Origin of the sequence: Tsuneonella sediminis (assembly GCF_051912845.1) — a bacterium.
Taxonomy (GTDB): Bacteria; Pseudomonadota; Alphaproteobacteria; order Sphingomonadales; family Sphingomonadaceae; genus Tsuneonella; species Tsuneonella sediminis.
In genome coordinates this window covers 722,546-774,337 of the sequence record NZ_JBNCBU010000001.1, presented here as the reverse complement: position 1 = coordinate 774,337, position 51,792 = coordinate 722,546, and the positions used below count along the sequence as shown (strand labels likewise).

At 65.8% G+C, this 51,792-nt stretch carries 65 protein-coding genes and 1 tRNA gene (1 of these 66 running past the window's edge); 33 read left to right on the top strand and 33 right to left on the bottom strand.

Annotated features, from left to right (window positions below; translation table 11 throughout):
- Both ACPV3N_RS03960 and ACPV3N_RS03955 read left to right on the top strand, forming a co-directional pair.
- Positions 1 to 155, top strand: partial view of a Rossmann fold domain-containing protein gene (locus ACPV3N_RS03960; RefSeq protein ID WP_440114952.1) — the 3' end only. 181 nt of this gene lie to the left of the window's left edge; 155 of the gene's 336 nt are visible here — the last part of the coding sequence; its start codon lies off the left edge, out of view; its stop codon occupies positions 153 to 155.
- A 98-nt stretch (positions 156 to 253) separates the two neighbouring features.
- Positions 254 to 676, top strand: coding sequence for a hypothetical protein (locus tag ACPV3N_RS03955; RefSeq protein WP_440114950.1), 423 nt, complete (start codon positions 254 to 256; stop codon positions 674 to 676).
- A 70-nt stretch (positions 677 to 746) separates the two neighbouring features.
- Here ACPV3N_RS03955 and ACPV3N_RS03950 read toward each other — a convergent pair whose 3' ends face one another.
- Complete coding sequence (locus ACPV3N_RS03950; protein ID WP_440114948.1) at positions 747 to 1,244, bottom strand: hypothetical protein; 498 nt, start codon at positions 1,242 to 1,244, stop codon at positions 747 to 749.
- 221 nt (positions 1,245 to 1,465) lie between these two features.
- Between ACPV3N_RS03950 and rplU the strand changes: the two genes are divergently transcribed.
- From rplU to ACPV3N_RS03935, 3 genes are all read left to right on the top strand, one after another.
- Entirely contained in the window at positions 1,466 to 1,987 is a 522-nt protein-coding gene (gene rplU, locus ACPV3N_RS03945) for a 50S ribosomal protein L21 (protein WP_440114947.1), read from the top strand.
- Between the two features lie 17 nt (positions 1,988 to 2,004).
- Positions 2,005 to 2,274 (top strand): 50S ribosomal protein L27, encoded by a 270-nt coding sequence (gene rpmA / locus ACPV3N_RS03940; RefSeq protein WP_259961347.1) that lies wholly within the window; start codon positions 2,005 to 2,007, stop codon positions 2,272 to 2,274.
- Between the two features lie 189 nt (positions 2,275 to 2,463).
- Positions 2,464 to 3,000, top strand: coding sequence for a GNAT family N-acetyltransferase (locus ACPV3N_RS03935; protein WP_440114944.1), 537 nt, complete (start codon positions 2,464 to 2,466; stop codon positions 2,998 to 3,000).
- A 66-nt stretch (positions 3,001 to 3,066) separates the two neighbouring features.
- Here ACPV3N_RS03935 and ACPV3N_RS03930 read toward each other — a convergent pair whose 3' ends face one another.
- Positions 3,067 to 3,954 (bottom strand): metal-dependent hydrolase, encoded by an 888-nt coding sequence (locus ACPV3N_RS03930; protein ID WP_440114942.1) that lies wholly within the window; start codon positions 3,952 to 3,954, stop codon positions 3,067 to 3,069.
- A 110-nt stretch (positions 3,955 to 4,064) separates the two neighbouring features.
- Between ACPV3N_RS03930 and ACPV3N_RS03925 the strand changes: the two genes are divergently transcribed.
- Positions 4,065 to 4,661, top strand: coding sequence for a TetR/AcrR family transcriptional regulator (locus tag ACPV3N_RS03925; protein ID WP_440114940.1), 597 nt, complete (start codon positions 4,065 to 4,067; stop codon positions 4,659 to 4,661).
- A 17-nt stretch (positions 4,662 to 4,678) separates the two neighbouring features.
- Here the strand turns inward: ACPV3N_RS03925 and ACPV3N_RS03920 are convergent, their stop codons facing one another.
- The gene (locus ACPV3N_RS03920; RefSeq protein WP_440114937.1) at positions 4,679 to 6,106 is read right to left on the bottom strand and encodes a S41 family peptidase; all 1,428 of its coding nucleotides are present in this window, start codon (positions 6,104 to 6,106) and stop codon (positions 4,679 to 4,681) included.
- A 256-nt stretch (positions 6,107 to 6,362) separates the two neighbouring features.
- Here ACPV3N_RS03920 and ACPV3N_RS03915 point away from each other — a divergent pair, with 256 nt between their 5' ends.
- Positions 6,363 to 6,614: an SWIB/MDM2 domain-containing protein gene (locus ACPV3N_RS03915; protein ID WP_440114934.1), complete on the top strand. Its 252-nt coding sequence runs from the start codon at positions 6,363 to 6,365 to the stop codon at positions 6,612 to 6,614.
- Between the two features lie 7 nt (positions 6,615 to 6,621).
- On the opposite strand, the gene ACPV3N_RS03910 is transcribed toward ACPV3N_RS03915, so the two are convergent.
- Together ACPV3N_RS03910 and ACPV3N_RS03905 are read right to left on the bottom strand one after the other, a co-directional pair.
- On the bottom strand, positions 6,622 to 6,999 hold the full coding sequence (locus ACPV3N_RS03910) for a DoxX family protein (protein ID WP_440117429.1): 378 nt from the start codon (positions 6,997 to 6,999) through the stop codon (positions 6,622 to 6,624).
- Between the two features lie 28 nt (positions 7,000 to 7,027).
- The gene (locus ACPV3N_RS03905; RefSeq protein WP_440114931.1) at positions 7,028 to 7,498 is read right to left on the bottom strand and encodes a pyridoxamine 5'-phosphate oxidase family protein; all 471 of its coding nucleotides are present in this window, start codon (positions 7,496 to 7,498) and stop codon (positions 7,028 to 7,030) included.
- A 185-nt stretch (positions 7,499 to 7,683) separates the two neighbouring features.
- Between ACPV3N_RS03905 and ACPV3N_RS03900 the strand changes: the two genes are divergently transcribed.
- A complete protein-coding gene (locus ACPV3N_RS03900) occupies positions 7,684 to 8,952 on the top strand; it encodes a dipeptidase (RefSeq protein ID WP_440114928.1) in 1,269 nt (422 codons plus the stop codon).
- Here the strand turns inward: ACPV3N_RS03900 and ACPV3N_RS03895 are convergent.
- The 6 genes from ACPV3N_RS03895 to dapD form a co-directional block, all read right to left on the bottom strand.
- Positions 8,949 to 9,455: a potassium channel family protein gene (locus ACPV3N_RS03895; RefSeq protein WP_440114926.1), complete on the bottom strand. Its 507-nt coding sequence runs from the start codon at positions 9,453 to 9,455 to the stop codon at positions 8,949 to 8,951. The genes ACPV3N_RS03900 and ACPV3N_RS03895 overlap by 4 nt on opposite strands.
- Entirely contained in the window at positions 9,452 to 9,868 is a 417-nt protein-coding gene (locus ACPV3N_RS03890; RefSeq protein ID WP_440114923.1) for a DUF1810 domain-containing protein, read from the bottom strand. The genes ACPV3N_RS03895 and ACPV3N_RS03890 overlap by 4 nt, the downstream gene beginning before the upstream one ends.
- The gene (locus ACPV3N_RS03885) at positions 9,865 to 10,050 is read right to left on the bottom strand and encodes a DUF3008 family protein (RefSeq protein ID WP_440114921.1); all 186 of its coding nucleotides are present in this window, start codon (positions 10,048 to 10,050) and stop codon (positions 9,865 to 9,867) included. The genes ACPV3N_RS03890 and ACPV3N_RS03885 overlap by 4 nt, the downstream gene beginning before the upstream one ends.
- 12 nt (positions 10,051 to 10,062) lie before the next feature.
- Positions 10,063 to 10,290: a hypervirulence associated TUDOR domain-containing protein gene (locus tag ACPV3N_RS03880; RefSeq protein ID WP_440114919.1), complete on the bottom strand. Its 228-nt coding sequence runs from the start codon at positions 10,288 to 10,290 to the stop codon at positions 10,063 to 10,065.
- Positions 10,291 to 10,293: 3 nt separating this feature from the next.
- Positions 10,294 to 10,605, bottom strand: coding sequence for a hypothetical protein (locus ACPV3N_RS03875; protein ID WP_440114916.1), 312 nt, complete (start codon positions 10,603 to 10,605; stop codon positions 10,294 to 10,296).
- A gap of 71 nt (positions 10,606 to 10,676) precedes the next feature.
- On the bottom strand, positions 10,677 to 11,516 hold the full coding sequence (gene dapD / locus ACPV3N_RS03870) for a 2,3,4,5-tetrahydropyridine-2,6-dicarboxylate N-succinyltransferase (RefSeq protein ID WP_440114915.1): 840 nt from the start codon (positions 11,514 to 11,516) through the stop codon (positions 10,677 to 10,679).
- Positions 11,517 to 11,702: 186 nt separating this feature from the next.
- On the opposite strand from dapD, the gene ACPV3N_RS03865 reads away from it, so the two are divergent.
- Positions 11,703 to 14,072 carry a S8 family peptidase gene (locus ACPV3N_RS03865; protein ID WP_440114912.1) on the top strand — a complete coding sequence of 790 codons (2,370 nt, stop codon included), beginning with the start codon at positions 11,703 to 11,705 and terminating at the stop codon, positions 14,070 to 14,072.
- A 16-nt stretch (positions 14,073 to 14,088) separates the two neighbouring features.
- Here ACPV3N_RS03865 and ACPV3N_RS03860 read toward each other — a convergent pair whose 3' ends face one another.
- From ACPV3N_RS03860 to ACPV3N_RS03845, 4 genes are all read right to left on the bottom strand, one after another.
- Positions 14,089 to 15,075: a phosphotransferase family protein gene (locus ACPV3N_RS03860; protein ID WP_440117427.1), complete on the bottom strand. Its 987-nt coding sequence runs from the start codon at positions 15,073 to 15,075 to the stop codon at positions 14,089 to 14,091.
- A 101-nt stretch (positions 15,076 to 15,176) separates the two neighbouring features.
- A complete protein-coding gene (locus ACPV3N_RS03855; protein ID WP_440114909.1) occupies positions 15,177 to 16,265 on the bottom strand; it encodes a Zn-dependent alcohol dehydrogenase in 1,089 nt (362 codons plus the stop codon).
- Positions 16,262 to 17,548: an acyl-CoA dehydrogenase family protein gene (locus ACPV3N_RS03850; protein WP_440114906.1), complete on the bottom strand. Its 1,287-nt coding sequence runs from the start codon at positions 17,546 to 17,548 to the stop codon at positions 16,262 to 16,264. The genes ACPV3N_RS03855 and ACPV3N_RS03850 overlap by 4 nt, the downstream gene beginning before the upstream one ends.
- A 74-nt stretch (positions 17,549 to 17,622) precedes the next feature.
- Positions 17,623 to 19,053 (bottom strand): MFS transporter, encoded by a 1,431-nt coding sequence (locus ACPV3N_RS03845; RefSeq protein ID WP_440114903.1) that lies wholly within the window; start codon positions 19,051 to 19,053, stop codon positions 17,623 to 17,625.
- Positions 19,054 to 19,266: 213 nt separating this feature from the next.
- On the opposite strand from ACPV3N_RS03845, the gene ACPV3N_RS03840 reads away from it, so the two are divergent.
- The 4 genes from ACPV3N_RS03840 (at position 19,267) to ACPV3N_RS03825 (ending at position 23,461) form a co-directional block, all read left to right on the top strand.
- The gene (locus ACPV3N_RS03840; protein ID WP_440114900.1) at positions 19,267 to 20,445 is read left to right on the top strand and encodes an acyl-CoA dehydrogenase family protein; all 1,179 of its coding nucleotides are present in this window, start codon (positions 19,267 to 19,269) and stop codon (positions 20,443 to 20,445) included.
- 4 nt (positions 20,446 to 20,449) lie between these two features.
- Positions 20,450 to 21,610 (top strand): acyl-CoA dehydrogenase family protein, encoded by a 1,161-nt coding sequence (locus ACPV3N_RS03835; RefSeq protein ID WP_440114897.1) that lies wholly within the window; start codon positions 20,450 to 20,452, stop codon positions 21,608 to 21,610.
- A gap of 16 nt (positions 21,611 to 21,626) precedes the next feature.
- A complete protein-coding gene (locus ACPV3N_RS03830; RefSeq protein WP_440114894.1) occupies positions 21,627 to 22,424 on the top strand; it encodes an SDR family NAD(P)-dependent oxidoreductase in 798 nt (265 codons plus the stop codon).
- Between the two features lie 119 nt (positions 22,425 to 22,543).
- A complete protein-coding gene (locus ACPV3N_RS03825; RefSeq protein WP_440114891.1) occupies positions 22,544 to 23,461 on the top strand; it encodes a hypothetical protein in 918 nt (305 codons plus the stop codon).
- 92 nt (positions 23,462 to 23,553) lie between these two features.
- On the opposite strand, the gene gmk is transcribed toward ACPV3N_RS03825, so the two are convergent.
- From gmk to ACPV3N_RS03810, 3 genes are read right to left on the bottom strand one after another with little or no spacing between them, the layout of a single operon-like run.
- Entirely contained in the window at positions 23,554 to 24,225 is a 672-nt protein-coding gene (gene gmk, locus ACPV3N_RS03820) for a guanylate kinase (protein WP_440114888.1), read from the bottom strand.
- Positions 24,226 to 24,274: 49 nt separating this feature from the next.
- Positions 24,275 to 24,706: a hypothetical protein gene (locus ACPV3N_RS03815; RefSeq protein ID WP_440114885.1), complete on the bottom strand. Its 432-nt coding sequence runs from the start codon at positions 24,704 to 24,706 to the stop codon at positions 24,275 to 24,277.
- A 49-nt stretch (positions 24,707 to 24,755) separates the two neighbouring features.
- A complete protein-coding gene (locus ACPV3N_RS03810) occupies positions 24,756 to 25,268 on the bottom strand; it encodes an SspB family protein (protein ID WP_440114882.1) in 513 nt (170 codons plus the stop codon).
- Between the two features lie 115 nt (positions 25,269 to 25,383).
- Here ACPV3N_RS03810 and hisB point away from each other — a divergent pair, with 115 nt between their 5' ends.
- The 13 genes from hisB to pal all read left to right on the top strand — a co-directional run bounded on the left by hisB (position 25,384) and on the right by pal (position 33,506).
- Positions 25,384 to 25,977 (top strand): imidazoleglycerol-phosphate dehydratase HisB, encoded by a 594-nt coding sequence (hisB, locus tag ACPV3N_RS03805; RefSeq protein ID WP_440114879.1) that lies wholly within the window; start codon positions 25,384 to 25,386, stop codon positions 25,975 to 25,977.
- A 4-nt stretch (positions 25,978 to 25,981) separates the two neighbouring features.
- The gene (hisH, locus tag ACPV3N_RS03800) at positions 25,982 to 26,611 is read left to right on the top strand and encodes an imidazole glycerol phosphate synthase subunit HisH (protein ID WP_440114876.1); all 630 of its coding nucleotides are present in this window, start codon (positions 25,982 to 25,984) and stop codon (positions 26,609 to 26,611) included.
- The gene (gene hisA / locus ACPV3N_RS03795) at positions 26,608 to 27,336 is read left to right on the top strand and encodes a 1-(5-phosphoribosyl)-5-[(5-phosphoribosylamino)methylideneamino]imidazole-4-carboxamide isomerase (RefSeq protein WP_440114873.1); all 729 of its coding nucleotides are present in this window, start codon (positions 26,608 to 26,610) and stop codon (positions 27,334 to 27,336) included. Before hisH ends, hisA begins: the two co-directional genes overlap by 4 nt.
- Positions 27,333 to 28,094, top strand: a complete 762-nt coding sequence (hisF, locus tag ACPV3N_RS03790; RefSeq protein WP_440114870.1) for an imidazole glycerol phosphate synthase subunit HisF — start codon at positions 27,333 to 27,335, stop codon at positions 28,092 to 28,094. The genes hisA and hisF overlap by 4 nt, the downstream gene beginning before the upstream one ends.
- Positions 28,095 to 28,167: 73 nt before the next feature.
- The gene (locus ACPV3N_RS03785) at positions 28,168 to 28,323 is read left to right on the top strand and encodes a PEP-CTERM sorting domain-containing protein (protein WP_440114867.1); all 156 of its coding nucleotides are present in this window, start codon (positions 28,168 to 28,170) and stop codon (positions 28,321 to 28,323) included.
- Between the two features lie 40 nt (positions 28,324 to 28,363).
- Positions 28,364 to 28,681 carry a phosphoribosyl-ATP diphosphatase gene (locus ACPV3N_RS03780; protein WP_440114864.1) on the top strand — a complete coding sequence of 106 codons (318 nt, stop codon included), beginning with the start codon at positions 28,364 to 28,366 and terminating at the stop codon, positions 28,679 to 28,681.
- Positions 28,681 to 29,055, top strand: coding sequence for a histidine triad nucleotide-binding protein (locus ACPV3N_RS03775; protein ID WP_440114861.1), 375 nt, complete (start codon positions 28,681 to 28,683; stop codon positions 29,053 to 29,055). The genes ACPV3N_RS03780 and ACPV3N_RS03775 overlap by 1 nt, the downstream gene beginning before the upstream one ends.
- Before the next feature lie 63 nt (positions 29,056 to 29,118).
- On the top strand, positions 29,119 to 29,598 hold the full coding sequence (locus ACPV3N_RS03770; protein WP_440114858.1) for a YbgC/FadM family acyl-CoA thioesterase: 480 nt from the start codon (positions 29,119 to 29,121) through the stop codon (positions 29,596 to 29,598).
- The gene (gene tolQ / locus ACPV3N_RS03765; RefSeq protein ID WP_440114855.1) at positions 29,595 to 30,305 is read left to right on the top strand and encodes a protein TolQ; all 711 of its coding nucleotides are present in this window, start codon (positions 29,595 to 29,597) and stop codon (positions 30,303 to 30,305) included. Before ACPV3N_RS03770 ends, tolQ begins: the two co-directional genes overlap by 4 nt.
- On the top strand, positions 30,305 to 30,745 hold the full coding sequence (locus ACPV3N_RS03760) for an ExbD/TolR family protein (protein WP_440114852.1): 441 nt from the start codon (positions 30,305 to 30,307) through the stop codon (positions 30,743 to 30,745). Before tolQ ends, ACPV3N_RS03760 begins: the two co-directional genes overlap by 1 nt.
- A 10-nt stretch (positions 30,746 to 30,755) precedes the next feature.
- On the top strand, positions 30,756 to 31,565 hold the full coding sequence (gene tolA / locus ACPV3N_RS03755; RefSeq protein ID WP_440114849.1) for a cell envelope integrity protein TolA: 810 nt from the start codon (positions 30,756 to 30,758) through the stop codon (positions 31,563 to 31,565).
- Positions 31,562 to 32,938, top strand: a complete 1,377-nt coding sequence (gene tolB, locus ACPV3N_RS03750) for a Tol-Pal system beta propeller repeat protein TolB (protein ID WP_440114846.1) — start codon at positions 31,562 to 31,564, stop codon at positions 32,936 to 32,938. Before tolA ends, tolB begins: the two co-directional genes overlap by 4 nt.
- Positions 32,939 to 32,999: 61 nt before the next feature.
- On the top strand, positions 33,000 to 33,506 hold the full coding sequence (gene pal, locus ACPV3N_RS03745) for a peptidoglycan-associated lipoprotein Pal (protein WP_440114844.1): 507 nt from the start codon (positions 33,000 to 33,002) through the stop codon (positions 33,504 to 33,506).
- Here pal and ACPV3N_RS03740 read toward each other — a convergent pair.
- The gene (locus ACPV3N_RS03740) at positions 33,503 to 33,685 is read right to left on the bottom strand and encodes a hypothetical protein (protein WP_440114841.1); all 183 of its coding nucleotides are present in this window, start codon (positions 33,683 to 33,685) and stop codon (positions 33,503 to 33,505) included. The genes pal and ACPV3N_RS03740 overlap by 4 nt on opposite strands.
- Before the next feature lie 102 nt (positions 33,686 to 33,787).
- On the opposite strand from ACPV3N_RS03740, the gene ACPV3N_RS03735 reads away from it, so the two are divergent.
- Entirely contained in the window at positions 33,788 to 34,321 is a 534-nt protein-coding gene (locus tag ACPV3N_RS03735; RefSeq protein ID WP_440114838.1) for a J domain-containing protein, read from the top strand.
- A 120-nt stretch (positions 34,322 to 34,441) separates the two neighbouring features.
- On the top strand, positions 34,442 to 35,194 hold the full coding sequence (locus tag ACPV3N_RS03730; protein WP_440114835.1) for a hypothetical protein: 753 nt from the start codon (positions 34,442 to 34,444) through the stop codon (positions 35,192 to 35,194).
- Positions 35,195 to 35,269: 75 nt separating this feature from the next.
- On the opposite strand, the gene ACPV3N_RS03725 is transcribed toward ACPV3N_RS03730, so the two are convergent.
- Entirely contained in the window at positions 35,270 to 36,562 is a 1,293-nt protein-coding gene (locus tag ACPV3N_RS03725) for a cystathionine gamma-synthase family protein (protein WP_440114833.1), read from the bottom strand.
- 137 nt (positions 36,563 to 36,699) lie between these two features.
- Entirely contained in the window at positions 36,700 to 38,124 is a 1,425-nt protein-coding gene (locus ACPV3N_RS03720; RefSeq protein ID WP_440114830.1) for an SLC13 family permease, read from the bottom strand.
- 101 nt (positions 38,125 to 38,225) lie between these two features.
- Here ACPV3N_RS03720 and ACPV3N_RS03715 point away from each other — a divergent pair, with 101 nt between their 5' ends.
- Positions 38,226 to 38,855 carry a hypothetical protein gene (locus tag ACPV3N_RS03715; protein ID WP_440114827.1) on the top strand — a complete coding sequence of 210 codons (630 nt, stop codon included), beginning with the start codon at positions 38,226 to 38,228 and terminating at the stop codon, positions 38,853 to 38,855.
- A 223-nt stretch (positions 38,856 to 39,078) separates the two neighbouring features.
- Here ACPV3N_RS03715 and infC read toward each other — a convergent pair whose 3' ends face one another.
- Both infC and pdeM read right to left on the bottom strand, forming a co-directional pair.
- A complete protein-coding gene (infC, locus tag ACPV3N_RS03710; RefSeq protein WP_440114824.1) occupies positions 39,079 to 39,597 on the bottom strand; it encodes a translation initiation factor IF-3 in 519 nt (172 codons plus the stop codon).
- 102 nt (positions 39,598 to 39,699) lie between these two features.
- Positions 39,700 to 40,410: a ligase-associated DNA damage response endonuclease PdeM gene (pdeM, locus tag ACPV3N_RS03705; protein WP_440114821.1), complete on the bottom strand. Its 711-nt coding sequence runs from the start codon at positions 40,408 to 40,410 to the stop codon at positions 39,700 to 39,702.
- 45 nt (positions 40,411 to 40,455) lie between these two features.
- Between pdeM and hemF the strand changes: the two genes are divergently transcribed.
- Positions 40,456 to 41,313 carry an oxygen-dependent coproporphyrinogen oxidase gene (gene hemF, locus ACPV3N_RS03700; RefSeq protein WP_440114819.1) on the top strand — a complete coding sequence of 286 codons (858 nt, stop codon included), beginning with the start codon at positions 40,456 to 40,458 and terminating at the stop codon, positions 41,311 to 41,313.
- Here the strand turns inward: hemF and ACPV3N_RS03695 are convergent, their stop codons facing one another.
- From ACPV3N_RS03695 to ACPV3N_RS03680, 4 genes are all read right to left on the bottom strand, one after another.
- Positions 41,314 to 42,165 (bottom strand): glycoside hydrolase family 16 protein, encoded by an 852-nt coding sequence (locus ACPV3N_RS03695; protein WP_440114817.1) that lies wholly within the window; start codon positions 42,163 to 42,165, stop codon positions 41,314 to 41,316.
- A gap of 75 nt (positions 42,166 to 42,240) precedes the next feature.
- Complete coding sequence (locus ACPV3N_RS03690) at positions 42,241 to 42,420, bottom strand: DUF2474 domain-containing protein (protein WP_440114814.1); 180 nt, start codon at positions 42,418 to 42,420, stop codon at positions 42,241 to 42,243.
- Complete coding sequence (cydB, locus tag ACPV3N_RS03685; RefSeq protein ID WP_440114812.1) at positions 42,369 to 43,364, bottom strand: cytochrome d ubiquinol oxidase subunit II; 996 nt, start codon at positions 43,362 to 43,364, stop codon at positions 42,369 to 42,371. The genes ACPV3N_RS03690 and cydB overlap by 52 nt, the downstream gene beginning before the upstream one ends.
- Positions 43,364 to 44,800: a cytochrome ubiquinol oxidase subunit I gene (locus ACPV3N_RS03680; protein ID WP_440114809.1), complete on the bottom strand. Its 1,437-nt coding sequence runs from the start codon at positions 44,798 to 44,800 to the stop codon at positions 43,364 to 43,366. The genes cydB and ACPV3N_RS03680 overlap by 1 nt, the downstream gene beginning before the upstream one ends.
- 129 nt (positions 44,801 to 44,929) lie before the next feature.
- Between ACPV3N_RS03680 and ACPV3N_RS03675 the strand changes: the two genes are divergently transcribed.
- Together ACPV3N_RS03675 and ACPV3N_RS03670 are read left to right on the top strand one after the other, a co-directional pair.
- Positions 44,930 to 47,020, top strand: coding sequence for a RelA/SpoT family protein (locus ACPV3N_RS03675; protein WP_440114806.1), 2,091 nt, complete (start codon positions 44,930 to 44,932; stop codon positions 47,018 to 47,020).
- Positions 47,017 to 47,376 carry a VOC family protein gene (locus ACPV3N_RS03670; protein ID WP_440114803.1) on the top strand — a complete coding sequence of 120 codons (360 nt, stop codon included), beginning with the start codon at positions 47,017 to 47,019 and terminating at the stop codon, positions 47,374 to 47,376. Before ACPV3N_RS03675 ends, ACPV3N_RS03670 begins: the two co-directional genes overlap by 4 nt.
- Here ACPV3N_RS03670 and ACPV3N_RS03665 read toward each other — a convergent pair.
- Together ACPV3N_RS03665 and ACPV3N_RS03660 are read right to left on the bottom strand one after the other, a co-directional pair.
- Positions 47,373 to 48,335, bottom strand: a complete 963-nt coding sequence (locus ACPV3N_RS03665) for a peptidylprolyl isomerase (protein ID WP_440114800.1) — start codon at positions 48,333 to 48,335, stop codon at positions 47,373 to 47,375. The two genes, ACPV3N_RS03670 and ACPV3N_RS03665, sit on opposite strands and share 4 nt — an antisense overlap.
- A 47-nt stretch (positions 48,336 to 48,382) precedes the next feature.
- A complete protein-coding gene (locus ACPV3N_RS03660) occupies positions 48,383 to 48,784 on the bottom strand; it encodes a metallopeptidase family protein (protein WP_440114797.1) in 402 nt (133 codons plus the stop codon).
- Positions 48,785 to 48,864: 80 nt separating this feature from the next.
- Between ACPV3N_RS03660 and ACPV3N_RS03655 the strand changes: the two genes are divergently transcribed.
- A tRNA-Ser gene (locus tag ACPV3N_RS03655) sits at positions 48,865 to 48,955 on the top strand.
- Between the two features lie 395 nt (positions 48,956 to 49,350).
- On the opposite strand, the gene ACPV3N_RS03650 is transcribed toward ACPV3N_RS03655, so the two are convergent.
- The 4 genes from ACPV3N_RS03650 to ACPV3N_RS03635 are packed head-to-tail and all read right to left on the bottom strand — an operon-like array spanning position 49,351 to position 51,556.
- Positions 49,351 to 50,364, bottom strand: coding sequence for a recombinase family protein (locus tag ACPV3N_RS03650; protein WP_440114794.1), 1,014 nt, complete (start codon positions 50,362 to 50,364; stop codon positions 49,351 to 49,353).
- A gap of 9 nt (positions 50,365 to 50,373) precedes the next feature.
- Complete coding sequence (locus tag ACPV3N_RS03645) at positions 50,374 to 50,931, bottom strand: recombinase family protein (RefSeq protein ID WP_440114791.1); 558 nt, start codon at positions 50,929 to 50,931, stop codon at positions 50,374 to 50,376.
- Entirely contained in the window at positions 50,928 to 51,335 is a 408-nt protein-coding gene (locus ACPV3N_RS03640) for a DUF2924 domain-containing protein (protein ID WP_440114788.1), read from the bottom strand. The genes ACPV3N_RS03645 and ACPV3N_RS03640 overlap by 4 nt, the downstream gene beginning before the upstream one ends.
- On the bottom strand, positions 51,332 to 51,556 hold the full coding sequence (locus ACPV3N_RS03635; RefSeq protein ID WP_440114785.1) for a DUF3489 domain-containing protein: 225 nt from the start codon (positions 51,554 to 51,556) through the stop codon (positions 51,332 to 51,334). The genes ACPV3N_RS03640 and ACPV3N_RS03635 overlap by 4 nt, the downstream gene beginning before the upstream one ends.
- Positions 51,557 to 51,792 lie beyond the last annotated feature (236 nt).

Genomic DNA, 51,792 nt, shown 5'->3' with positions numbered 1-51,792 from the left:
TCGCTCGCGAGCATGCGCCGCTCCGGGTCAACGGCGTTTCGGGCACGGACGAAGCAGCGATGGCGGCTGCGGTGCGTTACCTGTCGGCAGCACCGGGCGTCACCGGTCAGTACTTCGTCCTCGAACCTGCTGGCGCGGGTAACCCGCTGGCCTGACCGGCCGGCAAAAACATCCCCTCGTTTTGATCCGCGTCAATTCGCTGTGCCCGGCGGCGCGGTAGGTCGTCCCTCGTACCGAACGAAGGGAACCTGTCATGTCGAAGCACCTCACCCGCGAACTCGTGATCGCGAAAGCCGAAGTCCGCGCGAACCTGCGGCCACCGGTCACGGTGGATCGCAGTTTCGAGCTGCCCCCGGCACTGTACCTCGCGACCGCGGGGGCGTACCTGGGTTTCCTCGCCATCATGGCCGTGGGCCTGTCGAGTCCGGGCCTGATCATTCCCCTGGCAGTCTGCGCAGTATTCATCGTCATGGGTTTCGGCGTGTCGTCGACCTGGGCACGGATGAAGCCCGACAATCCGGTCGGCGCGATGACGTGGGAGCGCTTTCGTCGGCAGGGGATCGTGACGCACACCGGGCGCCTTACGTCCGGGGAGGCGGCGGCCCAGATGCTCGTTTTACCGGTGCTGATCTTTGCCTGGGCTATTGTGTGCGTAACGATCGCGGCATTCGTCTGAGCGATGGTCCCGAAGGCATAAGGGGACGAGAGAGGCGCGGAACCCATGGGCTCCGCGCCTTCCCTTCCTGTCAGACCCGGCCGCGCAGCCGCGCGAGGACCGCGTCTTCCTCGGCGACGAGACCTTCCACCGTGGATCGCACCGACCCGATCGCCTCACGCGGGCCTGCCTCCAGAGTGGCGTCGACCCAGAGCGAATCGAGTTCGGCGAGCGCGATGGCAACCCGGCTCCGGATCGAATCGAGATCGGCCAGCGCCACCTGCGCCGCCGCCCAGCTGTCGCTGGCCACCGGACCGGCGCGCGCAGCCAGACGTTCGGCCGCCGGGACGCCCACGACGAACTCGGCGTGGGCGCCGCGTGCCTGGCGTTCCAGCTCGGCGAGCCGCGCGACGAGGTCGGCGCCGGGAACGACGGGCGCGGGAACCAGCGCTTCGCTCGTATCGGGGGTGAAGGTCCCCTCGACCCGCTCCGCTGGGCGTTGGGCGAGCGACGGATAGTCACCCGATGTCGCGCAAGCGGCGACAAGGGCGGCGGGAATGAGTGTGAGGATACGCTGATACGAGGTCACGCAAGGTCCTTAGCATGTGGCGCGGACTGGGGAAGCGGGATCGCGCTCCCCCGGAAGCGTCAAGGTTCCCGATTTCGCCGCCCGGCCCGGCCTTTGGGGCGTTGACTTCGCAGGATGCTTCCCCTAACGGCACCCATCTTTCCGGGGTCCCCGTTCGGGGGCATCCGGTTTCGTCGCCCGCTGGTGGGTGGCCACACATATAAAGCGGAAGTGAATTACCCATGTTCGCAGTAGTGCGTACGGGCGGCAAGCAGTACCGGGTTGCCGCCGGAGACAAGATCGCGGTCGAGAAGCTGGCGGGCGACGCCGGCGATACGATCACCCTGGGCGACGTCCTGCTCGCGGGCGAGGGCGACACGCTGGCCGATGCGGCGAAGACCGTCGTATCTGCCGAGATCATTGCCCAGGCGAAGAGCGAGAAGGTCACCGTCTTCAAGAAGCGCCGCCGGCACAACTACCGCCGCAAGGCCGGCCACCGCCAGCAGATGACCCTGCTGCGCATCGTCTCGGTCGGCGACAGCAAGGCCGAGAAGAAGGCCGCGCCGAAGAAGGACACTGCGACGAAGGCCGAGGCTCCCAAGGCCGATCATTCCGCGCAGGCGACCGCGCCGGCGAAAGGCGTCGAGACCAAAAAGGACACCAAGGCCAAGGCCGCGGCTCCGGTGAAGGACGCCGCGCCGGCCAAGTCCGCCGACAAGAAGGCTCCGGCGAAGAAGCCGGCCGCCAAGAAGACCGAGAAGTAAGAGAGTAGGACGAAACAATGGCACACAAGAAAGCAGGCGGTTCGTCCCGCAACGGCCGCGACTCCGCCGGCCGTCGTCTCGGCGTCAAGAAGTTCGGCAGCCAGGAAGTGATTCCGGGCAACATCATCGTGCGCCAGCGCGGGACCAAGTTCTATCCGGGCACCGGCGTCGGGATGGGCAAGGACCACACGCTGTTCGCGCTGGTCGAAGGCCGCGTACGATTCCACGCCGGCAAACTCGGCCGAAAGTACGTGTCGGTCGACATGATGGCGCAAGCCGCGGAATAATCGGACGACCCGAAAACGGGGCCGTCCACGGGATGGCCCCCCGCCGGAGGTAACTTCCGGCACGAAGAGGGAGATGGGGCCAGCCCGAGTGATCGGGGGCCCGTCTCCCTCTTGTCGTTTCTCCCTCGCAACACAGGCGTCATGCGACGGCTCTATCGGCCCGATCATGGCGAGTAGGGAGTAGGCGTGATGTTCCATGTGACGGAGAGGCTGCTGCTGCGGCCGTTCTGGCCCGAGGACTGGGAGCAAGTCCTGGCGGGCGTCGGCGAGAAGGCGATCGCCTGCAACCTCGCGCGCGTGCCGTGGCCCTACACCGAAAGAGACGCCCGCTGGTGGGCCAGCCAGCCGCAGGATCCGCGGCTGCCTGCGTTCGCCGTAGTGGAGTCGCGCAGCGGCAGCCTCATCGGCGCAGCCGGGCTGGGACGCAAACCCGACAGTGTCGAGGTGGAAATCGGGTACTGGCTGGCCCGTCCTTTCTGGGGGAAGGGCTTTGCTACCGAAGCGGGGCGCGGCGTGATCGAGATCGCGCGGATGCTCGGCATCCGCAGACTCGTCGCGGGGCATTTCGTCGATAATCCGGCCTCGGGCCGGGTCCTTCGCAAGCTCGGGTTCGACGGGCCACAAACGGCGCGCCGCTTCAGCCTGGCCCGCGGCTGCGATGTCCAGTCGCTCGAGTACGCCCTCGATCTCGGCGAAGCGATTGATCCGGTGATGCAAGCCGCCTGAAACGCGATGCGCCGCTCCAGGCGAAACCCGGAGCGGCGCATCTTCGAATTCGAAATCGCGGTCCGGTCAGACCGGCAGCAGCGCGTCGGCGAAGTCGCCCTCGTACTTGCTTATGAGGTGGCGGTCGTCCTCGTTCCACGGGTGGAAGCCGGGAAGGAAGAACGCCAGCCACGGCAGGGCGATGCGACGCAGGAAACCGGGGCGAAGCAGCAGATAGGCCCAAATCCGCGCCGTGACCTTCCAGCCGGTCAGGCCGTCCTGTGCGAGCAGGTCCTTCATGTCCTTCACCCGGTTGCCGATGAACCGCTTGGTCACGAGCACCATCATCAGGCTCTTGACCTTCCAGCGGCGCCAGCGGCTCCAGTCGCGCGTGGCGTGCAGCCACGTATCGTAGGCGACACCCTTGTGCTCGATCTCCTCGACCGAGTGCCAGCGCCAGATGTCGCCGAGATCGCCCTCGGCGCCTTCGAGGTGCGCGGGGTTGGCGAGGAGTTCCTGGCCGAACATCGCGGTGAAGTGCTCGAGCGCCATCGTCGCGGCGAGGTTGAGGTACGCCGGGCGATCCTTGAGCAGGGCAAGCAGTTCCTCGACCCGCTTGTCGATGAACGCGATGTCGTATCCGCTGTCTTCGGCCAGCTTGTTGAGCACGATATGCTCGCGGGTGTGATTGATTTCCTGCTTGATGAAAGCGCGGATCTCGCCGGCCAGCTTCGGGTCGGCACCGTCACGGAACGCACGGACCGACTCGATGAAGAACGCTTCACCGCGCGGGAACGTGGCGGACAGCGCGTTGAACCATGCGGTGGCGATAGGATCGCCGTTCAGCCACCAGCGCTTCGCCTTCTGGCCGCGCAGAAAGCGGCGGTCGCGCACGACGATGTCGAGATCGTCAGGGGTCGGGGTCGGGGCAGGGGTGGCGGTCGGGTCAATATCGAATCGGGCGGGGGCGTTCATCGAATCGGCTCCTTTAACTGACACCAATGTAAGTACGCGTTACTGACATTGGTGTCAATAATCTCCTCTCATGCCTTGCCGAGTTGCGCTGCGAGGTCTACCCGGCGCAAATGGTCACCCGCAAGCGCTTGAGCCCCGAAGAATCGCGGACGGCCGCGCTCGAAGCCGCCCGGCACCTTCTTATCGAAACCGGTCCCCAGTCTGTCACGCTCAAGGCGGTGGCGGGACGCATCGGGCGAACGCACGCGAACCTGCTCCATCATTTCGGCTCGGCATCGGGTTTGCAGAAGGCGTTGGCGCAGCATCTTGCCGAGACGGTCTGCGAAACGATCAAGGAGGCGGTCCGCGCGAGCCGGGCGGGTCTCGGCAGCCCGCGCGAGGTCGTCGACCTTACGTTTGACGCCTTCGACAAGGAGGGGGCCGGTGCCCTCGCGAGCTGGATGCTCCTGACCGGGAACGAGGACGCGCTCGACCCGATCGTCGAGACCATCCACGAGCTGGTCGACGAGATCGCTCCGGAAGAGGTATCACACGACGGCGTGCAGGCCCTGCACGAGACGACGCTTACCCTGGTCCTGCTGGCGCTCGGCAATGCATTGATGGGACCCGCTCTGGCGCGCTCGCTGGGCCTTCCGGACGCAAGCGCCCGCGATCGCGCGGAGCGGCTGCTGATCGGCTCACTCGCGCGCGACCCCGCCCAGTCCTGAGCCCGGAGGGGTGCGGCCTAGAACAGGCCCGGCGTTTCACGCTGCGCGGCGGTGGGCGCGTCGGGCCTCACGAGTTCGCGTGAGGGCGCGACCGAAAGCGTGCCCTGTCCGCCTGAAGAACCGATTGGCGTGCACGTGCGGCCGGCAAGGAAATCGAGCGCGGTCTTTACCGCCGCCTCTCCCGGGTCGCCCAGTTGGAAGGTGATGTCGTCGCCCGCGGCGCACGTCCGCGGAAAGACGGTGGCGAGGCCCTTGAAATATTCCCCCTGCCGGGCGGCGTTCTCGGTCTTGAATGCGACCACGCGCATGCGGTCGTCGCATTCGGTCTTGTCGATCGCGATCTGGCCCACCGGCTTGCCGAACGTGTTGCCGCCGATGAGCGCGGTGTTCGAGCCTAGGTAGGGGATGAACGCGTTAGCGACGAGTTCGCTCGCCGAAGCCGTCCCGCCGAAGCCGATGAACGCGATCCTGGTCGCTGCAATCGCCTGCGGCTGCGCGGCGAAATTCCTCGTCGAATTGTTCGAGGACTTGCTGTCGCGGAAGGTGGTGTAGCTGAAAACCTGTCCGACCTTGTCCGCGCCGAGCAGGTCTCCGAACAGATCGGCAATACGGACGAGGCCGCCGCCATTGTAGCGAACGTCGACGATGACTTCGGTGATCCCTTGCGCCCTGAACGCGGCGAAGGCGGCGCGAAGGTCGGGATCGGCGGGATCGATGAACGTGCGCAGGTTGACGTAGCCGACCTTCCTGCCGCCATCGTCGAGAATCTTGGCGCCATAGCGGTCGGAAACCGGGTCGAGCGCGAACTCGGCCTTCGTGACCGCCACTTCCTTGATCGTGCCTCCGGTGTTGAACCGCAGCACGCGGGTCGTTCCGGGGGTCGATGGGCCAAGGGCATCGACCACCGCGGCGGTACCTCCCGAGGCCATCAGCGACGACACCGTCTGGATATTCGCACCCGTCGTTCCGATTGCGAGAAGCTCGGTCCCCCGGTCGATGCCGGCGGCTAGCGCAGGCGCGTTCTCGAACGCTTCGACAACGAACACCCGGTTCTGCGAAGTGCTATAGCTCAGCCGCACCCCGAAGCCGGCCTGCGCACCCGAGTTGATGAACGCGTTCTCTTCCTGAATCGAGGTGATGTAGGTGAAGCCGCGATCCTTGGATTCGGCGGCCGCCTGCGCCAGCAGGGCATCGATATAGCCCTGCACGGTCGAATGGCTGTTCTTGTTGACGCCGTTGTTCACCAGCGACGGGAACAGGTACCATTCGTCGATCACCGCCTTGGCGAAGTCCTGCCGCGCGGACAGCGAGCAGGCGCTGGTCGTCGATATCGGCGTCGGGGTGGGGGCGTTCCCGAAACTTCCGCCCCCGCTGCTACCGCCGCCGCCGCATGCGGCGAGCGATCCGGCAAGAACGATGGTGAGCGTAGTGCGACCCGTGCTCATCGTGAAAACCCCTCCCGATAGGAAAAAACGACCGCGATAGGACCCGGAACACGGTCGAAGGCGGAGAATGCAAAATGCCGCCTGAACACCCCGTGAGCAATCGAATCTTGTCCGCGAAGCCGGTTATCGGGCGAAATCAGGCCCAAATGCCCCTCATGCCTGTCGAAAACTCCGCTGGGGGGGCCTTGCGCTCTCGCCGTAACGGAGGCGAGCGCCTAGGATTGCCTCCATAGCCAAGCAGGAAAGGACAATGATCATGGCTGGCAAGAACAATGCGCTGCAGAAGCCCGTGAACCTGACGAGCGACCTCGAGGCGGTCGTCGGCAAGGGGCCGATGACCCGCGCTCAGGTCACTTCGAAGGTGTGGGACTACATCAAGAAGAACGGTCTTCAGGATTCGACTGACAAGCGGATGATCAATCCCGACGCCACGCTCGGCAAGGTCACCGGCTCGGACCAGATCTCCATGTTCAAGATGACCGGCGCCGTTTCCAAGCACATGAGCTGATCGGACCTCATGGATCGTGACGGGCGAGGGGCCAATCGGTTACCTCGCCCGTCCATAACGCGAGCCATATGATGATCGGCTGGATTGCCAGTCGGGGCACGTGATAGCCGAGCCCGAGGCCGCCGTCTGCGCGGGCCATGTCCAGCGCCATATGCTGGAAATTCGCGGGCCACACGCAAAGCGCGTAGATCGCCAGGCCGACGCCCGCTGCGCGACGGATCATCGGGAACCGGCCTTGCAGGAGGCCTGCGGCCCCCGCCAGTTCCGCTATTCCCGTAAGGACGACCACCGGTTCGGGGAAAGGCACCCATCCTGGAACGATCTGCACGAATGGTCCCGGCGATACGAGATGCAGGATGCCTGCGGCGGCGTAGGCGAACCCCAGAACCCACCGCAGCGCCGGACGGACCGCCTTACGGTCCAGCGGTCCAGGCCTTCCTGTCGGGCAAGGGCACCTCGCCCTCGTCCTCGCCGTCCCAGTAATGAATCCTTGTGGCCGTCACCTGCAGCATCACGGTGCCCGGCGTGTCCGGGCCGTCGGGAAACCAGCGGTCAAGCGACGGGTCCCAGTGGTCGGCGAACCGCGCCTTGTCACGGATCACCTGCGCTTCGCCCTCGACGTGGATGAACTGGCCGGGCGCACCGAGTATCCCCTTGAGCCCCGCACTGCCGAGATAGGTCAGGCCGACCTTGCGATCGCGTTCGATATCCTTGACCATCTGGCGGTCTTCGTAGGTGAAGAACCAGCTGTCACCCTTGAAATCGACTTCGCTGTTGTTGCTCATCGGTCGTGCCCCGATGGTGCCGTTCGGTGCATGGGTGGCGAGCGTGCAGAAATCGATCTGCTTCATGTCTTCGGATATTTCCGACAGCGACTTGGTCATGGAGTTCTCCTTTCCCAGCCAACCGCCTGGCCGGCAGATCTGTTCCATGGGTGGGCCGCAAGCCCGTCACCACAGTCAGTGCCTGCAATCTCCGTGTTCCCGTCCGGAGGGAGTAGCAGGCAGCCGTGCGGCGCGCTAGCGACCGGCACTGGCGATTTCCCGTGACGCGGCAATGGAGACCGGCGATGCGTTTCACTTTCTTGGCACTGGCGGCGATCGGTACGACCGGCTGGACAGCGGACGCAGTGGCCGCGCCTCCTGCGCCGGAGACGGTAGCTGCCCGTGCGCTGGAGGAAACGCCGGTCTGGGACGGGCACAACGACGTTCCCGAACAACTCCGCGAACGCTACCGCAACGTGCTCGCCGATTTCGATTTCTCCGATACGACGGCAACGGGCGACCCCGCCAGGGGCCTGGGCGCGATGCACACCGACCTGGCCAGGATGGCCAGCGGGCGGCTGGGGGTCCAGTTCTGGTCGGTCTACGTCAGCGCCAGCCTGCCCGAGCCGCAGGCAGTGCAGGCGACACTGGAACAGATCGACGTGATGAAGCGGCTGATTGCCCGCCATCCGGACAGGCTCGAACTGGTTGCAACCGCGGACGGCGCGGCGAAGGCGGTCAAGGCGGGGAAAGTCGGTTCGTTGCTCGGCATGGAAGGAGGCCACTCGATCGGCTCCAGCCTTGCCGTGCTGCGGCAGATGCACGCGCTGGGCGTGCGCTACATGACGCTGACCCATTCGAAGAACACGCCGTGGGCCGACAGCGCGACGGACGCCCCGGCTCATGGCGGCCTGACCCCCTTCGGCAAGGACGTCGTGCGCGAAATGAACCGGCTGGGCATGCTGGTCGACCTCAGCCACGTCAGCGAAAAGACGATGATCGACGTGCTCGAGATCGCGCAGGCGCCGGTCATCTTCAGCCACTCCGGCGCGCGCGCGGTCAACGGCCACGCCCGAAACGTGCCGGACAGCGTCTTGTCCCGGCTGAAGACCAACGGCGGGATCGTGATGACGGTCGGATACCCCAACTTTCTCAGCGAAGGGCGCCGCCAGTGGGTTGCGCGTATGGCGGCCGAGAAGGCGCGACTGGCAGCTCTCTGGCCCGGTGACCCGCAAGCCGCCGCGGAAGGGCTGGAGGAATGGCGCAGGTCCAATCCGGAAGTGCTGGCGAGCGTATCCGACTGGGCCGATCATATCGACCATGTGCGCAAGGTGGCCGGGATCGACCACGTCGGGATCGGCGGTGACTACGACGGGATGGAAACCGGCCCCGTGGGGGCGGAGGACGTCACGGGTTACCGGGCCTTGTTCACCGAACTTGCCCGACGCGGCTACGCTCTCGGGGACCTGCGCAAGATTTCGGGCGGCAACATCGCGCGCGTGATGCGCGAAGCCGAACGGTACGCGGCCACCCGCCGCCGCGATATGCCGATCGAATCCCCCACCGCCTTCTAGGACCCGTCGCCAGTCGATCGGGATTGTTCGGTGCCATGGGTATCCTCGATCCGGCCCAGCACCCGCACGAAGAATGCAGTCGACCAGCCGAGCATGATCACGCCGAGAACGCCTTCGAGGGCGCCGACCAGCCGCCATTCATGGGCGATGGAGGCGTCGTTGTAGCCGATCGTGGCGTAGCTGATGGTCGAGAAGTACAGCGCGTTCTCGAAACTCCATTGCGCGCCCACAAAGTCGTAGAAGAACGCGAAGAGCCAGATCTCGACGAAGTGGATGAAGATGAGCGCGAACACCACCAACAGGGTAAACAGCGTGCCGCGGAAGCTGAGCGGCTCAAGGTGACGCAGACGCTCCTCGGCTGCCTCACCGCGCATGACCCGTTGCAGGGTGAACAACCCGAGGCCATGGATCACCACGCACAAAGCGATCATGCCTGCGCCGACCGCCAGCTGCGCGTTGAAGGTTGCCTCGATGACCTGCTGGTCGCTGGGGAGCTGGTTCATAATCTCACCGTCGTTGCTGAATCGCGGGTCCCCCCAAAGAACGCGCCAAGAGCTGCGGCAAATGGTCGCGGGTCGGGCGCAGCGGCGTCGAAAAGCGTCATCGAACTGTGAAACTTTCGCGCGTCGACGGGGCCAAGGATGGTCTGGGCAGTCCGCTTGTCGCGCCAGGCCAGCATAGCCTCGGTGCTCTCGACCAGCCGTGCGCCAAGTTCCTCGTGAGAGGCAAAGCCCACAGCCTCGTCCAGATCGGCGATGGCATAACGACGGACGGTTTCGCTGCGACCCAAGGCGGCAAGCTGCGGGAAAATGAACCACATCCAGTGGCTGTGCTTTGCGCCGGAGCGCATTTCCGCGAGCGCGGTCTGATAAACCCCGCCGGCCTGCGCATCCAGAAACCGGCTCCAGGGGTTCACGATTCCTTTTTGTCCGGGAGGCCCTCGCGATCGGTTTCGGCGAGGTCGCGCAGTTCGTCCTCGCTCATCGAATCGTACATCTCCTTCGACGAGCCCTCGAGGTCCTTGACCTTGGTTTCACCGCGCTTGGCGGACAGGGCGGCCCCGGCGGCCATCTGCTGTGCTTTCGATTTTGCGGGCATGATCAGCGACTCCTATGCCCCGTCCAGTTCCGATCCCAGCTTGAGAACCTTTGCCCCGTCCTCCTGTTGCACCAGATAGGCGGGGTTGTCGGCATTGCCGTTCCTGACGATCTTCGACCCTTCGATGGTCCGCTGGACCCGGCGCTCGAAGCGTTCGGCGATCTTCCCCTTGGCGGTACCGGTTCCCCATTGCCAGCTTACGGTCTGGCCGGTTCGGAAGCTGTTCGAACCTTTCGCCAATGCCTACTGTCCCTCGGTACGCACTTCGGCCTGAGCAGAGGGGGCAACGGGCTCGACCTCGGCGTCGGTTACGGCATCGACATCGTCGCTCAGGATGACGTCCGCAGGCTCGTCCGATCGGCTTTCGATCATCCCGCTGACTGTCGCTTCCTCCTCGACATCGCCCTGGGATGCGGCACCCGTGACCCAGATGATGGTGAGGAACCCGATCGCGAGGAGGGTGCCGATTATAAGGACCCACCGGACCACGCCTTCCTTTGATCCGGCACTCGCCTCGGTCTCGCTTTCCACTATCTGATCGCCGCGACGTTCCATGATCGATCAACCTCCCTGATGCACGTGCATGACCCTGCGAGCGTTCTACGTTCGGCTCGCAGGCCGGTTCCTCAATCGCGCAGCAGTTCGTTGATGCCGGTCTTCGCCCGCGTCTGCGCATCGACCGTTTTCACGATCACCGCGCAATAGAGGCTGGGGCCGGGACTGCCGTCGGGCAGGGGCTTGCCGGGCAGCGAGCCCGGCACGACGACCGAGTAGGGCGGTACCCGCCCGATATGGACCTCGCCCGTCTTGCGGTCGATGATCTTCGTCGAGGCTCCGATGAACACGCCCATCGACAACACCGCGCCTTCGCACACGCGCACCCCCTCGACGACTTCGGACCGGGCGCCGATGAAGCAGCCATCCTCGATCACCACCGGGCCCGCCTGCAACGGTTCCAGCACGCCGCCGATGCCGACGCCGCCGGACAGGTGCACGTTCTTGCCGATCTGCGCGCAGCTGCCGACGGTGACCCAGGTATCGACCATGGTGCCGTCGCCCACGTAGGCCCCGATGTTGACGAAGCTCGGCATCACGACGACGCCCTTGCCGATATGGCTGCCGCGCCGCACCACGGCGCCGGGGACAATGCGGAAACCAGCATCGCGAAAGCGGTTCTCGCCCCAACCGGCGAACTTGAGCGGGACCTTGTCATATGCCGGCGCGCTGGCGCTGCCGCCCTCGATCACCTGGTTGTCGTTCAGCCGGAAGCTCAGCAGGACGGCCTTCTTGAGCCACTCGTTGACGGTCCATCGTCCCGAGCCGTCGGGCTCGGCCACCCGCGCCTTGCCCGTATCGAGCAATTCGAGCGCCGCCTCGACCACTTCGCGGATTTCGCTGCTGCCCGGCGTAACCTGCGCACGGTTGTCCCATGCTGCGTTGATGGCGGTCTCGAGATCGGCGGACATGATGGGCGGCTCCGGACTGGGGTTCGGGCCTCGCGCTAGCCGCGCGGATGGGGCTGGGCAAGGGGAGTCGGGCCCGGCCATCCTGCGCCGGCCCGAGGGGAGATCCGTTCAGCACTTCTTCAACCAGCCGTGGCAAGGTAGAAGCAACCTTCAGGGACGCGAAAGACGATGACGAACAGGCGGCGTATGGTTCGCTGGGAAACGGGATGCGCGCTGGCCGCCGTGCTGATGCTGGCGGCGTGCGGCGGCGGCGGCGGTCGCGGAGGCGGCGTCATCAGTTCGCCGGGTCCTGCGCCCGCGCCGACTCCTACGCCGACGCCCAGCCCGGCCCCGGCACCCGCCCCCACGCCGACGCCGACGGCATCCTTCGATACGGCCGAATTCCGGCGATCGGACGGGCCGGCCTATCACCGTGCGACAACCGCCTGGGCGCAGGGCGCGACGGGGGTGGGCGTAAAGATCGCGGTCATCGATACCGGGATCGACACCGACAGCCCCGAATTTGCCGGTCGGATCGATCCCGCAAGTTCCGACGTCGCGGGGAACGGAACGGTGGAAGGGTTCAGCGACCACGGGACCCGCGTCGCGATGGTCGCCGCCGCGGCGCGCGACAACACGGGCATCATGGGCATCGCGTACAACGCCACGGTGCTTGCCTTGCGGGCGGACCGCCCGGGGAGCTGCGCGTCGAGCACCGCGACAGCGGACAACTGTGCATTCAGCGACCGCGACATCGCCGCCGGTATCGATCGGGCGGTCTCGGCCGGGGCGACCGTCATCAACCTCAGTCTCGGAGGCGACGCGCCCAACAGCGTTCTGACGGCCGCGGTCCAGCGTGCGGTCGCAGCCGGCGTCGTCATCGTGGTTGCGGCCGGCAACGAAGGCGACGGGAGCGATCCCATGGTCGATCCCAACCAGCCCAACCCGTTCGCAGCCGGTGTGCGCAACGCGGGGGGATCGAACGTCATAATCGTCGGCTCGGTCAACGCGTCGGACCAGTTTTCGAGCTTCAGCAATCGCGCGGGCAGCCAGGCGAACTCGTTCCTGTCGGCCCTCGGCGAGCGAATCTGCTGCGTTTACGAGAATGGCGTCCTTAAGGTCGAGAGCGGGCCCAGCGGCAGTTTCGTGACGGTATTCTCCGGCACCAGCTTCTCGGCCCCCCAGGTCGCCGGTGCGGTCGCCCTGCTCAAGCAGGCCTTTCCGAACCTCACGGGCGCGCAGATGGTGCAAATACTGCTCAGCAGCGCGCGGGACGCCGGGCCATCGGGAGTCGATGCGACGTACGGTCGCGGCATACTCGATATCGCGGCGGCGTTTGCCCCCATGGGGACCACGACGCTTGCCGGCAGCACCACTGCGGTCGCGCTCAACGACGACACCGCCATCGGCTCCACCGCGACGGGCGACGCGTTCGACGGTGCCAGCGTCCGGGCGGTGATCCTCGACAAGTTCGGGCGGGCATACGGCACCGACCTGGGAGGAGGCATGCAGACCGCTGCGCCGACGCCGCGCCTTGTCGGCGCGCTCGGTGACCAATCCCGGCGCATCGGTGGCGGAAGCGAAGCCTTGAGCATGGCGTTCTCGGTTGCTGCCGGTCCCGGCAGAGGTGAAGCTTGGCCCCAGCAATTGCGGCTGGACAGAAGGGACGCGGATGCGGCGCGTGTGCTCGCCGCTCGCGTGGCACTCAGGCTTGCGCCCGGCAGACAATTCGGTTTCGCATATCGCGAAAGCGCGCGGGGGCTGGTCGCGCAGCTTCAGGGTCAACAGCGTCCAGCGTTCCTGATCGCCGAGGCCGCGGGTGCAACGCCCGGATTCGCCTCGCAAGGCGATGCGGCGCTCGCCTACCGCCAGCAGTTCGGCTCCTGGGGCCTGACCGCGAGCGCCGAGGGGGGCGAGGTCTGGCTCGGCACCCTTCGCGCGGTCGATGGCGCTATCAGCCGCCGGCGGGAATCGCGCGGGCTGACGACAGTCTCCATCGCCGCGGACCGCCGCTTCGGTGACTTCGAAACGGCGTTTGGACTGACCTGGCTGGACGAAGACCGCACGGTGCTGGGAGCATTCTTCCATGACGCGTTCGGCGGCGGGGGCGCACGAACCCTCTTCGCCGACGCCGGCGTCGGCTGGTGGTTCGGCGGCGACTGGCGGCTCGGTGGAGAGGTGCGGCGCGGCTGGACCCGTGCGAACCGGACGACCGTGATCGGCGAGGGTTCGGACTTCTCGAGTCTGGCATGGTCCGCCGACGTCTCGAAGCGGGGCCTCTTCTCGCGGTTCGACAGCCTGGCGTTTCGCGTGTCGCAACCGCTCCGGGTCGACAGCGGGCAGGTCTCGCTCGCCCTGCCGGTGGGCTACGATTACGCGACCCTTGCCCCGACATATTCCGTCCGGACGATTTCACTCGTTCCTAAGGGACGGGAGATCGACGGTGAAATCGCCTGGACGGGGCCGCTGTTCGGAGGCAGTGCCGCTGCCAGCCTCTATTATCGCAAGGACCCGGGCAACATCGCCGCCTTCGCCGACGACAAGGGTGCAGCGATCAGGTGGACCAGGGAATTCTGAGGCCGCGGTCTCCCGATCAGCCCCGGGCCCCGGCCTTTTTCGCGAACTCCCATGCCTTGTCGGCGAGCGGCCCGACCCGCTCCGACTGGGCCTTGGCGTGTGCCGAACTCGCCGTTCCGTCGATCACCCGCTTCTTGATGCCCTGGAGGATGCCTGCGAGCCGGAAGAAGTTGTAGGCGAAATACCAGTTCATGTCGGGCACCTCGCTGCGGTCCGTCGCCGCACAATACCGCTCGACGATTTCCTCGAGTTCGGGAATTCCCAGCGCCTTGCGGTCGAGGTCCATGACGCCCGATCGCCCGCCGTTCTCGGTAACGTACATCATGCACAGGTAGGTGAAATCCGACATCGGGTCGCCGAGAGTCGAGAGTTCCCAGTCCAGCACGGCCAGCACTTCGGGCCGGTCGTGCGCGAATATCATGTTGTCGATGCGGTAGTCGCCGTGGACCACGCTCGTTCGGGTCTGCTCGGGAAGCGTGGCTGGCAGGTAATCGATCAGCTTTTCCATCGAGGCGAGATGATCGGTTTCCGACAGCCGGTACTGTTTCGTCCAGCGGTCGACCTGGCGGCCGAAATAGTTGCCCGGCTTGCCGTAGTCCTCGAGCCCCGCTTCGGCGAGGTCGACGTTGTGAAGCGACGCGAGCGTATCGGTCATTGCGAAGTAGACAGCTCGCCGTTCGTCGGGCTTCGAACCCGGCATCGCGCCGTCCCAGATCGTCCGGCCATCGACCATGTCCATGACGTAGAACCACGATCCGATCACGTCGTCGTCGGTACACAGGCCATACTGCTTCGCGACGGGGAAGCCGACCTTGTGAAGTCCTGACTGAACCCGATACTCGCGATCCACCGCGTGTGCGCTCGGTAACAGCTTCCCGAACGGCTTTCGGCGCAGGACGTAGTCCTTGTCGGGGGTCGAGATCTTGTAGGTGGGGTTCGACTGGCCGCCCTTGAACTTGCCCTGGGTGAGCGGCCCCTCGAAACCCTCGACGTTTGCCTGCATCCACGCGGCCAGCCTGTCCTCGTCGAGATGGTCGGCGGCGGACGGTTCGACCGTGCCGGTGAAGGCGGCGGTGGCGTCCTTGATTTCGGCGCTGGGGGTACTCACCGGTCGAACACGATCACGCTGCGCGCGCTGTCGCCCTGCTTCATCTTTTCAAAGCCTTCGTTGACGTCCTTGAGACCGATTCTCTCGGAGATGATGGTATCGAGGTCGAGCAGGCCGCGCATGTAGAAGTCGACCAGGCGTGGCAGGTCGACCGGAAACCGGTTCATGCCCATGATCGCGCCCTGCAGCTTCTTGCCGCTGAGCAGGTCGAGCGCGCCGAGCCCGACCTTGCAGTCGAGCGGCATCATGCCGAGGATCGTCGCGGTGCCCCCGCGACGCAGGACCTTGCAGGCAAGCTCCGCCGAGGCCGCGCGGCCGACCGCCTCGATCGCGTGGTGGACGCCGCCCTTCGACAGCGCGACGACCCGTTCGGCGGCATCCTCGGCAAGCGCGTCGACCGCGTCGGTCGCGCCCAGCGTCTTTGCCAGTTCGCGCTTTGCGGGAACGGGATCGCAGGCGATGATCTGTCCCGCTCCGGCGATCCGCGCTGCATTGACGGCGGCAAGGCCCACGCCCCCGCAGCCGATCACGGCCACGGTCTCTCCCGGCACGAGCTTGCAGGCATTGAACACCGCTCCCGCGCCGGTCGTCACCGCGCAACCGATGACGGCCGCCCGGTCGAGCGGCATGTCGGGATCGATCCTCACGCAGGCGTGCTCGTGGATCAGCATCTGCTCGGCGAAGGCCGAGAGGTTGAGCATCTGGTTGACCATTTCTCCGCCGGGACGGGTGATGCGGGGTGCCTCGCCCTTCTGGCGGCGGGTGTCGCCACCGAGGCACAGCGCCATCCGGCCGGTCACGCAGAACTCGCAGTGGCCGCAGAACGCGCTGAGGCACGAGACGACGTGGTCGCCCGGCTTCACGGTGCGCACTTCGCTGCCGACTGCCTCCACCACGCCCGCCGCCTCGTGGCCGGGAACTGCGGGCAGGGCATGGGGATAGGTGCCCTCGATGAAGTGGAGATCGGAGTGACACAGCCCGCACGCGGCGGTGCGGATGAGCACCTCGTGCGGACCCGGCTTCGCGATCGAGAGATCCTCGATCTCGAGGGGGGACCCCGGCTGGACGAGTACCGCTGCCTTCACCGGCTGACTCCCACGTCGCCCGAACTGAAGCCCTCGTCCTTCGTCATGCCCGGAGCGTGGCGGGCGAACTCGATGCGGGCGATCGCGCGCGAGTGGACCTCGTCCGGCCCGTCTGCCAGGCGCAGCGTGCGCTGGTGGGCGTAGGCGTTGGCGAGACCGAAGTCCTCGGACACGCCCCCGGCTCCGTGGGCCTGGATCGCATCGTCGATGATCCTCAACGCCATCGTCGGGGCCTGGACCTTGATCATGGCGATTTCCTGCGCGGCGGCCTTGTTGCCGACCTTGTCCATCATGTCCGCCGCCTTGAGGCAGAGCAGGCGCGTCATCTCGATGTCGATGCGCGCACGGGCGACGCGTTCTTCCCAGACGTTGTGCTGGTAGATCGGCTTGCCGAACGCCTCGCGAACCTGGAGCCGGCGGCACATCTTCTCCAGCGCTTCCTCGGCAACGCCGATCGTGCGCATGCAGTGGTGGATGCGGCCGGGGCCGAGACGGCCCTGCGCGATCTCGAAGCCGCGTCCCTCGCCGAGGATCATGTTCGAGACCGGCACGCGAACGTCCTTCAGCTCGATCTCCATGTGCCCGTGCGGCGAATCGTCGTAGCCGAACACCGGCAGGAAGCGCTTGATGTTCACGCCTTCTGCATCGAGCGGGACGATGATCTGCGATTGCTGCTGGTGGCGCTTGGCCTCGAAGTCGGTCTTGCCCATGACGATCGCGACCTTGCAGCGCGGGTCGCCGGCGCCGCTCGACCACCACTTGGTCCCGTTGATGACGAAATGGTCGCCGTCGCGTTCGATGCGGGTCTCGATGTTGGTTGCGTCCGAACTCGCCACGGCAGGCTCGGTCATCAGAAACGCGCTGCGGATCTCGCCCTCCATGAGCGGTTTCAGCCACTCGTCCTTCTGGGCGCGGGTGCCGTATCGGTGAAAGACCTCCATATTGCCGGTGTCCGGGGCCGAGCAGTTGAACACCTCGCTCGCCCAGCCGACGCGGCCCATTTCCTCTGCGCAAAGCGCGTACTCGAGGTTGGTGAGGCCCGGACCGTCGAACTCGAAGCTGTCGTCGACGTGCGGACGGCCCGACTGCGGCGGCATGAACAGATTCCAGATACCCTGGGCCTTGGCCCGCGCCTTTTCTTCCTCGACCACGGGATTGACGCCCCAGCGATCCTTCGCGTGGGCAGCCTTGTATTCATCGTTGCGCGGACGAATGTGCGTGTCGATGTAATGGCGGACCCGGTCGCGCCAGTGCTTCTGCCGATCGGTGGGTTCGAAATCCATGGCGTTACGTCCTTCCTTGCAATTGAAATCGTGGTGGCAGAGCGCGGCGCTTACGCCAAGCCCCGAAGCCTGGGTCAGCGGTGCATGGTGTGGGCCTCGGGATCGGCGAGCGCGGCGTCGGCAAGCAGCGCCACGCGCGCTTCGTGGTCCTCCCTCGTGATCGGGAAGCGGCGGATCACCAGTGATACGGTTGCGGCCAGCACGACGATGCAGCCCACGTAGGCGAGGGTCAGATCCGCGATGACCGAAGCGGGAACCTCGGCTGGCCGGGCGTTGGCGGGCACGCCGGACAGGCTGAGCAGGAAGCCGGTCACGAAGATGCCCAGGCCGGTCGAACACTTGGCGGCGAAGAACGCGCCGGCTGCGAACGTGCCTTCGGACCGCCGTCCCGTCTGCTCCTCGGACGCTTCGACCACGTCGGCGACCATCGACCAGATCGACATCGTCATGATCACGCTGAACATGTTCGACAGGAACGTGAAGACGAACATCATCGAAAGCGACGGCGTCGAACCGTCGGGCCACCAAAGTCCCAGCCACCGGAGCATGAGGGGGGTCGCCCAGAAGGCAACCGCAACGATCGCGGTCCAGACCGCGAGGTCGCGCTTGCCGAAGATCTTCTGCAACGGGGTGACCGTCAGGAAGCTGCCCACCACGCTCGCGAACAGCATCACCGGGTAGAGTTGCAGCGCCAGCGGGGGAAATTTCCAGACGAAGAGCAGGAGGTAGTTAGAGATCGAGAACGTGATCCCCTGGCTGGTGATCGCCGCGACGATCGCGAGCATGAGGATGAGAAATGCCGGATGACCCAGGCATTCGCGGATATCGCCAAGCGCGCCGCGCAGCCCGACAACGGGGGCGGGAGGGCGAGAAGGCGAAGGATGGGCGACCCACTTGTGCTGGCCGATTGCCGAAAGCAGAACCGTCGCGGCCATCAGGATGGCGCCGGCGATGCCATACAGCCGGTAGCCTTCGCGCGCGAGCATCGCCTGGGGCAGGAACACCCCGTAGGCAAGCAGCAGCATGAGCAGCCCGCCGCCCCACGCGAACAGGAACCGGGTCCGCGTGAGCCGCGTACGCTCGTCGTAATCACGGGTAATTTCGGCGACGAGCGCGGCCGAGGGAACCTCGCAGAAGGCGACTGCCGCCCGCACCGCGATCGCTGATGCCAGAAGCACGGGAAAGCTTGCCGCGCCGACCGGCGACCAGAGCAGGATCCAGAGAAGCGCAAGCGGGATCGCGGCAATGTAGAGGAACGGCAGCCGGCGGCCCCATCGCGTCGACGTCCGGTCGCTCACGTGCCCCACCAGGGGGTCGATCAGCCCGTCGAAAACCAGCGCTATGAGCAATGCCAGGCTGACGAGCCTGGCATCCATCCCGAGCACCTGGTTGTAAAACAGCAGAAGAAAGGTCGAAAAGCCGTTGTCCTTGATCCCGTAGGCGACGCTCCCGAGCCCGTTCGCGAATGTCAGGCGCGATGGCAGCCGGCCGCGAACCGGCGTCACCGTGTCGGACCTTCCCGATGGCTGTTCGGAAGACGGGTATCGTCGAATCGCATACCTCTCCCCGAGGAATCTCGTATCAAGGGTATGGTAGACTGCGGCAGTCGCGCGTCAACGGCGCCGCGGCTGACGCTACGGCAAGGCGCAATCGTCATTCGACCCTTGCCCCGCCAGGCAATTCGGCTTTACGTGTGCGTCAACGAGAGGAGATTTGGAATGGCCGATCTGGACGCCTTCCGCGCGGAAACCCGCGCTTGGCTCGAAGCCAATTGCCCCCCTGAGATGCGCAAGCCGATCGAGGACGAGGAAGACGTCTACTGGGGCGGGCGCGGCGCGAGGTTCAAGAACGACGCGCAGAAGGCATGGTTCGAGGCGTGCCGCGACAAGGGCTATACCGTTCCCGCCTGGCCCAAGGAGTACGGCGGGGCGGGGCTTTCGGCTGCGGAGGCAAAGGTGCTGCGCGAGGAAATGGCGCGGATCAACGCGCGCCCGCCGCTCAACAGCTTCGGCATCTGGATGCTCGGCCCGGCGCTGCTCAAGTTCGGCACAGAGGGCCAGAAGCAGCGGTTCCTCAACGAAATTGCGCGCGGCGAAATCCGCTGGTGCCAGGGATATTCGGAACCCGGCAGCGGATCTGATCTCGTTTCCCTGCAGACCTTCGGCGAGGACAAGGGCGATCACTGGACGGTCAACGGCCAGAAGATCTGGACCAGCTATGCCGACAAGGCCGACTGGATCTTCTGCCTCGTCCGCACGGACAAGGCCGACAAGTACCGCGGCATCACCTTCATGCTCTTCGACATGGAGAGCAAGGGGGTCAGCACCAAGCCGATCCTGCTCATCAGCGGCAACAGCCCGTTCTGCGAAACGTTCTTCGACGACGTCGACGTACCCAAATCGTACGGCGAGGACATCCCGGCGCAGGTCGGAGAGGTCAACCGCGGATGGGATGTGGCGAAGTATCTGCTCGGCCACGAGCGCGAGATGATCTCGGCCACCGGCGGCGGCGACCGCGCGACCTCGCTCGGCGCCGTGGCGCGCCGCAACGGGGCGCTCGATCCCGTGCTGCGCGCCGAACTTGCGCTGTTCGACGTCGACGCGCTCGCTTTCACCGCGATGAGCGAGAAGTTCCTCGACGAGGTCAAGGTCGGCCGCGGACACCCCGCACAGCCCAACATGATGAAGTACGCCGGAACCGAGCTCAACAAGACCCGCCACGAACTGCTGATGGCGGCCGGCGGATCGGCCGCGCTCGAGTGGGACAGCGAGGAAAGCGGCGGCGGCAAGCCGGCGCGCAACTGGCTGCGGACCAAGGCCAACTCGATCGAGGGCGGCACCAGCGAAGTCATGCTCGGCGTGATCGCCAAGCGCATTCTCGAACTTCCGGGGGCCTGAACCGATGCCGCTCTATCACGACGACGACCAGGCGATGCTCGCCGAAACCGCCAGCCAGTTCATGGCCGAGGAAGGCGCCATCGCGAAACAGCTGCGCCACTGGCGCGACCTGCAGAACCGGGACGGAACAAGGGGCTGCAAGGATGGCTTCGGCCACGGCCTGTGGAAGCAGATGGCCGAGATGGGATTCACCGGGATCATGGTGCCCGAAGCGGACGGCGGGCTCGGCATGGGCAATGTCGAGGCCGGCATCGTGCTCGAGGAAATCGGCCGGAACCTCACCCCCTCGCCTTTCCTCACCAGCTCGGTCATGGCCGCGACCGCGCTGGCGCAGGGCTCGGTTGACCTCAGGGGGCATTGGTTGCCTGGGCTGATCGCGGGCGACAGCGTGTTCGCCGTCGCGATCGACGAGGGGCCAAAGCACCGCCCCGAACGCGTCTCGACGAGAGCCGAGAGATCGGGCAACGGCTTCCGGCTGACCGGCAAGAAGGACTTCGTGGTCCACGGCGCAAGTGCCGACATGATTGTGGTTTCCGCCCGCACCTCGGGATCGGACGAGGACGAGGATGGCATCACGCTGTTTGCAATCCCGAAGGACGCAGCGGGGCTGGGCCACAACTCGGTGCGACTGGTCGACAGCTCCATGGCGAGCCATGTGACGCTAGACGGTGTCGAGCTCGATGGCGACGCGGTGATCGGCGAGGTCGACGGCGGGCGCAGCGTGCTGAACAAGGTGCTCGACGCGGGTCGTGTCGGTGCTGCGGCCGAAGGTGTCGGCGTCGCGCGCGGGTCGATGGACATGACCGTCGACTACCTCAAGCAGCGCAAGCAGTTCGGGCGCCTGATCGGCGAATTCCAGGCGCTCCAGCACCGCGCCGCGCACCTCTATTCCGAAGTCGAGATCGCGCGGGCGGCCACGATCAAGGCGCAGCAGCTGCTCGATGCCGGTGCCGAGAACGCGAGCCTGATGGCCTCGGTCGCGAAGGCCAAGGTAGGCAAGGCCGCGGGGCTCGCCGTGAAGGAGGGCGTGCAGATGCACGGCGGCATCGGCATGACGGACGAATACGATATCGGCCTTTACATGAAGCGCGACCGGGCGCTCGCCGAGTTCCTCGGCGATGTCTATTACCACGCCGACCGCGTGGCGGGGCTCAGTGGCTATTGATCCGAAGGAACCTGACATGACCCTCGAAGAAATGTTTGGCCTCAAGGGGCGCGTGGCGCTGGTGACGGGCGGCAGCCGCGGGATCGGGCGGATGATCGTCGAAGGCTTTCTCGGCGCCGGGATCGACCGGGTCTACATCACCGCGCGCAAGGGCGGCGAACTGCACGAGACCGCAGAGGAACTGGGCGACCGGGTGATACCGATCCAGGGCGACATCTCGACGATGGAAGGGATCGAGGAACTGGCGCGGGAAATCGCGTCGAAGGAAGGCAGGCTCGATATCCTCGTCAACAACGCGGGCGCGGCGTGGGGCGCGGACTTCGAGGAATTCCCCGAGGCTGGCTGGGACAAGGTCATGGACCTCAACGTCAAGACCCCGTTCTTCCTTACCCAGAAGCTCCACGGCCTGCTCAAGGCTGCCGCCAGCCAGGACCACCCGGCCAAGGTGATCAACATCACCTCGGTCGACGGACAGCGGGTGAACCCGTGGGAGACCTACAGCTACCAGGCGTCCAAGGCCGCGCTGATACACCTGACACGGCGGATGGCGGCGCGGCTGGTCAAGGACCATATCTACGTCACCAGCCTCGCTCCGGGAGCCTTCCCGTCCAACATGAACAAGGCCGCCCGCGACCACGAGGAGCGGTCGGCGGCCGGTATCCCGAACCGTCGGGTCGGCGACAAGTGGGACATGGGCGGCACCGCGGTCTATCTCGCGAGCCGCGCGGGCGACTACACCGTTGGCGAAACTCTCACGGTCGACGGCGGCATCGTCAACGCCCACCTGCCGACGCATTTCGCCGAACCATCCTGACGCTTCGACGAACGGGGCGCAACTCCGCGCAAATGGGTTGCGCTGACGGCTGCCGGGGCTATTTGCCGGCGTGACCTGCGCGATGGCAGGCCGACAGACCGACAGGAAGTACGCTGATCGTGCGCCGAAATTTGCCCAGTCTCTTCACCGCGGCCGCCTGCTGTGCCCTTCTGGTTTCGTGTGGAGGAGGCGACGACAACGCGCCGACGCCGACTCCTTCGCCGACGCCGACCCCTTCGCCCACGCCGACGCCGACCCCCACGGCAATCGACTTCGACTTCACGAAGGCGTTCACCGCTTCGGCGCTCAACACCTCGTACAGCTACGCGTTTTTCACGCCGAACGGCGGCACGGAAACCTGGAGCGACGGCACGCGCCGGGATGGCGTCGCGAGGATCACCTACAACGTTGCGCCGGAAAGTGCCGACTTCGACTGGCCCGACACCGCGACGCTTCTGACGTTTGGCGCGGCGCACCTGCAATCTGCGTCGACGACGCGACGGACCTATCGCCGCGGGAGCGACGGGCTGGTGATGGAGCTGCCGTTCAAGCACGTGCTGCGGGTGACTTACGAGAAGTCGCAGTCCTACGTGCTCAACGCTGTCAGCGGCACGCTGCGGTCTTTCAGGGGGACGCTGTTCTACAACACCGTCACCACCACGGCGGACATCACGAGCAACCTGACTTACGGCGGAATGACCGAAGTGACGGGCGGCAAACCCGGCACGACACCGCCGGGCGTTTTCAGCTCGCCGGCAACCACGCTTACCGTCGCCGCGAGCGACAAGAAGATTACGGGCACGATTCAGGTTTTCGAGAACGTCGGCGGGACGCAGACCCTGCGCGCGAGCCTGCCCATCTCGGCCACGGTCAACGCGAGCGGCACCTTTGCAGGCAGCATCGACGACACCGCCAACGGCTTCAAGGGTCAGTTCGTGGGCACGCTGGCAGGCCCCTCGCGCGAAGAGGTGGTGCTGATCTTCAACGTCGCGCATACCGACGGGCGCGAACTGATCGGCTCGTTCATCGGGGATTGACCGGGGCCGCGCGCCCGGGATCCCCTGTCGTCCGGCAGCACCGAACCGATTAGGACGGGCCGCCTGTCCTGCGACCTTGGGCAGAGCGAAGGCTAGGCAGCCTGAGGTGGCGGTTCGCTACCCATGAGTTCCCTGACGAAGGGGATTAAGCCGGTCTGGCGGGTCCGTTCCATTCGCTCGGCGTGCAGGATCTCGCGGACCTTGCGGAAGCACTCGTCGACATCGTCGTTGATCACAACGTACTCGTATTCGGCCCAGTGGCTGATCTCGGCGCGGGCGCGCTCCATCCGGCTGTGGATCACGTCGTGATTGTCCTGCGCGCGGGCCTCGAGCCTGCGGCGCAGTTCGGCGATGCTCGGAGGCAGGATGAACACGCTGACGACGTCCTGGCGGTCCTTCTGGTAGAGCTGCTGGGTGCCCTGCCAGTCGATGTCGAACAGGAAGTCCTGCCCGTCCTTCAGAGCCGAGCGGATGTGCCCCTTGGGCGTGCCGTAACGGTGGCCGAAAACGTGGGCCCACTCGTAGAAGTCATCCTCCTCGACCATGCGGTCGAAGGTCTTGTCGTCGACGAAGTGGTAGTGGACTCCGTCAGTCTCGCCCGGGCGAGGATCGCGTGTGGTCACGCTCACCGACAGCTTGATGGCCTCGTCCGCTTCCAGCAACATCCGGCTGATCGTGGTCTTGCCCGCTCCCGACGGAGAGGAGAGCACGAACATGAGCCCGCGCCGCTTGAGCGCTTCGGATTGGGTGTCGCCGGGGGTCATGCGCGCTCTTGCGCGGAAGGGGCCTTGCGAATCAACCCCTGCAAGGTGCCTATTTTCCATCCTCGGTTTCGCGCAGGGCCTTGTCGCCGGCGCGCCGGGCCTTCCTGCGGGACTGCTTGCGATCATACAGCGTCTTGGCGGCAAGCCCGGTCCCCACGATCAGGGCACCGGGGATCGAGCGCGTCGCGAACCGGGAAACCGCATAGCTGGCAAGCGCCATCGTGACCGACCGGTTGTCGACCATCTTCTTGGCGCTCTGCTTGCCATAACGATTGGCCAGGAGTCCCTTTTCCAGCGTCGTGCGCATCAATCGTCCGCCTGCGCGCAGGAGGATGTCATGGATGATCAGGTTGGTCGCCGGATTGGGACTGGGGCCCATCACCTCACGATCGTTGCCGGTCACCTTGGTGATCGCCTTGTCGACCGCCCGGCCGCCCTTCGTTGCGATCCGTTCGCCCAGTTTGCCGGTGTTGCCTGCCATGCCGCTCCCCTCTGGCGCGGCGGTTCCACGATGGAGATAGGCCGCGCGGCTACTTCTTGCGGCCGAAATCGACCGTGACGACATTCGAGCCGTCGTCGCTATCGGTAACGGCCGGATGAGGCCCGCGTTCCAAGTCTCCCTGTCCGTCGTTCTCCGCGGCGTCGTGCGTCTCGGGCGCCATGTCGGCCACGGTCGCCTGGAACTGAAGGCCGAAATCGACCGCCGGATCGACGAACGCGGTGATCGCGCCGAACGGGATGTCCAGCTTGGCGGGCACCTGGTTGAAGGTGAGGCCGACGGTGAACCCATCTTCATCGACGCGAAGGTCCCAGAACTTGTTCTGGAGCACGATCGTCATCTCGTCGGTGAAGCGTTCGCGCAGGTGCCGGGGAATATCAACGCCGGGGGCGTTGGTCTTGAAGGTGATGTAGAAATGGTGGTTGCCGGGCAGGGTGCCTCCTGCCGCTTCCACCTCTCCGAGCACGCGCCCGACGACCGCGCGCAGCGCTTCCTGCACGATCTCGTCGTAGGGGATCAGGCTGTCGGGCGTATCGTCGGTCATCGCCTTCGTAGGTGGCGGGGCTGCGCGGCGCGGTCAAGCGGCAAAAGGTGAAACCGGGCTGGACCCAAGCGCGGATTGCTTGCGCGCCCGCTTCCCGCGCGTATAGGCGCGTGCCATGCGCAGCGGACGGATCGAACGAACGACCAGCGAGACGGCCATCCTCGTCGAGGTAAACCTCGACGGGACCGGTGCCTATGCGGTCGCAACCGGCATCGGCTTTCTCGATCACATGGTCGAACAGTTCAGTCGCCACTCGCTGATCGACGTGACGATGAGGGTCGACGGCGACTTGCACGTGGACCAGCACCACACGACCGAGGACAGCGCCATCGCGCTCGGCCAGGCGATTGCTCAGGCGCTCGGGGACAAGGGAGGCATCGGCCGATACGGGCAGGCCTATTCCCCCATGGACGAGACGCTCTCGCGGGTTGCGCTCGACATCTCGGGACGACCCTATCTGGTCTGGCGGGCAGGGTTCAGCCAGGAGAAGCTCGGCGAGTGGGATACCGAGCTGATCGAACACTGGTTCCACTCGGTGGCGCAGGCGTGCGGCATAACTCTCCATGTCGAGCTGCTCTACGGCAGCAACAATCATCACATCTGCGAATCGCTTTACAAGGGATTCGCCCGGGCCATGCGCCAGGCGGTCGAGCTCGACGCGCGGAAAGGCGGCGCGGTGCCCAGCACCAAGGGCCAGCTGGGCGGCTGATCGCATGGCGGAAGCGATCGCCCTGATCGATTACGGCGCGGGCAATCTTCATTCGGTTCACAACGCGCTGCGGGCAGCAGGGGCTGGGCACGTGCACGTCACGGCGGACCCGAAGATCGTGAGAGGTGCCCGGCGCATCGTTCTGCCGGGCGTGGGTTCGTTCAGGGCATGCGCGCAGGGCCTCAAAGCATTGCCCGGCCTCGTCGAAGCGCTCGAGGACCGGGTGATCGGGGCCGGAGTGCCGTTTCTCGGCATCTGCGTCGGCATGCAGCTCCTCGCCACGCGGGGTCGAGAGCACGGGGTCACGAAGGGACTGGACTGGATTGGCGGGGAGGTGCGCCCGATCGTGTCCAGCGACCCGGCGATCAAGGTGCCGCACATGGGCTGGAACGATGTGCGTCCGATGCCCCATCGCGATGGTGCAACCCTGGTCGAAGCGGGCGAAGCCTATTTCCTCCATTCGTATCATTTCGCCGCCGCCGACGGGCGCCACGTGGCGGCTATGACCGACCACGGCGGAGGTCTTGTCGCCGCTGTGGCCCGCGACAACATCCTCGGCGTGCAGTTTCATCCCGAAAAGAGCCAGGCCTACGGGCTGGCGATGCTCGCTCGTTTCCTGGAGTGGAAACCGTGATCGTGTTCCCCGCGATCGACCTGAAGAGCGGACAGGTGGTCCGGCTGGCCGAGGGCGACATGGATCGCGCGACCGTTTACGGAGACGACCCGCCCGCGCAGGCCTTGCGATTCGCCGAGGCGGGCGCTGAGCATCTCCATGTGGTCGACCTCGACGGCTCTTTCGCGGGGCGCTCCGAAAACGGGGCTGCGGTCGAGGCCATCGTCGAGGCGTTTCCGGGTTACGTTCAGCTTGGCGGGGGCATTCGCACCCGCGAGGCGGTCGAAGCCTGGTTCGACCTCGGCGTCGCGCGCGTCGTCATGGGAACTGCGGCGCTCCAGGACCCGCAGTTCGTCAAGGACATGGCGCGGGAATTCGAAGGCGGCATCGTCGTCGCGGTGGACGCGAGGGACGGCATGGTCGCAACCGAGGGCTGGGCCGAGGTGTCCGACATACCGGTGGTGGACCTCGCCCGCCGGTTCGAGGACGCGGGCGTCGCCAGCCTGCTGTTCACCGATATCGGACGCGACGGGATGCTGAAGGGCGTCAACATCGATGCGACGGTCGATCTCGCCCGACGGGTCGACCTGCCCGTGATCGCCAGCGGCGGGGTCAAGGGTATCGACGATATCTACGTCCTGTCGATGCACGCGAACGAAGGTATCGAAGGGGTCATCACCGGACGCGCGCTCTATGATGGACGGCTCGACCTTGCGGCCGCCGTCGCCATGGCGAACCGGCGATGACCGTCCGCATCCGGGTGATACCCTGCCTCGACGTGCGCGACGGTCGCGTGGTGAAGGGCGTGAATTTCGTCGATCTCAAGGATGCCGGTGACCCTGTGGAGCAGGCCAGAGCCTACGACGAGGCCGGCGCAGACGAGCTTTGTTTTCTCGACATTTCTGCCAGTCACGAGGGGCGCGGGACTCTTCTCGATGTCGTTCGCCGGACCGCCGAGGTCTGCTTCATGCCGCTTACCGTGGGAGGCGGCGTGCGTTCGGTAGAGGATGCGCGGGCCTTGCTGCTGGCCGGCGCGGACAAGGTCGCGGTGAACAGCGCGGCAGTCCAAAGACCCGAACTGGTGGGCGAGATCGCCGCCCGCTTCGGTAGCCAGTGCGTGGTCGCCAGCGTCGACGCGCGCCGCAGCGGAGCGGGCTGGCAGATCTACACCCACGGCGGCCGCAAGCCAGCGCATATCGACGCGGTCGAGCATGCCGCGCGGCTCGCCGAGCTGGGCGCGGGAGAGCTGTTGGTCACCTCGATGGACGGCGACGGGACGCAGGCGGGATACGACCTCGCGCTCACCCGCGAGATTGCCGACGCGGTATCCGTGCCGGTGGTCGCGAGCGGCGGGGTTGGCAACCTCCAGCACCTCGTCGAGGGGGTGACGCTGGGCCACGCAAGTGCCGTGCTCGCCGCCAGCATCTTCCACTTCGGCCGGCACACGATCGCGGAGGCGCACGACGCCTTGCGGGCTGCCGGATTGCCCGCGCGCAGCTGCTGACCGTCGTCCCGCTCCGGGACGGGGCGACCAAGGCCCTTGCGGCGGGCGGCACAGTGGCGCCCAGTCCGATTGCATGCGAATCTCCGGTTTCCTCCTCCTTGCGAGCATCGCGACCCCGGCCCAGGCGGCGCAGGCCATGATCCCCGAGCCGTCGACGCTCGCACTGTTCGGGATCGGCGTACTCGGCGTCATTATCGGCCGGCACGGATCGCGCCGCCGGCGCGACTGAGGGCTTGCGGGAACCGCCAGCCGCCGCCATTCCGGCAGCTATGGACACTCTTGCCCGCCTCGAGACGACAATCGCCGGACGCATTGCGGGCGGCGATGCGGCCGCCAGTTACGTCGCCCAACTTCACGCGCGAGGGCTGCCGGTTATCGCGCGGAAGTTCGGTGAAGAGGCGGTCGAGGCGACGGTCGCGGCGCTCGCGGGAAGCCGGGAGGAACTCACCGCCGAGGCGGCGGACGTCCTGTTTCACCTTCTCGTCCTCCTGGCAGAAGCGAGCGTTCCGCTGGCGGACGTCCTTGCCGAACTCGACCGGCGCGAAGGCACTTCCGGTCTCGATGAAAAAGCTTCGAGGAGCGAGTGATGCCGATCGACCCGACCCAGCCTTACGACGACCAGAACGTCTTCGCGAAGGTCCTGCGCGGCGAACTGCCGTCGAACAAGGTCTACGAGGACGAGTGGGCCCTGGCCTTTCACGACATTGCACCACAGACGCCCGTGCACATTCTCGTCGTGCCCAAGGGCGCCTACGTGAGTTGGGACGATTTTTCAGCGAAGGCGCCGGATGCCGAGATCGCGGGTTTTGCTCGTGCCATCGGCCATATTGCGCGCGAAGCGGGGCTGGTCGAACCGGGATACCGCGTGCTCTACAACGTGGGGATACACGGCGGGCAGGAAGTCCCGCACCTGCACGCGCATATCTTTGCTGGCCGTCCCCTGGGGCGCATGGTCGGCTGAAGCGCCCGGGTTAACGATGGTAAGCTTGCCACGCGAGTCTCGCTGCCGCTAAGCGGCCCGGCGATGAACGGTGATCTCCACTCTCCCGTGCCGGAGGCTCCCGGCGGCGTGATCGACGGAGCCCGGCACCTGTTTGCCGTACGCGCCTATTACGAGGATACCGACCTGTCGGGGATCGTGTATCACGCCAATTATCTGCGCTGGTTCGAGCGTGCGCGCAGCGATCTCGTGCGGATGCTCGGCATCGATCAGCGCGCCGCCGTCGAGAGCGGCGAGGGCGCGTACGCAGTCGCAGACCTCCATATTCGCTATGCCCGGCCCGCCAGGCTGGACGACACGATCCTTATCGAGAGCCGTTGCACCGAAATGGGCGCGGCGAGCGTGCGGATCGTCCAGCGAGCGACGCGCGGCGGGGAACTTGTTGCCGAGCAGACCGTCAGGGTCGGGTTCGTCGACCCGCAGGGGCGTCCCCGCCGCCAGCCCGCTGAATGGCGCGCGGCGTTCGATAACTTTGCTGTACAATCCAACCGGGATACCGAATGACCGACCTGATGATCCTCGCCGCCGCCACGTCCGATCTTCCCGGGCGGCTCGATCCGGTAAAGCTTTTTCTCGATGCCGATATCGTCGTGCAGGCGGTCATGCTCGGCCTGCTGCTCGCCAGCGTGTGGACGTGGATGATCATCGTCAGCTTCAGCCTGCGGATGGCGGCGGTCCGCCGGCGCTGCGACGAATACGAAACCGAGTTCTGGGAAGTCGACAGCTTCGACGCCTTGATGAACCGGCGGGGAAAGAAGGACATCGCCAGTGCCCGGGTCGCCTCGGCGGCGATGCGTGAATGGAAGCATTCGGTCTCGGGCGGGCGGGTGACCGATCGCGACGGGCTGCGCCAGCGTCTCGCCGCCGCAATGCACGGCCAGGTCGCGGTCGAGGCCGACGAGCTTGCCGGAAGGCTGAACTTCCTCGCGACCGTCGGCTCGGTGGCGCCCTTCGTCGGCCTGTTCGGCACGGTGTGGGGCATCATGAACAGCTTCTTCCAGATCGGACAGCAACAGAACTCGTCGCTGGCGGTGGTTGCGCCGGGCATATCCGAGGCGCTTTTCGCGACCGCGATCGGCCTGTTCGCCGCGATCCCCGCGGTCATCGCCTACAACCGGTTCAGCCACGCCGTGAATGCGTTCGAGGCGCGGCTGCACCGCTTCGCCGACCGCTTCCAGGCGAGCCTCAGCCGCGAGATAGAGACACTCTGATGGCGATGGGCCTTCATCGTGCCGGCGCTCGCGGGGGCAACCGGTCCCGCACGCCGATGGCGGAGATCAACGTCACCCCCTTCGTCGACGTCATGCTGGTGCTGCTCATCATCTTCATGGTCACCGCGCCCCTGCTGACCGCGGGCGTCCCGGTGGAATTGCCCGAGAGCCGCGCAAACCCGCTCGACCAGGAACCCGAACAGGTGACGATCTCGATCGACCGCGACGGGTATATCTACATCGATCGCGAGCGCGTCGCGGTGGGCGGATTCCCCGAGGCGCTGGATACCTTGCGGGCGGGCGGACAGCCGCCGCAAGTGACGTTGCGCGCAGACAAGTCGCTCGATTACGGACGGGTCATGGCGGTGATGGGGGAACTCAACCGCAGCGGGTTCAACTCCATCTCGCTGGTCACCAGCGGTTCAGTCAAAACGCCATAGCCCGACTACAATGGTTTTCGCCCATCTTCGGCGCGAGGAGCGCATCGGCCTCGGGATCGCGGTGGTCCTCCACCTCGGCCTAGCCGCGGCGTTTCTGGCCCAGCCTTCGCAACGCGAGATGCTTGCGCCGGCACCGAAGATGACGGTCAATCTGACGACCGACGTCGGGCTCGAGGCGACGGCGCCCGATCCCGTTCCCACGAGCGCGGCCGCCATCGCGCCCACGCTCGCTCCCGAGCCTGCGCCGGTTTCGGAACCGGCCCCTGCGGTCCAGCCGCTGCCCGAGCCGCCACGTCCGAAACCTGTCGAACGGACGGTCGCCAGGCCCGCGCCCAAGCCGTCGCCGGTTGCGACCGAACCGCGCCGCCGACCCGACGCGCCTTCGCGGACAGAGCGGTCGACTCCCAAGCCCGCGGGAGGCAGCCGGATCGGTGCCGATTTCCTGCCTGGTTCAGGCGACAGCACGACTACCCGCGAAACGCGGGTTCCTGCCAGCCAGATCGGCGCGAGCGCCAAGGCGAGCCTGTTCCAGGCAATCGCCAAGGAACTGCGGCCCAAGTGGCAGCCGCCCAGCGGACCGGAGGTCGAGGACCTGGTGACCAAGGTCAGGTTCCGCCTCAATCCCGACGGCAGCCTGTCCGGCAGCCCGGAGATCGTGCGCCAATGGGGGATCACCGATCTCAACAAGCCGCAAGCCGGACGCCACGGCGAGCAGGCCATTCGCGCTGTCCGGCTCGCCGCCCCGTTCAACCTTCCAGAGGAATACTACGAAGCCTGGAAGGTCGTGACCGTCGATTTCGATTGGAAGCTATCGCAATGATGAAACCTTTCCTTGCTCTCCTCATGCTAACTGCCGCGGCACCGGCTATCGCCCAGGACCTTGGCCAGAAGCCGCCCGCGGATACCCCGGTCATAACGACGGAAGAGGAAGGCCTGTCGGGTTCGGTCAGCTTCGAAGGGAACCTCGAGAACCTTGGCATCGCGATCCCTGGCTTCGCGACCGACCGGGATGCACCGACACCTGCCAACACCAGCGGGACCGCGGCGCTGGGCAGGGAGCTGGCGCAGGTCGTCTACAACGACTTGAGGAACAACGGCTTGTTCAAGCCTACGGGTCCGGGGTCGCTGCCGCAGCCCAGCTATGCCGAAATCACCGCACCTTCATGGGGTATGTGGTCCAGTCGCAGCGCGGAAATGCTGGTCCAAGGGTACGTGCGGGCGGGGACCGACGGACGGCTGACTGTCGGCTGCTATCTCTACGACGTCGCATTGAACAAGGAGCTCGCGCGCGCGGGCTGGGTGGTCCCGCCGGTCGACTGGCGGCGCGCCGCCCACAAGTGCGCCGACCTCGTCTATTCGCGCCTTTCGGGCGAAAACCCCTTCTTCGACAGCCGGATCGCGTACATCGCCGAGACCGGGCCCAAGGACAACCGGGTCAAGCGGCTCGCGATCATGGATTCGGATGGAGCCAACCACCGCTTCATCACCAATGGCCGCGCGACCGCGCTGACCCCCCGTTATTCGCCCGATTACCGCAAGCTGCTGTATCTCAGCTACATCGACGGCAATCCGCGGATCTACAGTTACGACATCGGTACCGGGCGCCAGACCCTGATCACCGAAAGCCGGAACCCGACCTTTGCGCCGCGCTGGTCGCCGGACGGGCGCTGGGTGCTCTACTCGATGGCTGTCGCGGGCAATACAGATATCTACCGCGTATCGGCGGATGGCGGGCCGAGCGTGCGGCTGACCGACAGTCCGGGCATCGACATCGGCGGTTCCTATTCGCCCGACGGCCGCCAGATCGTGTTCGAAAGCGACCGGTCCGGATCGCAGCAGTGCTATGTGATGAATGCCGACGGGTCGAACCAGCGCCGCATCAGCTTCGGCAGCGGGCGCTGCGCAACGCCCGAGTGGAGCCCGCGCGGGGACCAGATCGCCTTTACCAACGCCAGCACGTTCAACATTGCCGTAATGAACCCCAGCGGGGGCGGTGTTCGGACGCTGACGAACGGCTGGCAGGACGAGGCGCCGACCTGGGCCCCTAACGGCCGCGTGATCCAGTTCTTCCGGACCGAGCGCAACTCCGGCCGCACCGCGGTCTACCAGGTCGATCTGACCGGCAAGAACGAGCGACGCCTGGCCACTCCGGTCGATGCGTCGGACCCCGCTTGGGGACCCATCCTGCCCTGAGGGCATTCGATTTACACAGCGGGTCGCGCCGTTTTCAAACAAGCACACAAGGAGATGCCTGATGAACCGCTTCGTGATCATCGCCCTGCTGGCCGGTACTGCCGCATTGTCGGCGTGCAAGAAGGAGCCGCCGGCTTCGCTGCCGCCCGAGCCCGAGCCGACGATGACGAGCACTCCGGGAACCGGAAGCGGCGCGGCCGTGCCGGGCACGCAGGAACACTTCGTGCAAGGCGTCAACGGGCAGAACGTGATCTACTTCGACACCGATCGCTACAACATCGACAGCGCCGATGCGGCTGCGCTGCAGACGCAGGCGCAGTACCTGTCGCGGTATCCGCAGGTGAGCATCACGATCGAGGGCCACGCGGACGAGCGCGGAACGCGCGAATACAACCTCGCGCTGGGCGAACGCCGCGCGAACGCGGCGAAGAACTATCTTGTCGGTCTGGGCATTGCCGCCGGGCGGATCAGCGTTGTGAGCTACGGCAAGGAACGCCCCGTGGCGCTCGGCTCGAACGAGGCGGCCTGGGCACAGAACCGCCGCGCTGTCTCCGTGGTGATCAACTAGCGCGGGAAGATCGACGGCCACGCGGGGGGCGAGACCATCTCGGTCCCCGCGACCACCGGCGACGCAGCCCCCGGGGTTTCTCCGCTGGCCGAGATAGCCGGCCCGCTCAGGGCGAACGCGCCCATCGCCAGGGTGCTGACGATCGCGGAAAAAAGGAGTTGTGGGCTGGGTCTGGTCATGACGAGTTTCATTTAGGGACTTTCATATTGCATTGCAACAAAGTCCTTGTGAAAGGGTTGCCATCGCTTCCCAATCCCGGTCCGACCTCCTAGATTACGCCGATGGCAGGCGCACGGCGATCGATGGACTGGGGTTTCCCCCGCTGGCGTGGATACGGATCCGCGCGGGACGCGGCGACCGTGCGGCTGTGCGACCGTCATGGCTGCGACGAACCCGGGGATTGCCCAGCGCCCAAGAGCCCGAACAGCCCTGATCGATGGCATTTCTGCCAGAAGCACGCCGCCGAATACAATTCGAAGTGGGACTATTTCGAAGGGCTGTCCAAGGAAGAGGCCGCCGAGCGTGCGGCGAACGAGAAGCGTGACAATGCCGGTTATGCCGAAGCCTCGCATTACGGCTGGGGCGGCAGCGGCGACGGCAGCCGTTCCGCTGACGAAATGCGCGCCCTCGATGTCCTCGAACTCGAAAACGACGCCGATTTCGCGACCGTCAAGAAAGCCTTTCGCGAACGCGCCAAGAAGGTGCATCCCGACGTAGCTCCCGGCGACAAGGAAGCGGCAGCCGAATTCCAGAAGATCCAGGTCGCCTACGACGTCCTCCGCCAGGCCGAGGAGCGGCGCGAGTGGAAGGGATAGGACTGACGTCTGTACCCGCGGTCTGATCGCCGCTTGCGATTTCCAGTAGTTCCAGGTTCGTTGCACGCCCGTTATGCTTATGGCATTGCTCCCCTAGGCAAATTTCCTGCGGGGTTGGCCATGCCGGGCAGCAATCAGACGGGTCTGGGGCGATACAATCGCCTGTTTCTCTGGATGATCGTCCCGATGGTGATCATGCAGGCGGGTATCTTCTACGATTACTGGGGCGATTTTTCCGACAATGCCTGGCCGGTCCATGTCCACTACTGGACGGCCACGCTATGGTATCTGCTTCTGATCTTGCAGCCGTACCTGGTTGCGCGGGGGCGATTCGAAACCCACCGCACGCTTGGGATCATCGGCATTTTCGTTGCTGGCGGCGTGGCGCTGACGGCGATCGCCGCCCTGAACCGGGATATCGTCAACGCCGAACGGGCCGCGCAGAATCCCGAGCAGTTCGGGTTTTTCGAGCCGTGGTTCTTCTATGGGGTCGCCGCTGTCGAGATCGTGATGATGACGGCGTTCATCATCGCGATCGTCCAGTCGATACGGCACCGCCACCGCGTACAGGAGCACGCTTGGTGGCTTGTCAGCACGGTCTTCATCATCATGATGCCCGCGCTCGCGCGTGGGCTGGGATTCGTGTGGATCGTGGTGTTCGGCCCGGATGATCCGGGCGTGGCGACCTACCCGATCTATCTCAATACCGTCATTGTCGTCGCGCTGCTCTACTGGGCCGCGAAATTGTATGGCCGGTTCAACCACCCGGCGACGTGGCTCGCCCTGGCGGCCAATCTGTTCAATCTCCTCGTGGAGCCGCTCGGCAAGTGGGAGTGGATGCAGGTATTGCTCAAGACCTTGATCAAGCCCTGACGCTGCATCCTGCAGTGGCAGTTCGGTGCGCGCGGTGGTCGCTGCGGACCCCAGACGGGTCCGCAGCGCATGCCCTTACACAGCGTCCAGCGCCTGGGCAAAGTCGGCGATCAGGTCTTCAGCGTCCTCGATGCCGATGCTAATCCGCACGAGGTTGTCGGTGATCCCGAGCGCCTGCTTGCGCGCGTCCGGCACCGACAGGTGCGTCATCGACGCCGGGTGGCTGGCCAGCGTTTCCGTGCCGCCAAGGCTGACCGCGAGCTTGGCGATAGTGAGGGCATCGAGGAAGCGGAAGCACTCGGCCTCGCCCCCCTTGATGAACAGCGAGAAGGTCGAACCCGCTCCGGTGCAGTGGCGCTCGAAGATGTCCTTCTGCCGCGGATCGGTGATGAAGCCGAGATAGCCAAGCCCTTCGACCTTGGGGTGGCCCTTCAGGTACTCGCATACCCTGGCCGCGTTTTCGCCCGCGCGGCTCATGCGCAGTTCGACGGTTTCGAGGCTCCGCAGCAGCATCCACGCAGTGTTCGGGTCGGCAATCCCGCCCATGGTGTTGCGAAGCATGCGCACCGGGGTGATCCACTTCTTCGCGCCCGAGACGCTGCCGGCCACGAGGTCGGAATGCCCGCCCACGTACTTGGTCAGCGAATAGACGACGAGGTCGGCGCCGTGGTCGATGGGCTTTGACCACAAAGGCCCGAGGAAGGTGTTGTCGATCGCGATCGGGCAATCGGACGACAGGGCCGCATCGCGCGCGTCGCGCACGGCTTCGACATCGACGAGGGCGTTGGTCGGGTTGGCGGGGCTCTCGAGGTAGATCATCGCGACCTTGCCGCCGTTCTCGGCCGCCTGCGCCTTGGCCTTGGCCAGCACCGCGTCGAGTTCGGCCCGGTCGGCACCCGCGGGAAAGTCGACATAGGTCACGCCGAAGCGGCTCATGTGCTTGGCGACGAAGCCTTCGCTCGCGGCATAGAGCGGGCCGGAATGGACAATCACGTCGCCCGAGTCGCACAGCGCCAGCATGAGCACGCAGATCGCGGTCATCCCGCTCGAGAAGCACAGCGCCTCTTCAGCGCCGTCCCAGATTGCCAGGCGCTCTTCGAGGATCTGCTGGTTCGGCCCGTTGAAGCGCGAGTAGACGAGGCCCTCTGCACCGCCGGGACGCTTGCCGGTGATCCCCTCGAAGTGGCGCTTGCCCGCCGCGGCGTTCTCGAAAGCGAAGGTGCTGGTGAGAAACATCGGCGGCTTCAGGCTGCCTTCCGAGAGCGCGGGATCGTAGCCTGCTCCCATCATCAGGGTCGCGGGCGAAAGTTCGCGATTGCCGATCCGGGTCAGGGTCGGCTTCGGCTTGCGGCTGGGCGTGTCGGTCATGTCTGGTCGTCCGGTCCGGTGCCCCCAGGAAGGCGGGGGCGGCGAAGGGGCCGGGGCGCTCGCGCCCTAACCTCCGCAGGACGCATCTCCGCCGGCTCGCCGGTATGCGGCGCGGTTAGCGCGCCGTGAAACTGATTTCAACCGTAACCAAGCAGTGTCGCGGATCCCCAGACGCTTCCCACGATGAGGAGCGGTCCTGCGATATCGAGGAGGATGCCGGACCCCACCATGCGGGGCAGGGCAACGCGGTTCGTGGCCCAGGCGATCGCGTTGGGGCCGGTTCCGGCGGGGAGCATGAACCCCCAGCTCGCCGCCAGCGCGGCCGGCATCGCCAGCAGCACGGGGTCCGCGCCGAGCGCGACGCACAGGCTCGCGACGACCGGTATGATCGCGCTTGCCGTGGCCACGTTGCTGGCGAACTCGGTCACCACGATGACGAGCGCGACAACGGCAAGGGCAATCAGGACGAGCGGGAAAACCGAAAGCGGCAGGAGCGCCTGGCCCAGCCAGTCGGCAAGTCCCGAAGCCCCCATGCCGGCGGCTAGCGCGAGGCCCCCGCCGAACATCATGATCACCCCCCACGGCGCCCGATCTGCTTCGGGCCAGGTGAGCAGCGGACGGCCTGTCCCGTCCGGGATGAGGAACAGCAACAGACCCGCGATGATCGCAATCGTCCCGTCGGTCCACGCACCGGGGGGCAGCATCGGCGCGACCAGCAGCTGCGTCGACCATAGGGCGAATGCGCCCCCTATTATGGGCAGCAGGCGCTTTTGCGGGGTCGTCCACGGCGCGTGGTCGTCGATCGCCTCGCGCGCACCGGCCACGTCGAAGCGATGCTTCGCGATGCGCTGCACTTTCGCGATGATGAAGGCGGCGAGCGGGATACCGACGACGACGACCGGCAATCCGTACGTCATCCACTCGACAAAGCTGATTCGTGTTCCGGTGAGATCGCCGATGAGGGCCACCGCGATTCCGTTGGTGGGCGAACCGACGATCGTGCCGAGGCCCCCGATGCTGGCTGCAAAGGCGATGCCGATCGGCAACGCGCCCGCCAGACCCTCGCGCGCGTCGTCCTGCATGCCGCCCCCGGCAAGAACCGCCAGCGCCATCGGCATCATGATAAGAGCCGTCGATGTGTTGGATATGAGCATCGACAGCACGGCGGCGCTGGTCATGAAGGCGAGCAGCAGCCGCATCTCGCCGTTGGCTCCTCCCTTGCCGATCGAGCGCAGGATCGACAGGCTCAGCTTTCGGTGAAGCCCGGTGCGCTCGATGGCGAGGGCGACGAACGCGCCGCCAAGGATCAGGAAGAGGATCGGATCGTAATAGGCACTCGCGGTGTCCTTTGCGTTCATCACCCCTGCCAGCGGAAGCACGACGAAGGGCAACAGCGCGGTGGCAGTGAGCGGGATCGCCTCGGTCATCCACCAGGCTGCCATCCACGATACGAGACCGGCAGTTATCCATGCCTCGCGCGGCATGTCGGCTGGCGGCGGAAGGACGATCGTCGCGGCGAACAGGATTATTCCGGCTGCGAACCCGATGCGGCGTGCGGTCATCGTCTGCGCTTCCCCCCAGGGTGGGCTGTCTAGCCGAAGATGAAGCGCTGGCAACCGCGCGGTTCAGTGGCCTGCAATCGCACCTTGGCCAAGGTGCGCCAATGAACAGGATTCTCGTATCGATCGCACTCGGGTCCGCCGGTATTGCCGCCGTCGCGGCAGCTGTTCCGCCGCCCGCCGGTTCCTGGCAAATCGGCCCGGTCATCCGCGGCAAGAACTATTCGGTCGGAATGCCCGCTACACTGCGGGATGGGCCAAGGGGGCCCTGGTTTGCATTTCCGGCACGCGGAGAGGGAGAAGTGCACTACGTGACCTTGCCCGTCCGCTCGCTCGAGGGCGCCCGCGCGATCACCGTCCGCTATCGCATCGATGCCGCGCCCGGAGCGCGGCTGATGTCGGCCGACGGGACCGCACAGGGCACGTTCGGCCTCGCTTTCCAGCGCGCCGGAGACACCTGGACAGCGCGCGGGCGGTACGAAGCCTATCGCTGGTATTCGCCCGAAGCGCCGGTCATGACTCCCGGCACCCACACCTTCACCGCGCGCCTCGACGACCCGCGGTGGGTGGGCGTTCTGTCGAGCACCGCGGGCAGCAACCCGCGCGCCTTCGTCGCCGCGTTGGCCGAGGCGCAATCGGTGAGCATGACGTTCGGCGGAGGAAGCGGAAGAGGGCACGGCGTCTATGCGACCGCGCCGGCGCGTTTCACGCTGCTGGATTTCTCGATCGACTGACGGTCTGTGGCCTGACCGCCCCGACAGGCCTCGCGCGCCATGATAAGTCGTTTTTCCCCGCGCTCCTGACCTCGCCCCCTTGGAACCGACACGCGGGGTCGCGCGCGACTGACGAGCCAACCGCGTAAATCCGTGCACGGTTGGCTCGCTTTGCGGACAATGGGAGGTCCGGTCCCAACGCAATTATCGCCTGTCGTTTGGCAGGGATGCGCCCCGCAAGCGGCTACTTCGGCGCGAGCACCATGACCATCTGACGGCCTTCGAGACGGGGAAACGCCTCGACCTTGGCGATCTCGGTGACGTCATCCTGCACGCGGCGAAGCAACTCGATGCCGAGTTCCTGGTGCGCCATCTCACGGCCGCGGAAGCGCAGGGTCATCTTGACCTTGTCGCCTTCGCCGATGAACTTGGTGACGCTGCGCATCTTCACGTCGTAATCATGATCATCAATGTTGGGACGCATCTTTATCTCTTTGATATCCTGCGTCTTCTGCGTCTTGCGCGCGGCATTGGCCTTTTTCTGCGCCTCATAGCGATACTTGCCGACATCGAGGAACTTGGCCACCGGCGGGTCGGCGTTGGGCGAGATTTCGACCAGGTTCAGGCCGATCTCGTTCGCCTGCTCCATCGCCTCGCGGGTGTACATCACGCCGAGGTTCTCGCCGTTTTCGTCGATGACGCGAACCTTGTCGGACTGGATCAGATTATCGTAGCGCGGGCCGCTCTTGACGGGCGGTTGCAATGAGCGCCGGGGGGGACGGGCTATGGGGCAGTCTCCTGAAAATTGCCGTTGGTAACGGCGCGCTACTTAGGGAGAATTGCGCCGTTTAGGAAGAGGGTGCAGTCAGGCCGTCGCGCGCCAGAGCGGGAATGTGGCAAGCTTGCCACCGGCGGGCACGACCGCGTCGATCGCACGGGCGGGTTGCAGTGCCTGAAGGATTTCCGGCGCGGCGGCATCCATTCCGCCGGTGAGGGCGCCGAATGCGGGCAGGATCATCCGTCCCGACCCGCGGGCATCGGCGCTGATCACCGCGCAGGGCCGGCGGATCCGCCGGTCGCGCACCGTGATGTGGAGGCGCGGGTGATAGTGGCCGGACAGTTCGGGCCGCTGCTCGCCGCGCTTAGCCCGGTGCCGCAGGACGAGGCCGGCCACCACCAATTCATCGGCAAGGGTTCCGCCGGCGCTTGCCTCGCTCGTGCCCGAACCGTCCCTGGCAAGATCGTGGTTGCCCGTGATCCAGACCCAGTCGGTGGCACGGGTAAGTGCCGCGAGCATGCCGGCAGCGTGGGGTTCGAGCCTTGCCGGACCCGAAGGGTCATGGAAGTTGTCGCCCAGGGTGTAGACCCGGCGCGCCCCGGTTTCGCGAATGGCGAGGGCAACCCGTTCAAGCGTTTCGCGGCTGTCGTACGGCGGAAGCAATTGCCCGTGCCGCGCGAAGAAACTCGCCTTCTCGAGGTGGAGATCAGCCACCAGCAGCGCGCGCTCGCGCGGCCAATAAAGCGCGCGGCCCTGCGTGAGGGCAAATTCCTCGCCAGCGAACGAAAGGGGAACCATGGCTCGCTCTTGCCCCAGCGAACTCGGCTTGGCAAGGGATGGGTCATGACCGACTGGACCCCCTATACGGCCCGCGCGAAGGAATGGTTCGAATCGCTGCGCGACCAGATCACAGCCGCTTTCGAGGTGATCGAGCGCGACGCCGGATCGAGCGCGGCGTTCGAATACACGCCCTGGAACCGCGAGGAGGAGGGCAACGACAATCCCGGCGGCGGCGTGCGCGGGGTGATGAAGGGCAAGGTGTTCGAGAAGGTGGGGGTCAACGTCTCGACCGTCCACGGTCACTTCGCCCCCGGGTTCGCCGCTACCGTCCACGGGGCCGATGACGACAATCCCGGTTTTACCGCCACCGGGATCAGCCTGGTCGCGCACATGGCGAATCCCCATGTCCCCGCAGTGCACATGAACACCCGCTTCCTGACGACCGGAAAGGCGTGGTTCGGCGGTGGTGCCGATCTCAACCCGCCTATACCCTACGTCGAGGATACCGAGGAATTCCACGCTGCCTTCCGGGCCGCCTGCGCCGGACACAACCCGACCTATTACGAACGTTTCAAGAAATGGGCCGACGACTATTTCTACATCCCGCACCGCGGCGTCCACCGCGGGGTGGGCGGGGTCTTCTACGATCACCTCGAATGCGGCGACGCGGCGGCGTGGGAGCGCAATTTCTCATTCACCCAGGACATCGGCAGGGCTTTCCTCGAGGTCTACCCGAGGATCGTGCGCCGGCGAATGGAAGCGGAGTTCACGCCCGAGGACAAGCGCACCCAGCTCGAATGGCGCGGCCGCTATGCCGAGTTCAATCTTGTCTACGACCGGGGAACGCTGTTCGGCCTCAAGACCGGCGGCAACATCGATGCCATCCTGATGAGCCTGCCGCCCGAAGCCGTTTGGTCCTGATCATTCCGGGGCGTAGACCCGCACCCAGTCGACCTCCATGGCGAGTTCGCCGCGCTTGATCCGTTCGGCGGTCTGGGCTGGCAGGCCGGGGTGGGGCGCCTTCACGCCGTTGTTCTTGATCGGGTAGGCGCCGCCAAGCGCGAAGTTGACGATCACATGCTCCGGGTTGCCGAAGACCCATTTGCCGTAATGCTCGACCATCTTGCGAGTGACGCGATAGGTCAGCCGCCCGTCGAGGTAGAATTCGATGGTGTCCGGCGTCCACTCCGCCGCATAGACGTGCCAGCCGGTCGCGTCTTCGCCGGGCGGAAAATAGAACCGGTCGACGAAGGGCGTTTCTCCTGAATAGCCCGGACCGTGTATCGCTACGCCCGTCCAGTCCTTTTCTCCGACGTATTCCATCACGTCGATCTCGCCGGTCGTGGGCCAGGGTCCGTTCCCCAGCAGCCAGAAGGCCGGCCACACGCCCACTGCGTCGGGCATGCGTATGCGGGCCTCGGCGCGGCCATAGGTGAAATCGAACTTGCCCTTGCTCTCGATCCGCCCGGCGATGAAGTCGGCCTTGCGCTTGGGATGGGTGTCGATCCCGGGAGCATGGCGGGGGGTCAGCACGAGCGAACCATCGCGGACCGCAATCACGTCGGGCCGGTCAACGTAGGCCTGTTGCTCGTCGTTGACCCAGAAGTCCATTCCGATCACGCGCCACTTGCTGCGATCGAGCGCGGTGCCGTCGAACTCGTCGGAGAAGAGCAACCGTCGCTCTGCGCCTGGAATGCTTGAAGGAGGGGCGGCCGCTGCGCACGCTGCAAGGGTGAGCGTGAGCAGGGAGGGCATGGCGGTCTGGAACTTCACGGGGGCGGCCTCTCCATCAGCTCGCTGTGAACGTTCCCATACATCGCTCCGGCGAGCAAGCCAAGGCGCTGCCCGCTAGCGTGCCAGCCAGAACCGTATCGCCATAGCCACAGCACCGAGCACGCCGACGCTCGCGGCCCAGATTCCCGCCATCCACGCGAGGCGCTGCCAAAGGGGACCGGGTCCGTCTTTGTTCGCGCCGGTCAATGAAACCCTTCCTCGCCCACCTTCCCGCGAAAGACCCAGTAGGCCCACCCCGTGTAGGCGAGGATCAGCGGCAGGGCGATCGCCACGCCGACCAGCATGAACTCCTGGCTGCGTTCTGGCGCTGCGGCGTCCCAGATCGTGATCCCGGGCGGGACGACATTCGGCCAGATGGTCACGCCGAGACCTGCCATGCCGAGGAGGAACAGCGCGAGCGAAAGGATGAACGGGGCAAGTTCCCGCCTCCTGCGCAGCGCGTTGAACAGTGCGGCGGCGATGATCAGGGTCAGCAACGGCACCTGGCTGGAGAACAGGATATTGGGCATCTCGAGCCAGCGTGCCCGGTAGGCGTCGAGGAGGGCGAGGTTGTAGACGCTAACGAGCGCCATCAGCACGAGTGTGGCCACGGCAGCCCTCGCGGCCAGGCGATAGGCACGCTCCTGCACCTCGCCCGATAGCTTCCAGATCATCCACGTCGAACCCAGCAGCGCATAGCCCGCGACTGTGCCGAGACCGGTGAGGACGGTGTAGGGCGTGAGCCAGTCCCACCACGATCCGGCGTACGCGCGGCCGGTGATGTCGATGCCCTGTATCAGCGCACCGAGAACCATCCCTTGGCTCATCGCCGCGACAACCGATCCACCAAAGAATGCAAGGTCCCAGAACCCCCGATGGCGCTCGTCGCGCCAGCGGAACTCGAACGCCACGCCGCGAAATACGAGGCCGAGAAGCATCGCGATGATCAGCGGATAGGTCGCTGGCAGGATGACCGCGTAGGCGAGGGGAAAAGCGGCCATCAGCCCGCCTCCGCCCAGAACCAGCCAGGTCTCGTTGCCGTCCCAGACGGGCGCGATCGAATTCATCGCCCGGTTGCGGCCATGGCCCACCGTGATCGTGGGAAACAGGATACCTATGCCGAGGTCGAAGCCGTCCATCACGACATAGGCAAAAACCGCGAACGCGATGATGAAGGCCCAGAGCACGGTCAGGTCCATCAGGGTTTGACCTCCGTCTCCGACCGCGGCGGACCGGCGGATGCGGCCTGCGCGGCGGGGGTGATACCGGCGGTCCGGATCGGTCCGGCAACACCTTCGCCCGGCCCGCTTTCACCTGTCTGGACCCCGCCCGCCATGAGCCTGAGAATATACCAGACACCCGCCCCGAACACGGCGAAGTAGACGACCACGAACACCGAGAGCGATGTCGCGACGGCGGGTGCGGCCAGCGGGCTTGCGCTCTCGCTCGTGCGCAGGAGGCCGTAGACCGTCCACGGCTGGCGGCCGACCTCGGTCGTGATCCATCCGGCGATGACGGCCACGAAACCGGCAGGGCTCATGGCAACTGCCGCGCGGTGCAGTGGCCTGGATTCGTAGAGCCGCCCTCGGACCCGGGCCACAAGGCTCCAGAGGCCGAGGGCCAGCATGGCGAACCCTATCCCTACCATGATCCGGAACGACCAGAAGACGATCCCGACCGGGGGCCGGTCTTCGGGAGGTATCGTGTCGAGGCCCGCGAGCGGCGCATCGGGATCGTGCTTGAGAATGAGGCTCGAGGCCTTCGGGATCTCGATCGCGTACCGCACCGTGCCCGCCTCGCTGTCGGGAATCCCGAACAGGATCAGCGGCGCGCCCTCGGGGTGGCTCTCGAAATGCCCCTCCATCGCCATGACCTTTGCCGGCTGGTGTTCGAGCGTGTTGAGGCCGTGTGCATCGCCGAGCGCGATCTGCACCGGCGTGACCAGCGCGGCCATCCACATCGCCATCGAGAACATCGTGCGCGCGCCCCTATCGGTCCGGTCCCTGAGCAGGTGCCAGGCGCCTACTCCGCCAACGACAAAGGCGGTCGTCAGGTAAGCGGCAGTAACGGTATGGAGCAGGCGATAGGGAAAGCTGGGGTTGAAGACGATCGCAAGCCAGCTGGGTCCGGGCACGAACTGGCCGTTGGCCGCCATTTCGTGGCCCGACGGCGTATGCATCCAGCTATTCACCGACAGGATCCAGAACGCGCTGATGAAGGTGCCGAGCGCGACCATGCAGGTAGCCGCGAAATGCAGCTTCGGGCCGACCTTGTTCATTCCAAACAGCATCACGCCGAGAAAGCCGGCCTCGAGAAAAAAGGCCGTCAGCACCTCGTAAGCCATCAGCGGCCCGATCACCGGCCCGGCCCTGTCCGAGAACACGGCCCAGTTGGTGCCGAACTGGTACGACATCACGATGCCGCTGACGACGCCCATCGCGAACGCCACCGCGAAGATCTTCAGCCAGAAGCGGAACAGGTCGAGGTACTTCTGCTTCCCTGTCTTCAGCCACAGCCCCTCGAGCACCATCAGGTAACTGGCGAGCCCGATCGAGAAAGCGGGGAAAATGAAGTGGAAGCTCACCGTGAAGGCAAACTGGATCCGCGCGAGCAACAGGGCGTCGAGGTCCGGCATCGCGGACGTTATGCAGCGGGGGATACCAACGCTCAATCGGCATCTCGGCAACCGGAGTTGCGCAAGATGCAACGCTGCACGTGCGAAAGGGCTTGCCGTCCGGCGTGCAATACGCACATCGTCATGGCGATGCTACGCCAGTACGAACTCGTAGAGCGGGTCAAGGGCTACGACCCCGACGCCGACGAGGCGCTGCTCAACCGCGCCTATGTCTACACCGTTCAGAAGCACGGGACCCAGAAGCGCGCGAGCGGCGACCCATATTTCAGCCACCCGGTTGAAGTCGCCGGGTTGATGACGGACCTCAAGCTCGACCAGGAAACCATCGTCACCGCGCTGCTCCACGACACCGTGGAGGACACGCTGGCGACGATCGGCGAGGTCGAGGATCTGTTCGGCGAGGAGGTCGCGCGTCTGGTCGACGGAGTGACCAAGCTTTCCAAGATCGAGGCGATGCCCGAGAACGAGCGGGCGGCGGAGAACCTGCGAAAGTTCCTCCTTGCCATGAGCGAGGACATTCGCGTGCTGCTCGTCAAGCTGGGTGACCGGCTGCACAACATGCGCACGCTGCACTTCATCAAGAGCCCGGAAAAGCGCAAGCGCATCGCCCGCGAGACGATGGACATCTACGCCCCCCTCGCCGAGCGGGTGGGCATGTACGAGTACATGCGCGAGATGCAGATGCTCGCGTTCGAGCAGCTCGAACCCGAGGCGTATGCCACCATCACCGGCCGTCTCGCGCAGATCCGCAGCGCGGACGGCGGGCAAGTCGACGCGATCGCGCTGGCAATCAAGCAGGCGCTGGCGGAGGCCGGCCTCAAGGTGGAGGTATCAGGCCGCGAGAAGCATCCCTATTCGATCTGGCGCAAGATGGCCGAGCGCCACGTCAGCTTCGAGCAAGTGACCGACATCATGGCGTTCCGGGTGATCGCGGAAAGCGACGCCGACTGTTACCGCGCGCTCGGCGTCCTGCACACGACCTGGCAATTCATTCCCGGCAAGTTCAAGGATTACATCTCGACGCCGAAGACCAACGGCTACCGGTCGCTGCACACCAGCCTGATCTATGAGAACTCCATGCGGGTCGAGGTGCAGATCCGTACCCGCGCGATGCACCGGACGAACGAGTTCGGTCTCGCTGCTCACTGGGCATACAAGCAGGGCGACCGTCCCGACGGTCAGGTCGGATGGCTGCGCGACCTGATCGAGATCGTCGACGCCAGCCACGATGCCGAGGAACTGCTCGAGCATACCCGCATGGCGATCTACCAGGACCGCATCTTCGCATTCACGCCCAAGGGGGCGCTGTTCCAGCTGCCGAAGGGCGCTACGCCGGTCGACTTCGCCTTCGCGGTCCATACCGATCTCGGCGCGCAGACCGTCGGCGCGAAGATCAACGGGCGGCACATGCCGCTGCGTACGGTGCTTAATAACGGCGACGTGGTCGAGATCATCAAGGGCAAGAACGCAGAGCCGCAGATGAGCTGGCTGGGATTCGTCACCACAGGCAAGGCGCGGGCCTCCATCCGGCGCGCGGTGCGCCTCAAGGAGCGCGAGGAAATCGCCACGCTGGGGCGCAAGCTGTTCGACGAGATCGCCGCACGCCTGCCTGCCAAGATCGGCAAGAAGGCGATCCGCGAAGCGGTCAAGCGGCTCGCACTCGATGACGAGGACGAGCTGATGTACGAGATCGGAGCCAACAAGCTCGACGATCGCAAGGTCATGGAGGCGCTCGTTCCTGGCAGCACGGCTGGGCTGGAGGAAGGCGCCGAGGTGCCTCAACAGGGCAAGGCAATCTCGATCCGCGGCCTGACGCCGGGCGTCGGTTTCAACCTCGCCGAGTGCTGCCATCCGGTGCCGGGTGATCGCATCGTCGGCCTGCGCAAGGAGGGCATGGCGGTCGTGGTGCACACCATCGATTGCCTCGAACTCGCGAGCGGGATCGACGCTGACTGGATTGACCTCAACTGGGGCAAGCGCAGCCACGGCGCGGTGGGCCTGTTGCGCGTCACCCTCTACGACCGGCCGGGCACTCTCGCGGAAATGGCCGGCCTGTTCGCCCAGAACCACGCCAACGTCGTCACGCTGGCTCAGACCCACGCCGACCACCCGTTCTCGACCTACGACGTGGAACTCGACGTAAGCGACTTGGCGCATCTCACCCGTATTCTCAGCGCCCTGCGCGCGAGCGATGCGGTGGCCCAGGCCGACCGGCTGTGATCGTGGGGCTGGATCACGTGCAACTCGCCATGCCTCCCGGCGGGGAGGGCAGGGCGCGGGCGTTTTACGCGAATGTCCTGGGCATGAAGGAAGTGGCGAAGCCGGCAGGAATGGTCGCGCGCGGGGGGTGCTGGTTCGTGGGCGGGTCGGCCCATGTCCACCTTGGGATCGAGAAGGACTTTCGTCCCGCGAGAAAGGCCCATCCGGCGCTTCTGGTGGACGACCTTGCCCAATTGCGCAACGTGCTCGCCGTGCACGAGGTCGCATTCAACGCGGGCGATACGCTCGATGGCTGCGTCAGGGGCAACATTGCCGATCCCTTCGGCAACCGCATCGAGCTGGTGCAGAAGCTTTAGGGGCCGGTCCTCACCGCGCGAACCGGAACGGGAATATTGCATACGTCAGCACCGCCCGCAGGTACGATGAAAAACGGGTCCCGGCGGTTGGCCCGGGCATCGGCGTACCGCGCGAAACTGTCGCTTTCGGTCGAAAGGAACTGATAGGTCGGGAGAACGCCGACCTCGCTTCCCAATCGCACAGTTGAAATCGGCGTGCGCTCTTCAGGCGTCCGGTAGAAACCGAGAGCCTCGGTTCCGCGCGGCAAGGTGGACAGGTGCTCGATTCCCTCGATCACGCGACCGACCACCGCGATGTTGCGGTCGAGATGGCGCGGGGCATGGCCGATAACTGCGTAGAGTTCGGCGCCACTCCCCGCGTCGGGCGACAGGTTGCGGCCTACGCCGACGGTGCCGTAGCAGTGGACGGGCCAGGCCTGCGTCGCAGACATTCCGAGGGCCCAACCGTCCTCAAAACCGGTGACTGGAGCGTAGGGGTCGGTATTACTCCGGATCGCAACCGCGCGCCGAACGCGAGTCCCCGACCCGGCGCCTTGATGGATCTTGGCGGGCACGCGCGCGATGTAGTCGTCCTCGGCGGTCGGCACCATTCGCTCGGGCAGCGGCTTCGCCTTCGCCGCATCCTCGGCATCGGGATCGCCCCACTGGACGACGTAATTGTCCTGGGCGCGCACGATTGCGAGCCCGTCCCACCAACGTGCCTTCGCCAGCGTGCGGATGTTTGTTACCCACGGCTGGCTGAAAGGCGGCGCGATCAGCTGAATGACCACGCGGCGGGCCTTGCCGTCCTGGTCGGGAGCAAGGTCCATCACCAGCAGGTCGTTGGGGGCAATATCGATCCACTCGGCGGCTTTTGCCGCCGAAACGATTTCCCCGGGCGATGGCGCATCCGCGGTTTCGGGCTGACCGACGGCGGGGGCGGCGGCGAGCGCGGCAACGAGGACCAAAAGCCTTTTCATCTCCGCCTTGTGCCACGCGCGCGGGGCAAAGCAAGGCAAGGCAAGGCTCAGTCCGCGGCTTCCTCCAGCGCGTGCATGTCCGCGTCGCTCAGGCCGAAGTGATGGCCGACTTCGTGGATCACGACGTGCGCGATCAGGTGTTCGAGGTCGTGGCCGTCGGCGATCCACTCGTCGAGGATCGGCTGGCGGAACAGGCGCACGCGGTTGGGCATCTGGCCGCTGTCGGAGATGGATTGCTCGGTCAGGCTAACTCCCTCGAACAGCCCTGTCAGTTCGAACGGGTCCTCGATGCCCATCGCCGTCAGGGTTTCCGGGTCGGCGAATTCCTCCACCTCTAGGACGACATCGCCGATGTGCACTGCAAATTCGGGCGGCAGGCGCGCGAATGCTGTCCGGGCGATCGCCTCGAATTCTTGGGCGGAAGGCGGCGGGCCGAAGACGCGGGTCATGCGGCGCGATCTAGGCGCTAGCGATGCGCTTGTCAGCCACCGCCGGGACGGCTAGGGCGCGCGGCCTGTCCAGTGCATGCGGAGCGGTGGCCGAGTGGTCGAAGGCGCTCGCCTGGAAAGTGAGTATACGTCAAAAGCGTATCGAGGGTTCGAATCCCTCCCGCTCCGCCAGCCACCCCCAGCACCAGTCTCTGCTAACAGGGTCTCCGGGCAACGTGGCGGAACAGGCGGCCTAGCGCGTGCCATTCGGTAACGGCCGCGCCTTTCGCTGTCCGTCTCCGCCGATATCAGGGCCACTTCATCGCGCACGTCTCCGCGCCGATCGCCATCGGTACGGTTTCCCTGCAAAACAGGGAAGAACAGGGAAAAATGCAAATTTCGAAGCGAAAACAGGCCAGTTGCGCCCGATTCCGCGATCTTCCGCCTCAGAAAGCGACGCGATTACCGTGGCTTGCGAGGCGGAAAGTGCCCTTTCCCTGTTATTCGCCGGAACAGGGTATTTAATCGCCCGTAACAGGGAGCGTATTCGCCCTTAACAGGCTATTTGACCGCGATAACAGGGTAGGTCAGGCGCGCGGCCAACCGAGCGCTTCGCGCTGCCTGGACCAGGCGAGCGGGACCTCGCAGCCAAGGAAAGCCTCGAGGTTGAGCGCGACCGGCTGGTGGCCTGCAAGAATGTCGCTCTGGAGTTCGGGCGCAAGGAACGCGAGCCGCAGGATCTTGCGCTCGTAGGCGGTTCGGGGAGCTTCATCGACCAGCGGCAGCCCGCTGCGGTCGCGCCGGATGAACCGGTGGGCCTTGCGCAGCGCGGCGACGAGCACCGGATCGATCCGCGCCTGCGAGCGATCGCCGGCGACGACCATCCGCCGGCCGCCGCGCACGGGCAGGGCGACCTCGAGCTGGATGATCGTTCGTTGCTTTTTCGCGCGCACGATCGTCTCGCCTTCGACCAGGTTGGCGGTGATGTTGGCCGCCCGATCACCTGTCAGCGTTATGAGCATGCCATCGGCGCTGAGCCTGACAGTCTCGACGAGTGCGAGCAGCTCGCTGCAGGCAGGTAGCCACCGCGCGATGCATTCCTCGAGCAACGTCTCGATCTCGCGCGCCGGCAACCGCCGAACGGTGTCAGCTCGATCGACGCTGCCACCCTTCTGAAGCGAGGCCGAGACGTAATAGCGATAACTCCTCCCCGTTCGCCCGCGCGAGAACGTCGGGCTCATCGGCTCGCCCGCAGCATCGAAGAGCTTGCCGGTGAGCGGCGCACGGACCATGCGCCGCTCGCCCCTGGCGCCATGTCGGCGGGCATTGGCATCGAGCGAGTGCTGCACCGCGGCGAACAGCTCTTCACCGACGATCGCATCGTGCTCGCCATCATGGACCGCACCGCGGTGAACGATCTGACCGAGGTAGATCCGGTTGCGGAGGAGGTGGAACAGCGCGCCCCGGCTGAACGCGGTTCCGCCCATCTCCTTGCCGCGCTGCGTGCGGTATTGCTTCGATACGACGTTCGTCCCTGCCAACTCGCGCTGGAGCGCATGGACCGAGCCGAGTTCGAGGTAGCGCGCGAATACATGTCGCACGGTCGCGGCTTAGATATCGTTGATCCGCAGCTTCCGCGATCCCGCCTCTGGTAGGTCGTACCCGAGCGGCGGGACGCCGCCCATCCACATGCCCTTGGCCTTCGAGGCGGCGATCTTGTCGCGGATACGCTCGCCGGTCACCTCGCGCTCGAATTGCGCGAAACTGAGCAGGACGTTGAGGGTCAGCCGCCCCATTGAAGAGGTGGTGTTGAATGCCTGCGTGACCGATACGAAGCTGACCTCGCGCCTGTCGAACGCCTCGACGATACGGGCGAAGTCGGCGAGGCTGCGGGTGAGCCGGTCGATCTTGTAGACAACCACGACGTCGACCCGTCCCGCCTCGACGTCGGCGAGCAAGCGCTGGAGGCCGGGGCGCTCCATCGAGCCGCCCGAGAACCCGCCGTCATCGTAGCGTGCCGGCAGGAGCTTCCAGCCCTCGTGGGCCTGGCTGCGGACATAGGCCTCGCCCGCCTCGCGCTGGGCATCGAGCGAGTTGAACGACTGGTCGAGACCCTCGTCCGAGCTCTTGCGGGTGTAGATCCCGCAGCGCAGTGCCTTTGTGCTCACGACGCGTCTCGCAGCCCGAAGAAGCGCGGCCCGTTCCACTTCGAGCCCGCGATCGCTGTGGCGGCGGCCGACAGGCTCGGGAACAGCCGGTCCTCGAAGCGGAAACCCCGCTCCTCAACTACGACCTCGACGGTGCGGCCCTTCCACTTGCGGGTGAGCCGTGCTCCGACGCCAAGATGCTGGCCCTCGGGGGCAGCGGCGCCGGTCCGCGCCAACGCCTTGCGCGTATCGGTATCGAGCCCGCCAAACGCCTCGACCTGCACGCGCCAGGCGACTAGCTGGCGCATAATCGACACCGAGCGAAGCCGGGGAGGGGCGCCGTAGCGCCGCCTCCACTCGGTACGCAGTTGTTCCAAGTCCATGGTCCCGATCTCGACCACGGCTTGCGCGACATCGCGGCTCATGAGGGCTTGCTCGCCTGGTAGCGGCGCACGCCGTCGACCTTCTCAGAGGTGATGACGAGGCCGCGCTTCTTCTTGAGGGCGCCGGCCATCGCGCCGCGGACCGAGTGCTGCTGCCATCCGGTCGCCTCGACCATTGCCGTGATGGTCGTCCCACCGTCTTCGGTCAGGAGATGCTCGAGCATGTCGAGGCGCGAGGGCAGCTTTGCGGCTGCTGAGTTCATTGCGGCTGCGTCTTGCGGTTCGCGTGCCATGCGCCGCTTTCTTGCGGGCGACGAGGTACTGCTGGTCATCGTAGTTCTCCGGTCTCACGCGGGGGCCGGAACTGACCTCCGCTACCGGCGCGAGCCCGGGATGCCGGGCGTGGACGCAGCAATGCTCAGGTCACCGTGACAGTCCAGTCGAAAGCGTACTCCACCGCGTTATCCCCAAGCGGTAATTCGTTCAGCCTTACGAGGGG

Excerpts from the sequence above, each read along its gene's own strand:
- ACPV3N_RS03955 (WP_440114950.1), top strand. The coding sequence starts at position 254 with ATGTCGAAGCACCTCACCCGCGAACTCGTGATCGCGAAAGCCGAAGTC.
- rplU (WP_440114947.1), top strand. The coding sequence starts at position 1,466 with ATGTTCGCAGTAGTGCGTACGGGCGGCAAGCAGTACCGGGTTGCCGCC.
- rpmA (WP_259961347.1), top strand. The coding sequence starts at position 2,005 with ATGGCACACAAGAAAGCAGGCGGTTCGTCCCGCAACGGCCGCGACTCC.
- ACPV3N_RS03935 (WP_440114944.1), top strand. The coding sequence starts at position 2,464 with ATGTTCCATGTGACGGAGAGGCTGCTGCTGCGGCCGTTCTGGCCCGAG.
- ACPV3N_RS03930 (WP_440114942.1), bottom strand. The coding sequence starts at position 3,954 with ATGAACGCCCCCGCCCGATTCGATATTGACCCGACCGCCACCCCTGCC.
- ACPV3N_RS03925 (WP_440114940.1), top strand. The coding sequence starts at position 4,065 with ATGGTCACCCGCAAGCGCTTGAGCCCCGAAGAATCGCGGACGGCCGCG.
- ACPV3N_RS03920 (WP_440114937.1), bottom strand. The coding sequence starts at position 6,106 with ATGAGCACGGGTCGCACTACGCTCACCATCGTTCTTGCCGGATCGCTC.
- ACPV3N_RS03915 (WP_440114934.1), top strand. The coding sequence starts at position 6,363 with ATGGCTGGCAAGAACAATGCGCTGCAGAAGCCCGTGAACCTGACGAGC.
- ACPV3N_RS03905 (WP_440114931.1), bottom strand. The coding sequence starts at position 7,498 with ATGACCAAGTCGCTGTCGGAAATATCCGAAGACATGAAGCAGATCGAT.
- ACPV3N_RS03900 (WP_440114928.1), top strand. The coding sequence starts at position 7,684 with ATGCGTTTCACTTTCTTGGCACTGGCGGCGATCGGTACGACCGGCTGG.
- ACPV3N_RS03895 (WP_440114926.1), bottom strand. The coding sequence starts at position 9,455 with ATGAACCAGCTCCCCAGCGACCAGCAGGTCATCGAGGCAACCTTCAAC.
- ACPV3N_RS03885 (WP_440114921.1), bottom strand. The coding sequence starts at position 10,050 with ATGCCCGCAAAATCGAAAGCACAGCAGATGGCCGCCGGGGCCGCCCTG.
- ACPV3N_RS03875 (WP_440114916.1), bottom strand. The coding sequence starts at position 10,605 with ATGGAACGTCGCGGCGATCAGATAGTGGAAAGCGAGACCGAGGCGAGT.
- dapD (WP_440114915.1), bottom strand. The coding sequence starts at position 11,516 with ATGTCCGCCGATCTCGAGACCGCCATCAACGCAGCATGGGACAACCGT.
- ACPV3N_RS03865 (WP_440114912.1), top strand. The coding sequence starts at position 11,703 with ATGGTTCGCTGGGAAACGGGATGCGCGCTGGCCGCCGTGCTGATGCTG.
- ACPV3N_RS03860 (WP_440117427.1), bottom strand. The coding sequence starts at position 15,075 with ATGCAGGCAAACGTCGAGGGTTTCGAGGGGCCGCTCACCCAGGGCAAG.
- ACPV3N_RS03850 (WP_440114906.1), bottom strand. The coding sequence starts at position 17,548 with ATGGATTTCGAACCCACCGATCGGCAGAAGCACTGGCGCGACCGGGTC.
- ACPV3N_RS03840 (WP_440114900.1), top strand. The coding sequence starts at position 19,267 with ATGGCCGATCTGGACGCCTTCCGCGCGGAAACCCGCGCTTGGCTCGAA.
- ACPV3N_RS03835 (WP_440114897.1), top strand. The coding sequence starts at position 20,450 with ATGCCGCTCTATCACGACGACGACCAGGCGATGCTCGCCGAAACCGCC.
- ACPV3N_RS03830 (WP_440114894.1), top strand. The coding sequence starts at position 21,627 with ATGACCCTCGAAGAAATGTTTGGCCTCAAGGGGCGCGTGGCGCTGGTG.
- gmk (WP_440114888.1), bottom strand. The coding sequence starts at position 24,225 with ATGACCCCCGGCGACACCCAATCCGAAGCGCTCAAGCGGCGCGGGCTC.
- ACPV3N_RS03815 (WP_440114885.1), bottom strand. The coding sequence starts at position 24,706 with ATGGCAGGCAACACCGGCAAACTGGGCGAACGGATCGCAACGAAGGGC.
- ACPV3N_RS03810 (WP_440114882.1), bottom strand. The coding sequence starts at position 25,268 with ATGACCGACGATACGCCCGACAGCCTGATCCCCTACGACGAGATCGTG.
- hisB (WP_440114879.1), top strand. The coding sequence starts at position 25,384 with ATGCGCAGCGGACGGATCGAACGAACGACCAGCGAGACGGCCATCCTC.
- hisH (WP_440114876.1), top strand. The coding sequence starts at position 25,982 with ATGGCGGAAGCGATCGCCCTGATCGATTACGGCGCGGGCAATCTTCAT.
- hisF (WP_440114870.1), top strand. The coding sequence starts at position 27,333 with ATGACCGTCCGCATCCGGGTGATACCCTGCCTCGACGTGCGCGACGGT.
- ACPV3N_RS03785 (WP_440114867.1), top strand. The coding sequence starts at position 28,168 with ATGCGAATCTCCGGTTTCCTCCTCCTTGCGAGCATCGCGACCCCGGCC.
- ACPV3N_RS03780 (WP_440114864.1), top strand. The coding sequence starts at position 28,364 with ATGGACACTCTTGCCCGCCTCGAGACGACAATCGCCGGACGCATTGCG.
- ACPV3N_RS03775 (WP_440114861.1), top strand. The coding sequence starts at position 28,681 with ATGCCGATCGACCCGACCCAGCCTTACGACGACCAGAACGTCTTCGCG.
- ACPV3N_RS03770 (WP_440114858.1), top strand. The coding sequence starts at position 29,119 with ATGAACGGTGATCTCCACTCTCCCGTGCCGGAGGCTCCCGGCGGCGTG.
- tolQ (WP_440114855.1), top strand. The coding sequence starts at position 29,595 with ATGACCGACCTGATGATCCTCGCCGCCGCCACGTCCGATCTTCCCGGG.
- ACPV3N_RS03760 (WP_440114852.1), top strand. The coding sequence starts at position 30,305 with ATGGCGATGGGCCTTCATCGTGCCGGCGCTCGCGGGGGCAACCGGTCC.
- tolA (WP_440114849.1), top strand. The coding sequence starts at position 30,756 with ATGGTTTTCGCCCATCTTCGGCGCGAGGAGCGCATCGGCCTCGGGATC.
- tolB (WP_440114846.1), top strand. The coding sequence starts at position 31,562 with ATGATGAAACCTTTCCTTGCTCTCCTCATGCTAACTGCCGCGGCACCG.
- pal (WP_440114844.1), top strand. The coding sequence starts at position 33,000 with ATGAACCGCTTCGTGATCATCGCCCTGCTGGCCGGTACTGCCGCATTG.
- ACPV3N_RS03740 (WP_440114841.1), bottom strand. The coding sequence starts at position 33,685 with ATGACCAGACCCAGCCCACAACTCCTTTTTTCCGCGATCGTCAGCACC.
- ACPV3N_RS03735 (WP_440114838.1), top strand. The coding sequence starts at position 33,788 with ATGGCAGGCGCACGGCGATCGATGGACTGGGGTTTCCCCCGCTGGCGT.
- ACPV3N_RS03730 (WP_440114835.1), top strand. The coding sequence starts at position 34,442 with ATGCCGGGCAGCAATCAGACGGGTCTGGGGCGATACAATCGCCTGTTT.
- ACPV3N_RS03725 (WP_440114833.1), bottom strand. The coding sequence starts at position 36,562 with ATGACCGACACGCCCAGCCGCAAGCCGAAGCCGACCCTGACCCGGATC.
- ACPV3N_RS03720 (WP_440114830.1), bottom strand. The coding sequence starts at position 38,124 with ATGACCGCACGCCGCATCGGGTTCGCAGCCGGAATAATCCTGTTCGCC.
- ACPV3N_RS03715 (WP_440114827.1), top strand. The coding sequence starts at position 38,226 with ATGAACAGGATTCTCGTATCGATCGCACTCGGGTCCGCCGGTATTGCC.
- pdeM (WP_440114821.1), bottom strand. The coding sequence starts at position 40,410 with ATGGTTCCCCTTTCGTTCGCTGGCGAGGAATTTGCCCTCACGCAGGGC.
- hemF (WP_440114819.1), top strand. The coding sequence starts at position 40,456 with ATGACCGACTGGACCCCCTATACGGCCCGCGCGAAGGAATGGTTCGAA.
- cydB (WP_440114812.1), bottom strand. The coding sequence starts at position 43,364 with ATGGACCTGACCGTGCTCTGGGCCTTCATCATCGCGTTCGCGGTTTTT.
- ACPV3N_RS03680 (WP_440114809.1), bottom strand. The coding sequence starts at position 44,800 with ATGCCGGACCTCGACGCCCTGTTGCTCGCGCGGATCCAGTTTGCCTTC.
- ACPV3N_RS03675 (WP_440114806.1), top strand. The coding sequence starts at position 44,930 with ATGCTACGCCAGTACGAACTCGTAGAGCGGGTCAAGGGCTACGACCCC.
- ACPV3N_RS03665 (WP_440114800.1), bottom strand. The coding sequence starts at position 48,335 with ATGAAAAGGCTTTTGGTCCTCGTTGCCGCGCTCGCCGCCGCCCCCGCC.
- ACPV3N_RS03660 (WP_440114797.1), bottom strand. The coding sequence starts at position 48,784 with ATGACCCGCGTCTTCGGCCCGCCGCCTTCCGCCCAAGAATTCGAGGCG.
- ACPV3N_RS03640 (WP_440114788.1), bottom strand. The coding sequence starts at position 51,335 with ATGAGCCGCGATGTCGCGCAAGCCGTGGTCGAGATCGGGACCATGGAC.
- ACPV3N_RS03635 (WP_440114785.1), bottom strand. The coding sequence starts at position 51,556 with ATGAACTCAGCAGCCGCAAAGCTGCCCTCGCGCCTCGACATGCTCGAG.